Annotated in this window: 59 protein-coding genes (2 of these 59 running past the window's edge); 11 read left to right on the forward strand and 48 right to left on the reverse strand. The window is 40.7% G+C overall.

Going from position 1 to position 57,671, the window contains the following annotated elements:
- A protein-coding gene (gene bshA, locus E0E36_RS01185; RefSeq protein ID WP_130854468.1) for an N-acetyl-alpha-D-glucosaminyl L-malate synthase BshA crosses the window boundary here: on the forward strand, positions 1-679 show its 3' portion. It extends 464 nt beyond the left edge of the window; only the last 679 of its 1,143 coding nucleotides appear in the window; the start codon falls outside the window, past its left edge; it ends in the stop codon at positions 677-679.
- 53 nt (positions 680-732) lie between these two features.
- Here the strand turns inward: bshA and E0E36_RS01190 are convergent, their stop codons facing one another.
- Positions 733-1,863 carry a lactonase family protein gene (locus E0E36_RS01190; protein WP_242627105.1) on the reverse strand — a complete coding sequence of 377 codons (1,131 nt, stop codon included), beginning with the start codon at positions 1,861-1,863 and terminating at the stop codon, positions 733-735.
- A gap of 50 nt (positions 1,864-1,913) precedes the next feature.
- The gene (locus E0E36_RS01195; protein ID WP_013664900.1) at positions 1,914-2,264 is read right to left on the reverse strand and encodes a phage holin family protein; all 351 of its coding nucleotides are present in this window, start codon (positions 2,262-2,264) and stop codon (positions 1,914-1,916) included.
- 191 nt (positions 2,265-2,455) lie between these two features.
- Between E0E36_RS01195 and rimP the strand changes: the two genes are divergently transcribed.
- The 3 genes from rimP (at position 2,456) to infB (ending at position 7,309) form a co-directional block, all read left to right on the forward strand.
- Positions 2,456-2,920 carry a ribosome assembly cofactor RimP gene (rimP, locus tag E0E36_RS01200; protein ID WP_130854469.1) on the forward strand — a complete coding sequence of 155 codons (465 nt, stop codon included), beginning with the start codon at positions 2,456-2,458 and terminating at the stop codon, positions 2,918-2,920.
- Position 2,921: 1 nt separating this feature from the next.
- Positions 2,922-4,157, forward strand: a complete 1,236-nt coding sequence (nusA, locus tag E0E36_RS01205; RefSeq protein WP_013664898.1) for a transcription termination factor NusA — start codon at positions 2,922-2,924, stop codon at positions 4,155-4,157.
- A 113-nt stretch (positions 4,158-4,270) separates the two neighbouring features.
- Entirely contained in the window at positions 4,271-7,309 is a 3,039-nt protein-coding gene (infB, locus tag E0E36_RS01210; RefSeq protein ID WP_130854470.1) for a translation initiation factor IF-2, read from the forward strand.
- Positions 7,310-7,419: 110 nt separating this feature from the next.
- Here the strand turns inward: infB and E0E36_RS01215 are convergent, their stop codons facing one another.
- Entirely contained in the window at positions 7,420-9,243 is a 1,824-nt protein-coding gene (locus E0E36_RS01215) for an ABC transporter ATP-binding protein (RefSeq protein WP_130854471.1), read from the reverse strand.
- Between the two features lie 194 nt (positions 9,244-9,437).
- On the opposite strand from E0E36_RS01215, the gene E0E36_RS01220 reads away from it, so the two are divergent.
- Both E0E36_RS01220 and E0E36_RS01225 read left to right on the forward strand, forming a co-directional pair.
- The gene (locus E0E36_RS01220; protein WP_130854472.1) at positions 9,438-10,598 is read left to right on the forward strand and encodes a pyridoxal phosphate-dependent aminotransferase; all 1,161 of its coding nucleotides are present in this window, start codon (positions 9,438-9,440) and stop codon (positions 10,596-10,598) included.
- Between the two features lie 16 nt (positions 10,599-10,614).
- Positions 10,615-11,457, forward strand: coding sequence for a prephenate dehydrogenase (locus tag E0E36_RS01225; protein WP_130854473.1), 843 nt, complete (start codon positions 10,615-10,617; stop codon positions 11,455-11,457).
- A gap of 26 nt (positions 11,458-11,483) precedes the next feature.
- Here E0E36_RS01225 and E0E36_RS01230 read toward each other — a convergent pair whose 3' ends face one another.
- The 26 genes from E0E36_RS01230 to E0E36_RS01360 form a co-directional block, all read right to left on the reverse strand.
- Complete coding sequence (locus tag E0E36_RS01230) at positions 11,484-12,194, reverse strand: 16S rRNA (uracil(1498)-N(3))-methyltransferase (protein ID WP_013664893.1); 711 nt, start codon at positions 12,192-12,194, stop codon at positions 11,484-11,486.
- Between the two features lie 12 nt (positions 12,195-12,206).
- The gene (locus E0E36_RS01235; RefSeq protein WP_013664892.1) at positions 12,207-13,526 is read right to left on the reverse strand and encodes a hemolysin family protein; all 1,320 of its coding nucleotides are present in this window, start codon (positions 13,524-13,526) and stop codon (positions 12,207-12,209) included.
- A 3-nt stretch (positions 13,527-13,529) separates the two neighbouring features.
- Positions 13,530-14,072, reverse strand: coding sequence for an inorganic diphosphatase (locus E0E36_RS01240; RefSeq protein WP_013664891.1), 543 nt, complete (start codon positions 14,070-14,072; stop codon positions 13,530-13,532).
- 16 nt (positions 14,073-14,088) lie between these two features.
- A complete protein-coding gene (locus tag E0E36_RS01245; protein WP_013664890.1) occupies positions 14,089-14,754 on the reverse strand; it encodes a DedA family protein in 666 nt (221 codons plus the stop codon).
- A 70-nt stretch (positions 14,755-14,824) separates the two neighbouring features.
- Positions 14,825-16,204: an NADH-quinone oxidoreductase subunit N gene (locus E0E36_RS01250; RefSeq protein WP_130854474.1), complete on the reverse strand. Its 1,380-nt coding sequence runs from the start codon at positions 16,202-16,204 to the stop codon at positions 14,825-14,827.
- A gap of 54 nt (positions 16,205-16,258) precedes the next feature.
- Complete coding sequence (locus tag E0E36_RS01255; RefSeq protein WP_130854475.1) at positions 16,259-17,710, reverse strand: complex I subunit 4 family protein; 1,452 nt, start codon at positions 17,708-17,710, stop codon at positions 16,259-16,261.
- A 22-nt stretch (positions 17,711-17,732) separates the two neighbouring features.
- Positions 17,733-19,646, reverse strand: a complete 1,914-nt coding sequence (nuoL, locus tag E0E36_RS01260) for an NADH-quinone oxidoreductase subunit L (RefSeq protein ID WP_130854476.1) — start codon at positions 19,644-19,646, stop codon at positions 17,733-17,735.
- A 99-nt stretch (positions 19,647-19,745) separates the two neighbouring features.
- Positions 19,746-20,075, reverse strand: coding sequence for an NADH-quinone oxidoreductase subunit NuoK (gene nuoK / locus E0E36_RS01265; RefSeq protein WP_013664886.1), 330 nt, complete (start codon positions 20,073-20,075; stop codon positions 19,746-19,748).
- Positions 20,075-20,572, reverse strand: a complete 498-nt coding sequence (locus E0E36_RS01270; protein WP_013664885.1) for an NADH-quinone oxidoreductase subunit J family protein — start codon at positions 20,570-20,572, stop codon at positions 20,075-20,077. The genes nuoK and E0E36_RS01270 overlap by 1 nt, the downstream gene beginning before the upstream one ends.
- A 45-nt stretch (positions 20,573-20,617) precedes the next feature.
- Positions 20,618-21,127, reverse strand: a complete 510-nt coding sequence (locus tag E0E36_RS01275; RefSeq protein WP_013664884.1) for a NuoI/complex I 23 kDa subunit family protein — start codon at positions 21,125-21,127, stop codon at positions 20,618-20,620.
- A 45-nt stretch (positions 21,128-21,172) separates the two neighbouring features.
- Positions 21,173-22,210: an NADH-quinone oxidoreductase subunit NuoH gene (gene nuoH, locus E0E36_RS01280; protein WP_130854477.1), complete on the reverse strand. Its 1,038-nt coding sequence runs from the start codon at positions 22,208-22,210 to the stop codon at positions 21,173-21,175.
- Positions 22,211-22,264: 54 nt separating this feature from the next.
- Positions 22,265-23,275, reverse strand: a complete 1,011-nt coding sequence (locus E0E36_RS01285) for an NADH-quinone oxidoreductase subunit G (protein WP_130854478.1) — start codon at positions 23,273-23,275, stop codon at positions 22,265-22,267.
- 64 nt (positions 23,276-23,339) lie between these two features.
- Positions 23,340-24,692: an NADH-quinone oxidoreductase subunit NuoF gene (gene nuoF / locus E0E36_RS01290; protein ID WP_130854479.1), complete on the reverse strand. Its 1,353-nt coding sequence runs from the start codon at positions 24,690-24,692 to the stop codon at positions 23,340-23,342.
- 147 nt (positions 24,693-24,839) lie between these two features.
- Positions 24,840-25,352: an NADH-quinone oxidoreductase subunit NuoE family protein gene (locus tag E0E36_RS01295; RefSeq protein WP_013664880.1), complete on the reverse strand. Its 513-nt coding sequence runs from the start codon at positions 25,350-25,352 to the stop codon at positions 24,840-24,842.
- Complete coding sequence (locus E0E36_RS01300; protein ID WP_013664879.1) at positions 25,345-26,580, reverse strand: NADH-quinone oxidoreductase subunit D; 1,236 nt, start codon at positions 26,578-26,580, stop codon at positions 25,345-25,347. The genes E0E36_RS01295 and E0E36_RS01300 overlap by 8 nt, the downstream gene beginning before the upstream one ends.
- Before the next feature lie 6 nt (positions 26,581-26,586).
- Positions 26,587-27,090: an NADH-quinone oxidoreductase subunit C gene (locus tag E0E36_RS01305; protein WP_013664878.1), complete on the reverse strand. Its 504-nt coding sequence runs from the start codon at positions 27,088-27,090 to the stop codon at positions 26,587-26,589.
- Positions 27,083-27,634 carry an NADH-quinone oxidoreductase subunit B gene (locus E0E36_RS01310; RefSeq protein ID WP_013664877.1) on the reverse strand — a complete coding sequence of 184 codons (552 nt, stop codon included), beginning with the start codon at positions 27,632-27,634 and terminating at the stop codon, positions 27,083-27,085. Before E0E36_RS01310 ends, E0E36_RS01305 begins: the two co-directional genes overlap by 8 nt.
- A 152-nt stretch (positions 27,635-27,786) precedes the next feature.
- The gene (locus tag E0E36_RS01315) at positions 27,787-28,164 is read right to left on the reverse strand and encodes an NADH-quinone oxidoreductase subunit A (protein ID WP_013664876.1); all 378 of its coding nucleotides are present in this window, start codon (positions 28,162-28,164) and stop codon (positions 27,787-27,789) included.
- A gap of 140 nt (positions 28,165-28,304) precedes the next feature.
- Entirely contained in the window at positions 28,305-30,056 is a 1,752-nt protein-coding gene (locus E0E36_RS01320; RefSeq protein WP_013664875.1) for a tetratricopeptide repeat protein, read from the reverse strand.
- Between the two features lie 31 nt (positions 30,057-30,087).
- The gene (locus E0E36_RS01325; RefSeq protein ID WP_130854480.1) at positions 30,088-31,005 is read right to left on the reverse strand and encodes a PstS family phosphate ABC transporter substrate-binding protein; all 918 of its coding nucleotides are present in this window, start codon (positions 31,003-31,005) and stop codon (positions 30,088-30,090) included.
- A gap of 303 nt (positions 31,006-31,308) precedes the next feature.
- On the reverse strand, positions 31,309-32,136 hold the full coding sequence (locus tag E0E36_RS01335; RefSeq protein ID WP_013664872.1) for an energy transducer TonB: 828 nt from the start codon (positions 32,134-32,136) through the stop codon (positions 31,309-31,311).
- 30 nt (positions 32,137-32,166) lie between these two features.
- On the reverse strand, positions 32,167-32,673 hold the full coding sequence (locus E0E36_RS01340) for an ExbD/TolR family protein (protein WP_013664871.1): 507 nt from the start codon (positions 32,671-32,673) through the stop codon (positions 32,167-32,169).
- Between the two features lie 19 nt (positions 32,674-32,692).
- Positions 32,693-33,325 carry an ExbD/TolR family protein gene (locus tag E0E36_RS01345; protein ID WP_013664870.1) on the reverse strand — a complete coding sequence of 211 codons (633 nt, stop codon included), beginning with the start codon at positions 33,323-33,325 and terminating at the stop codon, positions 32,693-32,695.
- 97 nt (positions 33,326-33,422) lie between these two features.
- Positions 33,423-34,256, reverse strand: a complete 834-nt coding sequence (locus tag E0E36_RS01350) for a MotA/TolQ/ExbB proton channel family protein (RefSeq protein WP_013664869.1) — start codon at positions 34,254-34,256, stop codon at positions 33,423-33,425.
- A gap of 541 nt (positions 34,257-34,797) precedes the next feature.
- The gene (locus tag E0E36_RS01355) at positions 34,798-35,145 is read right to left on the reverse strand and encodes a translation initiation factor (RefSeq protein WP_130854481.1); all 348 of its coding nucleotides are present in this window, start codon (positions 35,143-35,145) and stop codon (positions 34,798-34,800) included.
- Positions 35,146-35,169: 24 nt separating this feature from the next.
- The gene (locus tag E0E36_RS01360; protein ID WP_130854482.1) at positions 35,170-36,045 is read right to left on the reverse strand and encodes a diacylglycerol/lipid kinase family protein; all 876 of its coding nucleotides are present in this window, start codon (positions 36,043-36,045) and stop codon (positions 35,170-35,172) included.
- Between the two features lie 373 nt (positions 36,046-36,418).
- On the opposite strand from E0E36_RS01360, the gene metK reads away from it, so the two are divergent.
- A complete protein-coding gene (gene metK / locus E0E36_RS01365; RefSeq protein ID WP_130854483.1) occupies positions 36,419-37,672 on the forward strand; it encodes a methionine adenosyltransferase in 1,254 nt (417 codons plus the stop codon).
- A gap of 176 nt (positions 37,673-37,848) precedes the next feature.
- Positions 37,849-38,583: a lysophospholipid acyltransferase family protein gene (locus tag E0E36_RS01370; RefSeq protein WP_041388039.1), complete on the forward strand. Its 735-nt coding sequence runs from the start codon at positions 37,849-37,851 to the stop codon at positions 38,581-38,583.
- 19 nt (positions 38,584-38,602) lie between these two features.
- On the opposite strand, the gene E0E36_RS01375 is transcribed toward E0E36_RS01370, so the two are convergent.
- Both E0E36_RS01375 and E0E36_RS01380 read right to left on the reverse strand, forming a co-directional pair.
- Positions 38,603-39,682 carry a glycosyltransferase family 2 protein gene (locus E0E36_RS01375; RefSeq protein WP_013664864.1) on the reverse strand — a complete coding sequence of 360 codons (1,080 nt, stop codon included), beginning with the start codon at positions 39,680-39,682 and terminating at the stop codon, positions 38,603-38,605.
- A 37-nt stretch (positions 39,683-39,719) separates the two neighbouring features.
- Complete coding sequence (locus E0E36_RS01380) at positions 39,720-40,694, reverse strand: lysylphosphatidylglycerol synthase domain-containing protein (RefSeq protein ID WP_242627106.1); 975 nt, start codon at positions 40,692-40,694, stop codon at positions 39,720-39,722.
- A 107-nt stretch (positions 40,695-40,801) separates the two neighbouring features.
- Here E0E36_RS01380 and ruvC point away from each other — a divergent pair, with 107 nt between their 5' ends.
- On the forward strand, positions 40,802-41,368 hold the full coding sequence (gene ruvC, locus E0E36_RS01385) for a crossover junction endodeoxyribonuclease RuvC (protein WP_130854485.1): 567 nt from the start codon (positions 40,802-40,804) through the stop codon (positions 41,366-41,368).
- A gap of 37 nt (positions 41,369-41,405) precedes the next feature.
- Here ruvC and E0E36_RS01390 read toward each other — a convergent pair whose 3' ends face one another.
- From E0E36_RS01390 to E0E36_RS01410, 5 genes are all read right to left on the reverse strand, one after another.
- Positions 41,406-41,819 carry an HIT family protein gene (locus tag E0E36_RS01390; RefSeq protein WP_013664861.1) on the reverse strand — a complete coding sequence of 138 codons (414 nt, stop codon included), beginning with the start codon at positions 41,817-41,819 and terminating at the stop codon, positions 41,406-41,408.
- Between the two features lie 113 nt (positions 41,820-41,932).
- The gene (gene greA, locus E0E36_RS01395; RefSeq protein WP_013664860.1) at positions 41,933-42,406 is read right to left on the reverse strand and encodes a transcription elongation factor GreA; all 474 of its coding nucleotides are present in this window, start codon (positions 42,404-42,406) and stop codon (positions 41,933-41,935) included.
- A gap of 144 nt (positions 42,407-42,550) precedes the next feature.
- Entirely contained in the window at positions 42,551-43,243 is a 693-nt protein-coding gene (locus tag E0E36_RS01400) for a response regulator transcription factor (RefSeq protein ID WP_013664859.1), read from the reverse strand.
- Between the two features lie 27 nt (positions 43,244-43,270).
- Positions 43,271-44,914 carry a sensor histidine kinase gene (locus E0E36_RS01405; RefSeq protein ID WP_013664858.1) on the reverse strand — a complete coding sequence of 548 codons (1,644 nt, stop codon included), beginning with the start codon at positions 44,912-44,914 and terminating at the stop codon, positions 43,271-43,273.
- Positions 44,915-44,934: 20 nt separating this feature from the next.
- Positions 44,935-46,719 carry a S9 family peptidase gene (locus tag E0E36_RS01410; protein WP_165446896.1) on the reverse strand — a complete coding sequence of 595 codons (1,785 nt, stop codon included), beginning with the start codon at positions 46,717-46,719 and terminating at the stop codon, positions 44,935-44,937.
- A 437-nt stretch (positions 46,720-47,156) separates the two neighbouring features.
- Between E0E36_RS01410 and E0E36_RS28295 the strand changes: the two genes are divergently transcribed.
- Both E0E36_RS28295 and rfbC read left to right on the forward strand, forming a co-directional pair.
- Entirely contained in the window at positions 47,157-47,459 is a 303-nt protein-coding gene (locus E0E36_RS28295; RefSeq protein WP_165446897.1) for a DUF4286 family protein, read from the forward strand.
- Positions 47,460-47,499: 40 nt separating this feature from the next.
- Positions 47,500-48,048 carry a dTDP-4-dehydrorhamnose 3,5-epimerase gene (gene rfbC, locus E0E36_RS01420; RefSeq protein WP_013664855.1) on the forward strand — a complete coding sequence of 183 codons (549 nt, stop codon included), beginning with the start codon at positions 47,500-47,502 and terminating at the stop codon, positions 48,046-48,048.
- Positions 48,049-48,133: 85 nt separating this feature from the next.
- Here rfbC and E0E36_RS01425 read toward each other — a convergent pair whose 3' ends face one another.
- The 12 genes from E0E36_RS01425 to E0E36_RS01480 form a co-directional block, all read right to left on the reverse strand.
- A complete protein-coding gene (locus E0E36_RS01425) occupies positions 48,134-48,943 on the reverse strand; it encodes an OmpA/MotB family protein (protein ID WP_013664854.1) in 810 nt (269 codons plus the stop codon).
- Positions 48,944-48,970: 27 nt separating this feature from the next.
- Positions 48,971-49,411 carry a DUF983 domain-containing protein gene (locus E0E36_RS01430; protein WP_013664853.1) on the reverse strand — a complete coding sequence of 147 codons (441 nt, stop codon included), beginning with the start codon at positions 49,409-49,411 and terminating at the stop codon, positions 48,971-48,973.
- Positions 49,374-49,655, reverse strand: coding sequence for a hypothetical protein (locus E0E36_RS01435; protein ID WP_013664852.1), 282 nt, complete (start codon positions 49,653-49,655; stop codon positions 49,374-49,376). The genes E0E36_RS01430 and E0E36_RS01435 overlap by 38 nt, the downstream gene beginning before the upstream one ends.
- Before the next feature lie 118 nt (positions 49,656-49,773).
- Entirely contained in the window at positions 49,774-50,298 is a 525-nt protein-coding gene (locus E0E36_RS01440) for a DUF420 domain-containing protein (protein ID WP_013664851.1), read from the reverse strand.
- Positions 50,298-51,008 carry an SCO family protein gene (locus tag E0E36_RS01445; protein WP_130854488.1) on the reverse strand — a complete coding sequence of 237 codons (711 nt, stop codon included), beginning with the start codon at positions 51,006-51,008 and terminating at the stop codon, positions 50,298-50,300. Before E0E36_RS01445 ends, E0E36_RS01440 begins: the two co-directional genes overlap by 1 nt.
- Before the next feature lie 56 nt (positions 51,009-51,064).
- Positions 51,065-51,406 (reverse strand): cytochrome C oxidase subunit IV family protein, encoded by a 342-nt coding sequence (locus E0E36_RS01450; protein ID WP_013664849.1) that lies wholly within the window; start codon positions 51,404-51,406, stop codon positions 51,065-51,067.
- A gap of 45 nt (positions 51,407-51,451) precedes the next feature.
- Complete coding sequence (locus E0E36_RS01455) at positions 51,452-52,141, reverse strand: cytochrome c oxidase subunit 3 (protein ID WP_013664848.1); 690 nt, start codon at positions 52,139-52,141, stop codon at positions 51,452-51,454.
- Positions 52,142-52,151: 10 nt separating this feature from the next.
- Positions 52,152-52,739, reverse strand: coding sequence for a cytochrome c oxidase subunit 3 (locus E0E36_RS01460; protein WP_242627108.1), 588 nt, complete (start codon positions 52,737-52,739; stop codon positions 52,152-52,154).
- A complete protein-coding gene (gene cyoE / locus E0E36_RS01465) occupies positions 52,736-53,605 on the reverse strand; it encodes a heme o synthase (protein WP_013664846.1) in 870 nt (289 codons plus the stop codon). The genes E0E36_RS01460 and cyoE overlap by 4 nt, the downstream gene beginning before the upstream one ends.
- A gap of 10 nt (positions 53,606-53,615) precedes the next feature.
- Positions 53,616-54,677 carry a COX15/CtaA family protein gene (locus tag E0E36_RS01470; RefSeq protein WP_130854489.1) on the reverse strand — a complete coding sequence of 354 codons (1,062 nt, stop codon included), beginning with the start codon at positions 54,675-54,677 and terminating at the stop codon, positions 53,616-53,618.
- A 71-nt stretch (positions 54,678-54,748) separates the two neighbouring features.
- Positions 54,749-56,632: a cytochrome c oxidase subunit I gene (locus E0E36_RS01475; protein WP_013664844.1), complete on the reverse strand. Its 1,884-nt coding sequence runs from the start codon at positions 56,630-56,632 to the stop codon at positions 54,749-54,751.
- Between the two features lie 20 nt (positions 56,633-56,652).
- Positions 56,653-57,671, reverse strand: the 3' portion of a protein-coding gene (locus tag E0E36_RS01480) for a cytochrome c oxidase subunit II (RefSeq protein ID WP_013664843.1). 337 nt of this gene lie beyond the right edge of the window; only the last 1,019 of its 1,356 coding nucleotides appear in the window; the start codon falls outside the window, past its right edge; the stop codon is at positions 56,653-56,655.

Below are 57,671 nucleotides of genomic sequence, written 5' to 3' on the forward strand. Positions count from 1 at the left end.
GAAAGAAGACACCATCAAACATTTTGAAGTAGCCAAAGATATCCGGGTGATCCCTAATTTTATCGATTTGACGCGGTTTAGCTTAAAGCCCCGCGAGCATTTCAAAAAAGCCATCGCCCCCGGTGACGAGCGCATTTTAGTCCATACATCGAACTTTAGAAGAGTAAAGCGGACATCCGATGTGATCAAAGTCTTCCAAAAAATCCAGGAAAAGGTACGATGTAAGCTTTTAATGGTAGGTGACGGGCCCGATCGGGTAAATGCTGAACAGCTCTGCCGAGATTTAGGTGTTTGTAACGATGTGCGCTTTTTAGGGAAGCAGGACGCCATTGAAGAAATACTTTCGGTTGCGGATCTCTTTATGATGCCGTCCGAGTCAGAGAGTTTTGGTTTAGCAGCCTTGGAAGCAATGGCTTGCAGTGTGCCGGTTGTTTCGTCCAATGCAGGCGGTTTACCGGAACTGAATGTGGATGGTGTAACGGGCTTTCTGGATGACGTGGGTGATATTGATCGCATGGCAGCCCACGCGGTTTATATACTTGAAGACAACGACCGGCTGGCAACATTCAAAGCAGCTGCTTTAGCGCGCGCTAAGGAATTTGATTTAGGATTAATTTTACCGGTTTACGAGAATTATTACCAGGAAGTGATCGATCAAGTAAAAGCGAGTGTTATATAAACAAGTAAGGAGGTTCCACGAGGAACCTCCTTACTTGTTTTATGAGTTAACCACTATTCATCAAACAGCACACAAACCGGCGCCCCTATTTCTATACGGTTTCCTGTGTTTTTTAATCTACCTGTCTGCTCATCGCGTGCGAATACAATGACATCATCAGTGTATTGGTTTGCCACCAAAAGATGCTTTCCGTCGGGAGAAATAGCAAAATTTCGCGGCCCCTTACCTTCTACCGACTGATTTCCAACATAAGATAGTTTCCCATCCTTCTTGTTAATGGCATAAATCGCCATATCATTGGCTTCGCCCCGATTCGAGGCATATAAGAATTTACCATCCGGCGATATATGAATATCTGCTGCTCCAACATCTCCCTTATAAGAAGGCGGCAACATACTAATTTCCTGTATAGCTGTTAATTGCCCATCACTATAAGCATAAACCGTAACAGCAGCCTTCATTTCCTGAACAAGGTAAACATATCTCCCATCCTTAGCGAACGTAATATGTCGTGGACCACTGCCCGGAGACGCCTTCGCTACTTTTGCTTCTGTTGATAGCGGTGCGTTTTTATTCAATGCGTCATAACCATATACATTAATACGATCAGTACCGAGATCTTGCACCAACAGGAATCTTCCATCGGGCGACAAAGTTGCCGAATGAACGTGAGGCTTTTCTTGTCTACTTTTATCCGGCCCGCTTCCTTCATGCTTTATCAATTGGACTTTTTCCGTCAAACTGCCATCAGGTTGAACTCCAAAAACGGTAAGGCTTCCGCCGGAATAGTTGGATACCACCACATGGTTATCTTTTTGATCCACTATAACATGACAGGGGCTGTCGCCATGCGTTAGTTGTGTATTCAGTAAAACAAGTTTACCATCCGTAGGATGATATTTAAACGCACTAACCGCTCCTTCCCCGGTATTTAATTCGTTCACGGCGTAGAGGTATTTCTTGTCGGCACTCAATGCCAAAAAGGATGGGTCAGACGACGCAACCTCATTTTTATACGTTAAGCTTCCGGAACTTGGATCAAAAGAGTACACATAAATCCCTTTGCTTTTGCCTGTATTGGTATAGGTTCCAATAAGAACATTAATCGTTTTTGTTTGAGCTTTTAATACCATGGGCAATAAAATCATGCAACCTAACAAGCGGCATATATTAACAGGTTTCATAAATGATGTTTTATAAAACCAAGTATACATAAAATATTAAGTACCATCAATTAATTTTCGCGATTCGTCCCGAAAAGGCTGCTCAAAATCATTTGAATAACGGCTGTTAAAATAGCGAAGAACATGGCCGAGAAAAAGCCACTGACCGAAAATCCACTCATGATGCTACTGACTAACATGACCATCAGAACAGTGATAATAAAAGATATTAAGCCCAAGGTTAAGATATTCAAGGGCAAGGTAAAAAAGCGTAGGATTGTACCTACCGTAGCATTGGCCAAAGCAATCAATATGCCGGCAAGCATGGCACTCCAAAAACCGGAAACTTCCGCTCCGGGAACAACGTAAGCCGCTCCCATAACGGCTAAACCGGTAATAATTAATTCAATGATAAATCTCATACATTTTTTCTTTAGCTATTACACAAACGAGTTTAGACCGAAAATGTTTAAAAAATCTATCCTGTATTTCGTTGTATCAAGAAAATCAACTATTTGAATTATTAAATAATTTGTCGTACATTTGCATATCTTGATGAAAGAGGGGACAGCATGGTCCCCTCTTTTTATTACAAGAAATTTGTAAATTCACTATGGGCATCGAGAAAAGGGTAACAGAATTAGTAGAAGAAAAGATTGCGGATCGTCCGGACTTATTTCTGGTAGACGTTAAAATGCACAGTAATGGCAAACTGATTATTCACATGGATGGAGATCAGGGAATAACTATTCAGGATTGCGCAGCCATCAGTAGACACGTTGGTTATCATTTAGAAGAGGAAAACGCGATAGAGAATGCGTATAATCTTGAAGTGTCATCACCGGGCATAGACACTCCATTAAAATTACTCCGTCAATATCAAAAAAATATTGGCCGGTCCATCACACTAAAAATGGCGGATGGTTCAAAACGAGAAGGCACCCTACTAGCGGCATCGGAAAAAGAGATGAAGTTAGCAGAAACAATCAAGGAAAAAGGCAAAAAAGCAATACAAGTGGAAACAGTGGTTCCACTGGATCAAATCATAGAAACAAAGGTTTTAATTTCATTTAAATAAAATGAGCAATATAAATTTAATAGACTCATTTCAGGAGTTTAAAGACTTCAAAAATATTGACCGCCCGACGGTGATAAGTGTGCTGGAAGAAGTATTCAGAAGCATGATACGTAAGCGTTTCGGCACAGATGAAAACTGCGATGTAATTGTTAATCCGGATAACGGTGACTTGGAAATTTGGCGCACAAGAACAGTTGTGGAGGATGAATTTTCCGAAGACGACGATTTGGAAATCGAACTTGCGGAAGCTCGCAAAGTAGATCCGGATTTAGAAATCGGTGATGATTTCATTGAAGAGATCACCTTGGAGAGCTTTGGAAGAAGAGCGATTCTTGCGGCAAGACAAACCTTGGTTTCGAAGGTACTGGAACTTGAAAAGGACGAAATCTTTAAGAAGTATAAAGACCGTGTAGGTGAGATCGTCACCGGCGAGGTATACCAAATATGGAAAAAAGAGACCTTGGTTTTGGACGACGAGGGGAACGAATTAATCTTACCTAAAACTGAGCAAATTCCGGCCGATTATTTCAAGAAAGGGGATACGATCCGTGCGGTAGTTTATAAGGTAGACATGATGAATACGACTCCTAAAATCATCATTTCACGTACCGCTCCTGAATTTTTACAACGATTATTTGAACTGGAGGTTCCCGAAATCTTCGATGGGTTGATCACCATTAAGAAAATCGTTCGCGAACCGGGTGAGCGGGCAAAAGTTGCCGTTGAATCATACGATGATCGTATCGATCCGGTAGGAGCCTGTGTAGGGATGAAAGGTTCTCGTATTCATGGAATTGTTCGTGAATTGCGCAATGAAAATATCGACGTGATCAATTTCACGAACAATATTTCCCTGTATATACAACGTGCGTTAAGTCCGGCAAGAATCAGTTCTATTAAATTAGATGATGAAGAGAAAAGAGCTGCTGTTTATTTGCAGTCTGATCAAGTGTCACTTGCTATTGGCCGTGGCGGGCATAATATTAAGTTGGCGGGTAAACTAACCGGGTATGAGATTGACGTGTATAGAGAGAGTGACGAGAATGATGAAGATGTGGATTTGGAAGAATTTGCAGATGAAATTGACGGTTGGATTCTCGATGAGTTCAAGCGTGTTGGATTAGATACAGCAAAATCGGTATTAGCCTTATCAATGGACGAGCTGGTGCGTCGTACTGATTTAGAAGAAAACACAATACAAGAAGTAGTGCAGGTCTTACGTTCGGAATTTGAATAATTCGGCGGAGCGCGCACAAACAAAAGAATGCTTTGTTTATTATTTTAGTAATAAACAACTAAAAAGTATACTTTTGTAATATCACGTAATAAATTAAGAGGTAAATAGATTAAATGACAGAAGGTAAAAGCATAAACTTACTGAAAGCTGCAAAAGAACTGAATATCGGAATTGGTACAGCGGTTGATTTTCTGGCAAAGAAAGGCTATGAAATTGAAGCTAAACCTAACACTAAGTTAGACCGAGACATGTATGAAGTTCTTCTGCGAGAGTTTCAAGGAGATAAGATCGTGAAAGAGGAAGCCAATCAGATTGTGATTGGAAAGATTCGTCGCGAGGAGGCTCCTATTGAAACAACTGCATCAAAAGCAACGCAGCCTGAGGTTGAAAATGATGAGATATTAATTAAAAATAATAGCGCTTTCTCTCCTTCTGTTGAGGATACCAAAGCGAATGCTTACAAACCTCAGCAAAAGGAACCTTCTACTACAGATGAGCAACAAGATAAGGCCAAAGAACCAAGTTCTGAGCCTACCATGGGTGTTAAGGTAGTTGGAAAAATCGATCTTTCTAGCCTTAATCAGCGGAGTAGGCCCGATAAAAAGCCTTATAACAGAGAAGAACCCAAGGCAGAACAAACCGGCGAAACACCGGCTCCGGCTGCGGAACAAAAACCGGAGCAACCGGTTGAAACTCCGAAAAGTGCATCTGTTACGGAAGAAAAACCTGCAGCTGTACAGGAGGAACCCAAAAAACAGGAACAAGCCCCAATAGAACAAAAGGAGCAACCAAAAGCCGAAGAAGTAAAGGCAAATGCACCGGGGCCGAAAGAACCGGAAAAGGAACCGGCTCCACAAAATGAGGTTATCAGAGCTCGGGCCGAGCATTTGAGTGGGCCTAAAGTGATTGGCAAAATAGAGTTGCCCACTTCTCCTCAAAAACGCAAGGATCAGCCGATTGCTTCTTCTTCCGGTGCCGGTAGTTTATCTGATCACAAACGGAAACGTAAGCGTAATACGCTTGGAGGGAATCAGAATCGCAATCAAGGGGATAATACGCAACAACAACGAGGCGGCCAACCTGCCGGAGGTGGTCAAACGCAAAATCGTCCTCACCCGGGTCAGGGACAAAATCAAGGTCCAAACCAAGGGGGACAACGACCCGATCAGCGCGGTGGTAAAGGAAAGCATGATTTTAAGGGACGCGGACGTCACGTTGAGACGCCGAAGGAAGAACCTTCGGAAAAAGAAATACAAGATCAAATAAAAGCAACGCTTGCCCGTCTCAGTGGAGCGGGTAAATCCGGTAAATTTGCCCAACGAGCAAAATTACGACGTCAAAAACGGGATGATGTAGCTTTATCTGCTGAGGAAGCAGCTTTAGAAAGGGAGATGCAATCAAAGGTTCTTCGTGTGACGGAATTTGTTACTGCGAATGACCTGGCCAACATGATGGATGTTTCGGTAACGCAGGTTATCTCAACGTGTATGAGTTTGGGAATTTTTGCTTCGATTAATCAACGGCTTGATGCAGAAACTTTGACAATTGTGGCTGATGAATTTGGTTACGAAGTTGAATTTGTTAAACCGGAAGATGAGGAGACTCATTCCTTAGAAGAAGACGATAATCCCGATAACTTGGTGCAACGCGCACCTATTGTTACGGTAATGGGACACGTCGACCATGGTAAGACCTCACTACTGGATTATATCCGGAAAACGAATGTGATCGGAGGCGAAGCCGGAGGTATTACCCAACATATTGGAGCATACGCCGTTAAATTGGATGATGGAAGAAAAATAACTTTCTTGGATACACCTGGACACGAAGCGTTTACAGCGATGCGTGCTCGTGGTGCCAAAATAACTGATATAGCCATTATCGTAATTGCAGCAGATGATAGCGTGATGCCACAAACCAAAGAGGCCATCAATCACGCACAGGCTGCAGGTGTACCAATTGTATTCGCCTTTACAAAAATCGACAAACCTGGGGCAAACGCGGATAAAATCAGGGAGCAGCTTTCTACCATGAATATTTTAGTGGAAGATTGGGGAGGAAAGTATCAGGCCCAAGAGATTTCAGGTAAGACTGGTTTAAATGTTGATTTATTATTGGAAAAAGTGCTTCTGGAAGCAGAGATGCTTGATCTAAAAGCGGATCCGAAGAAACGTGCCGTGGGTTCGGTTGTAGAAGCCGCACTCGATAAAGGTAGAGGTATTGTAACCACCGTGTTGATTCAAGGAGGTACTTTACGTGTTGGGGATCCGATCTTAGCAGGGTCTCATAGTGGTAAAGTAAAAGCACTTACCAACGAGCGTGGCCAGAAAGTGACTGAAGCGGGGCCTTCTACTCCTATCCAAATATTGGGAATGAACGGAGCGCCAACGGCGGGGGACAAATTTTATGTGCTCGAAAGTGAAGCTGAAGCCAGGCAGATTGCAAATAAGCGTCTACAGTTACAACGTGAGCAAGGGCTCCGCACACAGAAACACATTACCTTGGATGAAATCGGTCGCCGTTTGGCTATTGGAAACTTCAAAGAGCTCAATGTAATTGTGAAAGGTGATGTGGATGGTTCTATCGAAGCTTTATCAGACTCTTTACTGAAGTTATCCACAGAAGAGATCCAAGTAAACATTATACATAAGTCTGTTGGACAGATCTCGGAATCCGATGTTCTATTAGCGTCTGCTTCTGATGCGATTATAATTGGTTTCCAGGTAAGACCTTCTCAAAATGCTCGTAAGTTAGCTGAACAAGAACAGATTGATATCCGCTTATATTCGATCATTTACGATGCGATTGAAGAACTAAAAGCCGCGATGGAAGGCATGTTAGCTCCTAAATTTGAAGAGAAGATTGTTGCCAACGTAGAGATTAGGGAGACCTTTAAAATCAGTAAGGTAGGTACGATCGCGGGATGTATGGTGCTGGATGGAAAAATAAACCGTAATCACGATATCCGGTTAATCCGCGACGGCGTGGTTGTTTATTCAGGTAAGTTAGCTTCCTTAAAACGCTACAAAGATGATGTTAAAGAAGTATCTCAAGGCTACGAGTGTGGATTGAGTATTCAAAACTTTAACGATATCAAAGTAGGCGATATTGTGGAGGCTTATGAGCAAGTAGAAGTAAAGAGAAAATTATAAAGAAGCTCTTCTATAAATAAAAAGGGGTTTTTCGATTGGAAAACCCCTTTTTTATTTAGCCGACTTCTTCGGAAACATCCTATCTGCATAAGAAAAAAGATCAAGGCTATCTATACTTCTTCAAACTGCTGCATATCAACCAAACGTTTGTACAAACCATTTCGAGCAATCAGCTCGTTATGGTTACCCTGTTCTACAATCGTACCGGATTCCAGAACAATAATAACGTCCGCGGACTGAATCGTGCTGAGTCGATGCGCGATCACCAAGGTGGTTCGGCTATGCATTAATTTATTTAAAGCATCTTGGACCAATTTTTCCGACTCCGTATCCAATGCGGACGTAGCTTCATCCAAAAGCAAGATAGGTGGATTGCGTAAAACGGCCCGAGCTATACAAATTCGTTGTCTCTGCCCACCCGATAATTTAACCCCTCGATCACCGATATTGGTATAATATCCATTTTCAGTAGCCTCTATAAAATCATGTGCATTCGCAATTTTCGCTGCCGCCATCACTTGGTCCAGCGTTGCATCCAGCACGCCAAATGCGATGTTGTTAAATACGGTATCATTGAATAAAATCGATTCTTGGTTCACTGTCCCCATTAAGGATCGCAACGAATTGCTTTGAACATCCTTAATGTTTATACCATCGAAAGTAATCTCGCCCGACTGAACATCCTGGAACCGGGGAACTAAATCCATAAGCGTGGATTTTCCGCCACCGGAAGGGCCAACCAGGGCAACTGTTTTTCCTTTTGGAATATCAAAATTTATATTGTTTAGCACCTTTTTATCCTGGTACGAAAAGCTTACATTTTTGAACGCGATACCCTCTTTAAAATCAGTAATAGCGATTGCATTGGATGCATCTTGTATGGCAGGTCGCTCATCGATTAACTCCAACACACGTTCGCCTGCTGCAATCCCCGAGTGAATATTACTAAAAGAGTCGGTAATCGCTTTCGCTGGTCGCATCACTTGGGAGAACATAGCAATATAGGCGATGAAAGAAGCTGCATCCAATTCCTCACTCCCCGTAAGCACCAGATTACCCCCATAAAGTACTAGCGCCGCTACCATTAAAATCCCCAGCAGCTCCGATACCGGCGATCCTAGCTGTTGCCGTCTGGCCATTCTCCTACCCAATTTGGAATAATACACATTTTCATCATGGAACCTTCCCTTTACATAGGATGTAGCGTTAAAAGCCTTAATAATTTTCACACCCGATAAAGCCTCATCCAGATAACTGATCATTCTACCATATACCTGCTGCGCCTCCGTTGCTTGCTCCTTCAATCGCCTAACAATTAAAGAGATGATGAACGCAGACACGGGAATAACCAAAATGGCAAAGAAAGTTAGCTTATAACTAATCGCAAATAGCCAAATGATGTAAAACAGCAATTGCAATGGCTCCTTAAAAACAACTTGCAGCGTAGCTGTCACTGAAAATTGCACAACTTGTACGTCAGAAGCAATTTTAGAAATGATATCTCCTTTTCGTTGATTATTAAAGTATCCGACGTGCAGATCCATTACGTTATCAAAAACCGTTTTTCGGAGATTCAGCAACGTATGGATTCGAAGGTTCTCCATAATCCGTTGCGCGAAGTAGCGAAACAGATTACTGACAAACACCGAAGCAACAATGACGATTAATACACGTTGCAAAGTTCCGTAAGGCCCGAATTGATGACTCAATTCCTGCGCGTAATAATTAAAATGATCAATTAAGTTATACCAGTTATCCGGTTTGCTCACAACCTCCACCCTTTCCCCTTCAATAAATAGCGTATTCAGTAAGGGGATAAGAAGGGCTAAATTCAGTGTTCCGAAGAAGACAGTAATAAGCGTACAGATAATATAGGGTATAGCGTATTTCTCAATGGGTTTTGCAAAAGACAGTAATCTTAGATAGGTTTTCATTCAATGTTTTTAAACCAAAAGTCCAAAGGTAAGAAAAAGCTTAAATACTCCGATAATAGAACGTAAAAAGTTGATCAACATACATATAAAACATGCAGATATTTACGTTACCTCCGGAAACAAAAAAAGTTCAGCGAGTTCTGATGTCAATAACGCAACTATTTTAGTAAATTAGGCCGCTTAAAATAGATGCGATGTTCATAGAGGTAGCTAAAAGATTACAGCATACAGAAGAATATTATTTCTCCAAAAAATTACGGGAAATCGACGAGCTTAATAAAGCAGGAGCGAGCGTTATTAATCTGGGAATCGGCAGTCCCGATTTACCGCCCCATCCAACGGTTATCGAAACATTAAACAAATATGCTGCCCTACCCAATACCCATGCCTATCAGAGTTATAAGGGAGCGCCTGCCTTACGATCGGCCATTGCCTCTTGGTATAAGAAATATTATCAAGTAGAATTAAATCCGGACATTGAAGTATTGCCCCTTATTGGGTCGAAAGAGGGAATCATGCATATTTGCATGACTTACCTTCAAGAGGGAGATGAAGCCCTGATACCCAATCCAGGTTATCCGACCTATAGCTCTGCAGTTCGATTAACGGGTGCGAAGGGTGTATACTATGATTTGCAAGAAGCCAATGCCTGGCTTCCGGATTTAGAGGCACTGGCCAAACAAGATTTAAGTAAAGTGAAGCTGATGTGGGTTAATTATCCACATATGCCAACAGGGGCGAAGGCCGACAAGACCTTTTTTAAGGATTTGATCGCTTTCGCCAAAGCACATCGAATTCTCCTTTGTCATGATAATCCCTACAGTTTTATTTTGACGGAGGAACCAAGTAGTCTCCTGTCAATAGACGGGGCTAAGGATGTTGCTCTGGAATTAAATTCATTAAGTAAATCAAGTAATATGGCCGGATGGCGAATCGGAATGCTTGTAGGCCATCAAGATCGCATTAATGAGATTATGCGTTTTAAAAGCAACATGGATTCCGGTATGTTCTTGCCATTGCAAATGGCCGCGGCCGCGGCTTTAGAATTGGATGAGGATTGGTATACGTCACTTAATAAAATTTATCAGGGTCGGAGAGAAAAGGTCTATGAATTACTCCGAACGTTGAACTGCGATTTTGATGACACGCAGGTAGGTTTGTTTGTTTGGGCAAGCGTACCGGCATCTTATCAAGATGGCTACGCGTTAAGCGATGATGTATTGAAACAAGCGGCGGTATTTATAACTCCCGGTGGGATCTTTGGAAGTGCGGGTCAACATTATGTAAGAGTTAGCTTATGCACCACGGAAACAGTACTACAAGAAGCTATTGACAGAATCAAAGCAAAAATATAAACGATTTACAGATACAATGAAAATTGCCATTATTGGTGTAGGGTTAATTGGTGGATCAATTGCCATTACGCTCAAAGAGAAAAAATTTGCTTCGAAGGTTATTGGTATTGACAAAGATGAGCAAAATATAAAAAAGGCGCTAAGTTTGGGTCTGATCGACGAGGGAAAATCATTAGAAGAGGCCATAGCCGAAGCAGATATATTCATTTTAGCGGTGCCCGTTGATGCGATTTGTAAGATACTGCCAAGTCTACTCGACCAACTATCTCCCAAACAAGTGGTAATGGATATGGGATCTACCAAAGAGAAGCTTTTATCGCTGGTTGAAAACCATGAAAAGCGTGGGCGACTTGTCGCTTGCCATCCCATGGCAGGGACAGAATACTCCGGTCCGGAGGCTGCTGTTCCCAACTTATTCAGTGGAAAGACCATGATTTATTGCGATGCTACCAATAGTGATGAAGACGCTTTTGATACCGCAGAAGCGGTGGTAGACCAGTTGGAAATGAAGACAGTTTTCATGAACGCCAAAGAACATGACGTACACACCGCTTATGTTTCGCACATTTCGCATATCACTTCTTTTGCTTTAGCGCTTACCGTCTTAGAGAAAGAGAAGTCGCAAGGAAGGATTTTCGAACTAGCTAGTTCGGGGTTTGAATCCACCGTACGTTTAGCCAAAAGTTCAGCGGATATGTGGGTACCCATATTCAGGCAAAATCGAAAAAACGTTATGGATGTTTTGGAAGAGCATATTCATCAATTGCAGAACATGCAACATCTATTGGAAACCGAAGATTACCAATCGTTCTATAAGCTGATTAAAAAATCGAACAAGATCAAGCGGATATTAAAGTAATGATGCAAAGCAACCGCTATACTGCATCAATTTCTATTCAGGAGATTAATTTCCATACAGGCATATAAAGCAGCGGTTTCCGTTCTAAGACGTGTGTTCCCCAAGCTTATTGCCTGGCAGCCTTTGCTTATAGCGAATTCAACTTCCGAAGGACTGAAATCACCCTCAGGCCCAATAAGAACACAATAACTGCCATGAGGCTTTATTTCAGCGGTTAGTGTCACTTTAGTTGCTTCCAGACAATGTGCTATAAAATGCTGCTTTGCCGGCAGTTCTTCAGCAAAACGACGAAAATCGATTGGTTCGTTAATTTTAGGGTGATAGGCGCTTAACGACTGTTTCACAGCAGCGGTCACCACCTTCGTCAAGCGTTCGATTTTAAGCTCTTTACGTTCAGAATGCTCACAAATGATCGGTGTAATCTCATCGATACCGATTTCCGTTGCCTTTTCTAAAAACCATTCCAAGCGGTCCAGGTTTTTAGTGGGCGCCACTGCAATATGTAAATAGTGGTTTCGCTTCCCATAATTCCGCTCAATAGTTAAAATGCGGACTTTAGTGCGTTTGGGGTGCGCATCGGCAATTTCGACTCGAAACAAGCTGCCGCGTCCATCAATTAATACAATGGGATCACCTATGCCAAGCCTTAATACACGTGCGCAATGTTTACTTTCATCCTCATTAAGCACATATTCAATGGCATTAGCCTCAATATCCGGTGTATAAAAAAGGTGCACTATTAATTAATATCAATCCTCTTCTTCCATGTTCTCGCTGTCGCGAGGTAGCGACTCCAGCTTTACATATTCGATGTTCTGCTGTGTCTTCTTTAAAATAGTGAAGATATAACCGTGGAATTCTTTTCGCTCTCCAACATCCGGGATTTTATCGAAAACGGTTATTACTAGGCCGGAAAGCGTATCGTAATCTGAGCTTTCAGGCAACTCATACGGTAAATATTCATTCACGTCATGTACGCTGGCAGCAGCTTCAACGATATACTCGGTATCCGAAGCCTTTTCAACAATCGGTTTTTCTTCATCATATTCATCCTGAATTTCACCAACCAATTCTTCCACAATATCTTCCAATGTAACCATACCCGCCGTACCACCAAATTCATCGAGCACAATCGCTATTTGAATGCGTTTCAACTGAAATTCGCTCATCAAATCATTTATCTTCTTATTCTCCGCTATAAAATAAGGTTTTCTGATAATGGTTTTGAGCACGAATTCTTTATTATTTACCATTAAAGGTAAAATATCTTTGGCATGCACAATGCCGACAATCTTATCGATTGTTTCATCGTACACAGGAATTCTTGAGTAACCTTCACTGATAATGGTTTGCAGAAGTTCCTCCTTTGGGCTACTTAATTCAATACCGACGATCTTGGTTCTCGGTACCATGATGTTCTTTACAACCCGTTCATTAAAATCGAAGACGTTCTTAATCAGCTCATGTTCAATCATATTCAAAGCACCGCTTTCCTTCCCTTGATCCAAGAGGTATTGTAGCTCTTCAGTAGAGTGATGCGCTTCATGCATATGAGCACCAAAGCCTAAAAGGCGTAAAATGAAATTGGCGAATCCATTTAAGATCCAGATGAACGGGCGAAATATGATATAGAAAAACCTTAAAGGCAAGGACAAGGCCATAGTTGTCCCCACAGGACGTTGAATTGCTATCGACTTCGGAGCCAATTCACCGAAGACAATGTGCAAAACTGTTATAATAGAGAATGCTAAAACATGTCCAAGATTAGTAGCAATTTGCCCTGTCAACTCAACGTTAAACAAACCAAACACCTTGTTCACGATTTCGGTCATAACGGATTCGCCCACCCAACCGAGGCCAAGCGATGCCAATGTAATTCCAAGTTGGGTTGCCGCTAAATAACCATCTAAATGCTGAGTTATATGCTTAGCAACTTTTGCCACGCTATTACCGGATTTTGCTTTTACTTCAATTTGCGAAAGTCTAACCTTTACAATAGCAAATTCAGCAGCAACAAAAAACCCATTGAGCACTACCAGAAATAATGTGACAAAAATTTGGAAGCCCATGTACTATTTGTTAATGAACGTCTTCTGATAGAGCTCTAAGCTCTCCTGGATGCAAGTATACGCGAACGACTTACCCATCCATTTTTCAATGGTAACATTCTTTCCTTCCAACGCCTTATAATCCTGAAAGAATCGAACGATTTCCTTCATCGTATGTGGAGGAAGCTCGGAAAGGTCATTAATATAGTTAACCGACATATCATTTTTTGCTACAGCAATAATCTTGTCGTCCTGTTCACCTCCGTCAACCATGTGCATGACTCCAATGACTTTAGCTTCGATAATAGACATAGGAACTACATCCACGGAGCAGATAACCAGAATATCAAGCGGGTCTTTATCATCACAATACGTTTGGGGTATAAAACCATAGTTTGCCGGGTACATTACCGATGAAAATAAAACACGATCCAACTTTAGCAGACCGCTTTCTTTATCAATTTCATATTTGGCTTTGGAACCTTTAGGTATTTCTATGATTGCGTTTACGGAAGAAGGGACATCATCGCCCGGAGATACATTGTGCCACGGATGTGCGTTATTCATATAATTCTAAACTTAACTAATACTCTTTTTCTTCTTTTTTATCCTGGTTGACAGGATGCTTTTTAAAACTCTGTTTTATGATTGCGACAATAATAGGCGATGCTGTCAAGGCAACAAAGCCAATTACAATATATTCAATATAATCTATAATCTGCGGAAACTGCCTACCTAAATAAAACCCTGCTAAGGTTAATGTTAACACCCACAAAAAACTTCCTATTATATTATATAGAACGAATTTTTTAAAATCCAAACGCACGATACCCGCAAATATGGGAGCAAAGGTACGTATTATTGGCATAAATCTGCCCAAAATTAAAGCAGCTCCTCCATATTTGTTATAGAATTCCTCAGCCATTACGATATATTTCCGTTTAAAAAGCCACGAATCCTTACGCTTAAAAAGCATAGGTCCGGTACGCCATCCAAACCAATAGCCTACAAAATTCCCTAATATGCCAGCAAATATCATTCCTGAACACAAGGTAAAAATCGAAACATCTAATAAACCTGAAGCAACAAATAGGCCTGCCAGAAAAAGCAGGTAATCTCCTGGTAGAAAAAAGCCAAAAAAAAGCCCTGTTTCAGCAAAAACTACGAATACTATTAGGTAGAAGCCTCCCGACCGGATTAGGGTCTCAGCATCAAAGTATTGAAAAATAGATAAGCAGAATTCTTGCATATATAGCTACAAAGCTACCATTATAAATTCAAACATACGAAAAATTTACTAGCTCCGTACCTAATAGACATTATATTAAACTGCTTAAGCACTCTGGGTAAATGCCAATAAGCAAGGTTAATAGCGCAGCTATAAATAATACTACTTTATAGTTGTTGTCTGTTGTTATAAGAACGGCATTCCCCTCCTTGAAATACATATTAATAATAACATGGAAATAATAGAAAATACCAATCGCTGCATTGATGGCTGCCAAGATGACAAGCGCAACATGTAAATTAGACAGCGCCTCGGAAAACATCAGAAATTTGCCAATGAACCCAGCCGTTAATGGGATGCCTGCTAAAGATAGCATGGCTATTGTAAGTATTAATGCAAGAAAAGGATTTGTTTTTCCCAAACCGTTAAACGATTCGAAATATTCACCACCCTCGCTCCGTTTAACCAATATCAATACGGCGAAAGCGGTAACGGAGGCAATTGAATAAGCCGTCGCATATACCAACATGGCACCGTTGGCCTGATTATTCATGTTTAATATAGCGAACAACATATAACCGGCATGCGAAATACTCGAATAAGCAAGCATACGTTTAAAGCTTTGTTGCACGAGGGCACTGATATTCCCTATGAAAAGGGTTAGAACGATAATGATGAGTAGAATGGGAGCCCAAAAACTTTGCAACGGCTCAAAGCAGACGGAGAACAGGCGTAAAAAGCCACCGAATGCGGCCGCTTTCACCACGGTGCTCATAAAAGTAGTAATTAGAATCGGTGATCCATCATAGACATCCGGTGTCCAGAAATGAAAAGGCGCAGCCCCCACCTTAAAGCCCAAACCAACGATCAAAAATAATATACCGGCATAAAACAAAGGGGAAATAGTAGAACCATTACTTGTTACATAATCCCTTATTTTAGCTAGGTCGAAGGAAGCGCTGGCCCCGTAAACCAAGGCAATACCAAATAACAGGAAGCCGGTCGAAAACGCACCCATCAAAAAGTATTTGAGTGAAGCTTCGTTTGATGCCAGATCCTTTTTTCTTATACCGGCTAAAATATAGAGCGCTACAGACATAATTTCTATTCCAATAAACAACATGGAAAGATTGTGAAAAGCAACAACCAGTAAAGCGCCTGTAAGAGAAAAAATCAGAAGTGCATAATACTCTGCTATATTCGAGCTAATACTATCAAAATAACCTTTGGACAGCACAAATATCAACATCGTAATACCAATAAGGAGCATAGAAAATGCCAATGCAAATTTGTCGAATAGGACCATTCCACTGTAAAGCGGTGTAGCATCTACAGACCACAGTTTCCATTCAAAAAATAAAGCCGCCAACATCCCGAATAAGGAAACCGGTAACAAGGTCTTAGGCGCTTTAAATATTCCCAGATATAAAACGAGTATTGCTAATAATGACAATGTAATAATTGCGCTCATTTGTATTCTATTAATTTCTTTTCAGATATAGTTCTTTAATCTACTCCCTATTCTTTAGTGCACCGTCTTCACCTGTTCTATCAAATTTGTCACGGCGGCTTCGGAGAGGTGAAGCAATGGCCTTGGATACAATCCGATAGCGATTATCAAAACAACGAGAACCCCTAATAAAAGCAGGTCCGTTCCGTTAATGTCTTTAAAGTGGGTCATTCTTTCATTCGTCTCACCGAGCATTACACCCTGGTACATACGCAGCATATAAACCGCTCCCAAAATAATAGTAAGTCCGGCAAATATCGCCCACCAGAGACCCGCTTGATAAAGCCCTATAAGCAATAAAAACTCACCGATAAATCCATTGGTTAAAGGTAGACCGATAGCCCCCAAAACAATAACAAGGAAAACAAGCGCGAGTGTTGGAGCGTTTTTTGCAAGCCCCCCCATGTCCTGTATCTCCCGCGTTTTCAATTGGCGAGCAATAATCTCTATTACAAAGAATAATCCAACAACGCTAATCCCGTGATTGATCATCTGTATCATGGCGCCTTGCAAGCTCTGAACGTTCCAAACAAAAACGCCTGCCGCAATCAGTCCGACGTGTGCGATGGAAGAATAGGCAATTAAACGTTTTACGTCTCTTTGCTTAAAGGCAATGATAGATGCATACACAATGCCGATCACTGCCAAACTGAGCACGAGGGTTCCGTACTGACTGAAACCGAGTGGCGCTATCGGTAACAACCATCTAATTAATCCGTAAACGCCCATTTTTAACATAATGCCTGACAATAACATCGTTCCTGCCGTGGGTGCTTCTACATAAGTGTCCGGTTGCCATGTATGAAAAGGAAACAAAGGCATTTTGATGGCAAAAGCGATGAAAAATGCCCAGAAAATATAGCGTTGTGTCTTTTCATCCAGCTTTAGCTCATAAAAGGAGCTTAATTCATAATTTGCTGTGGGGACCTGGGTATAGAGATAGATAATAGCAATGAGCATTAACAGACTCCCAGCAAAGGTATAAATGAAAAATTTCAGCGTAACACGCGCTCTATTCTCCCCTCCCCATAAACCACATATGAAGTAAATCGGAATCAACGCAATTTCCCAACCAACGTAAAAAAGAAAGGCATCTAAAGCGGTAAAAACCAACAAAAGGCCTGTTTGCATAAACAAAACAAGCGCGTAGAACGCCCCCCTTTGTTGTTGTTTAAACGTACTGAGAATAATTAAGGGTATGAGCCCGTTGGTAAGTAATACCAAAGGCATGCTGATGCCATCGATCCCTACATGAAAGTGGATACCCAGTGCCGGGATCCAGGGAATATTCTGTTCAAATTGCATACTGGCATCCAGTACGAAAGCGCCAAGTAAAGTACCGGTTATCCCGAGCGCTATAAGTGAACAGATGAGTGCTATTGGCTTAGCTAAGTTAGTGTTTTTTATGAAAGCTAACAGAACTGCTCCTATTATGGGTACAAGAAGAAGTAAAACTAAGTTATCCATGAATTTTCTTTACCTTATCAGATTAAATTATAAATAAACCGTAAGCCAATACGGCGATAATGCCGATCACCATATAAAAAATATAATAGCCCACATTACCTTGCTGTAGTAACCTCAATAAGGTTCCTGCTTGCGATGCGCCATTTCCGATGTAATTTACGAAACCGTCGATGAGCTTTCTGTCAACTGCATAAAAAAGACTAGACAATCCATTCAATGGTCTGGTAACAACACGATCATAAAACTCGTCAATATAAAACTTGTGATATGAAAGTCGTTCCAATACACTGCGATCCTCGTGATCGGCCACAGGCAGAGCGGCTTTCTTTATGTACTTAGCGTAAGCATAGCCAGCCATTACGAGCGCCGCAAGGGCAGACAGCCCCATTAAGATATATTCTGTTGTATGTGACAGATGACCGCTTGTATTTTTTGACGTAGAGGCTGCAAAAACGGGCTGCAAAAAATTAGAAAGTCCTGTATGTCCGCCCAAGGCTTCCGGTATGTTTAAAAAGCCTCCACCGAAAGAGAGTACGGCTAAAATAATGAGTGGTAAGGTCATGACTACCGGAGACTCGTGGAGATGTCTTTCCTGATCATAGGTACCTCGGAATTTACCATAGAAGGTAAGAAATAGCATTCTAAACATATAGAAGGCGGTGAACAAGGCTCCTACAAATCCTCCAACCCATAAAATTTTATTATGAGCGAAAGCATGTGCCAATATTTCGTCTTTGGAGAAAAAGCCCGCTAGCGGCGGGATACCCGCTATAGCAATTGTACCAATCAACATGGTTACAAAAGTTATCGGCAGTTTTTTCTTTAAACCGCCCATTGATCGCATATCCTGCTCATTGCTCATGGCATGGATTACCGATCCCGCTCCCAAGAACAACAAAGCTTTAAAGAAAGCATGGGTAATAACGTGAAAAAACGCTCCGGTGAAAGCTCCTACACCGAGTCCCAAAAACATATAGCCTAATTGTGAAACGGTTGAATAAGCTAGTACCTTTTTTATGTCGTTTTGAGTAACTGCGATAAATGCCGCCAATAAAGCTGTTAGCAAACCAACAATTGCTATGATTTCCATGGTTGCCGGTGATAAAGTAAAGAGAATGTTCGACCTTGCAATCAGGTAAATTCCTGCTGTTACCATGGTTGCGGCATGTATTAGCGCAGAAACCGGTGTTGGGCCAGCCATCGCATCCGGCAACCAGGTAAATAAAGGTATTTGAGCAGACTTACCTGTTGCCGCTATGAAGAGTAGGAGTGAAATTAAAAACAAGGAGGAATCGCCTACCGGGAATCCGGCTGCTTTTGGTAAGATATCGTTAAATTCAAGCGAACCGAAGGTATAAAACAAGAGGAATATGGCAAGCAAAAAACCCAGATCTCCGATTCGATTCATAACGAAGGCTTTCTTGGCCGCACTTGCATAGTCAACGCGCTGGTACCAAAATCCGATTAATAAATACGAACATAAACCTACGCCCTCCCATCCAATAAACATAACGACGTAATTGGATCCCAAAACCAACAGCAGCATAAAAAAGATGAAAAGATTCAGATAGGCAAAAAATTTACCAAAACCTGCATCATGCTTCATATATCCTGTTGAATACAAATGAATCAAGAAGCCGATACCCGTAATGATGAGTAACATAATAGCACTTAGGGGGTCCACCAAAAAGGACAATGATATATGTAAGTTGCCTGCGCTTATCCAGTGGAAGATCGTTTGGGAGAAGGCGGCGTCTTCGCCTCCCTGCCGAGCGGCATAAACCGCACCAAAAACATTACAACTTAATAAAAAGGAGGCCAAAATAGTTCCGCAGCCAATAAGCGAGATAATTGGCTTCGACAGGCTATTTCTGCCTAATCCGTTTAATACGAACCCTATTAAAGGTAAAAGAACGATCCAAATTAATCCAGTCATACGATGTTTATGTTAGCTATACGTCTTGCGAGTAGCTTATTTTGTTCAAAATAGATTTAAATTTTTGATTGATTACAGCCCGGCTGTAAGCTTCAAATCTTACCACTTCAACTTATTGAGCGAATTGATATCAATCGATCGGGTATTTCGATATACCATCACAATGATGGCCAGTCCAACCGCAACTTCCGCCGCTGCAAGGGCCATGACAAAAAACACAAAGACCTGCCCCGAGGCATCGCCGTGGTATGCCGAAAAAGCTGCCAGTAAAAGGTTTACCGCATTGAGCATCAGTTCTATGGACATCATAATGATAATCACATTTCTGCGAGTAAGTACACCGATTACGCCAATCGAAAACACTATACTACTCAATAATATGTAATGATTCAGCGGTATTCCTTGTAAATCTTTAACGATTGTCTCCATTATATACTTTTTTGTTCTTTCTTTGCCAGTAACACTGCGCCTACCATCGCTGTAAGCAATAGCAATGACGAAATTTCAAAGGGTAATAAAAATTCATTAAATAACACTTTACCGAGATTGCCGACAAGACCAATATCCGGGCTTTTAAGGATTAAAGGGTCGGAAACTTCAATCGCTCGTATAGAACCCGCAACGGTCACGAGCAAGCACATACCTGCAACAGCTCCCATTACCTTCACTAAAACCGATTTCATAGGCTCCGTATCCTTGTTCAGGTTTAAAAGCATCAATACAAACAGAAAGAGAACCATGATAGCTCCCATATAGACTATAAAGTTTACCACGGCCAAAAACTGGGCGTTCAACAAAATATAATGCACAGTGAAAGTGAAAAAAGTGATTACCAAATACAGTACGCTATGTACCGGATTTTTGGTAATGATCACCATCAATGAGAAGAATATTGAAAGAAAGGCTACAAAATAAAATAAGCTCACAATCTAAAGTTTATATGTTTTATCGTATTCGTTTTAGTTAAGCATCTACCTCAGGGAATGGATATCAAATCGTTCTTCGACAAGCTTGTCTTTTCCATAAATAAAATCCTTCCGCAAGTAATCCGCCGGTACGTGCGGACCATCCAGATAAATCGCCTCTTTTGGACAAGCCTCCTCGCACAAGCCACAAAAAATGCATCGGAGCATATTAATTTCGTATACCGCAGCATATTTCTCCTCACGATACAAGTGTTCCTCTCCTTTTTTTCGTTCAGCGGATATCATGGTAATTGCTTCAGCCGGACAAGAAAGTGCACATAGACCGCAGGCCGTACACCTTTCTCTTCCTTCTTCATCCCGCTTCAGCGAATGCATTCCACGATAATTTTTCGAGTAAGGGCGTTCTACTTCGGGATAAGAGACGGTGGCTTTTTTTCTAAAGAAATGCCTTATGGTAACACGCATCCCTTTTAGAATAGCCGGAAGATACATCCGCTCCCAGAAATTCATCGGTTTCTGCTCTAAAACTTTTTTTCTATTACTTAAGGGTTCCATTTTTTTTATTATTAAGCAAGGGCTTCGTTAAATACCTGGCATTCCTTACCAATAGGTATCCTTTATTAAGGTTATTACACCTGTTAATACAATGTTTGCGATTGCTAAAGGAATGAGAATTTTCCATCCTAGATTCATCAACTGATCATAACGGAAACGAGGTAAAGTCCACCGAATCCACATAAAAAAGAAGATGAAGGCAAATATTTTCAGAAAGAATACCAGTACGCCAATGATGGTGATCCAGTTCTGCGAGAGCCCTAAATCGTGCATAAAAGGAAAGTTATATCCGCCAAAGTAAAGGGCGGACATCACGGCCGATGAAACAAACATATTGATATATTCCGAGAACATATAAAGTCCCAGTTTCATCGATGAATATTCGGTGTGATACCCGCCAACTAATTCCGTTTCACATTCCGGGAGGTCAAATGGTACACGGTTACATTCGGCGAAAGCACAGGTAACAAAAATGATAAAGCCTAGGGGTTGAACCCATATATTCCAGTTCACAAAACCGCTTTGCTGTGCTACGATCTCCTTTAAGGATAATGTTTGCGTGACCATTAAGAGCGCGATAATGGAAAGCCCCATCGCCACTTCATAACTGATGCTTTGTGAAGCCGCTCTAATCGCTCCCATTAAAGAAAATTTATTATTGGAAGCCCATCCACCAAGCATAATACCATAAACTCCCAACGCAATCACACCGAAGATGTAAAGAATCCCAACGTTTACATCGGCTACTTGTAAATCTATTACTCGCTCTCCGATTTGCAGGGACTGGCCCCATGGTATCACAGCGCTACTGATACAAGCCGTTATAATAGCGATAGTTGGTCCCGCTATAAAGAGTCCTTTGTGTGCACCGGCCGGAATTATCTCTTCCTTAAAAAAGAATTTCCCTCCATCCGCTAAAGGTTGCAAAATACCAAAGGGACCCGCACGATCCGGCCCCTTGCGGTCTTGCATAAAGCCGGCCACTTTTCTTTCGGCCAAGGTTGAATACATGGCAATAACGAGTGTTAATACAAACACGACTACGATCAGTATCAATTTCTCTATTATAAATGCAGCTTCCATCAACGTTTAATTTATCTGTTTATTAACCGTGTTATTATTGTTTATATAGCTTTATTAAAGCCGGACTGACCGTTCGAACTGATGTTTGTTAGCTTCTTGAAGCTTCGGATTCTCCTTAACTACCGGTAAGGGTTTCAGGGTCTCATAATGATTCGCCGAGATAACGGATGTATGGACTACCTTTCGAGGACCTTCTATAACCCAATCGGTAGTATGTTTTTTATCGAAACGGCATGTATTGCAAATAAAATCCTCAACTTCGCCGTATTCATCCTTTCGGGCTGTAACGCGTAGCACTTCTTCCCCTTTATACCACAGGGTAACTTTACCGGAACAGTCCGGGCAATCCCGATGTGCATCTACCGGTTTGGTAAACCAGACCCTGTTTTTAAACCGGAAAGTTTTATCGGTCAAAGCCCCTACGGGGCAGACATCAATCACATTGCCTGAAAAATTGTTATCGATCGCCTTTTCGATATACGTTGATATTTCAGCGGCATCTCCCCTTCCCAAAATGCCATGTACTCTTTTGTCCGTTATTTGATCTGCAACAAAAACGCAACGATAACATAAAATACATCGCGTCATATGTAATTGGATCTTATCTCCAATATCTATTCGTTCAAAAGTTCTTCGCTCAAATTCATAACGGGTAGCTGCAGCACCGTGTTCAAAACCTAGATCCTGCAAGTGGCATTCGCCGGCCTGATCGCAGATAGGGCAATCCAATGGATGATTAATCAACAACATTTCAACGACCCCTTTCCGTGCTTCCAAAACTTCATTGGAAGTAATGTTTTGAACCTCCATACCGTCCATCACCGTAGTGCGACAAGAAGCTACCAATTTAGGCATTGGTCTCGGATCCTTCTCTGAGCCTTTACTTACTTTTACCAGACAGGTTCTACATTTCCCGCCGCTTCCTTGTAATTTGGAATAATAACACATAGCGGGTGGTACAATTTCTCCCCCAATCTGCCGTGCGGCATTTAATATGGTTGTTCCAGGTGCTACTTCAACGGTAATACCATCAATGCTTACTTTTATTTTTTCGTTATCAGCCATATATTTAGTTATTAGCTGTTAGTTATTAGTTGTTAACCAGCCATTAGCCCCTCACTTTTTACCTTCACCCTTCCACCGTCAGGGGATCTGCATAATGTGCCAAGCCGAAATTTCTATGTTGTGCCTCTTCTCCATGAATGACGTGCCACTCAAATTCGTCTCTAAAATGACGAATAGCACTTGCAACGGGCCAAGCAGCTGCATCACCAAGCGGGCAAATTGTATTCCCTTCTATTTTTTTCGAGACATCTACCAATAGGTCAATATCACTCATTTTGCCATGGCCATATTCGAGCCGGTGCAATACTTTCTCCATCCAACCTGTTCCCTCTCTACAAGGTGAGCACTGACCGCAGCTCTCGTGATGATAAAAGCGGGCAAAATTCCAGGTATTACGCACAATGCATTGATCTTCATCGAAGACGATAAAACCTCCCGATCCGAGCATTGTTCCGGTTGCGAAACCACCATCAGCCAACGATTCGTAAGTCATGAGCCGATTCTCTCCCTTTGCTGTTTTTAATATTAAATTAGCGGGAAGAATCGGGACAGAAGAACCGCCTGCTACAACTGCTTTTAAACGCTTTCCGTTGGTGATGCCTCCACAGTATTCATCAGAATAGATAAATTCTTCTACCGGTAGACCGAGTTCGATTTCATACACCCCCGGTTTATTAATATTGCCGGAGGCTGATATCAATTTAGTTCCGGTGCTTCGCTCGATACCTATTTTGGCGTATTCCTCTCCACCCATATTTAATATCGGGACTGTGGCGGCGATTGACTCGACATTATTGACAACCGTAGGACAGTTATACAAACCAGCCACTGCAGGGAATGGAGGTTTTATACGAGGGTTTCCTCGTTTTCCCTCAAGTGATTCCAAGAGCGCTGTTTCCTCACCACATATATAAGCTCCGCCACCCGGTTGCACATACAGTTCTAAATTATATCCGGTACCTAAAATGTTGCTACCTAAGAATCCTGCGGCTTTAGCCTCTTCAATAGCTCTTTCGAGAATACGGATTTGGGGCATCATCTCCCCTCTCACATAGATGTAAGAAGTGTTTGCTCCCAATGCATAGCTAGCAACGATCATTCCTTCAATTAGCGCATGGGGAATATGAGTCATTAAGTACCTATCTTTAAACGTGCCGGGCTCGGATTCGTCGGCATTGCATACCAAATAACGGGGCACTCCTTCCGGTTTGGCCAAGAAACTCCATTTCATTCCTGTGGGAAAGCCCGCTCCACCGCGCCCTCTCAGTCCCGACTTTTTCACTTCTTCCACCACTTCTTCCGGACTGAGGGTTTTCAAAGCCTTTTCAACCGCCCGATACCCACCCTTTTGGCGATAAACCTCAAATGTATTTATTCCAGGTACCTGAATATGCTCTAATAGTAATTTCCGCGCCATTGCATTTAGTCTTTAGCTATTCGTATGGTCATTCGTTGTTAGTTATTCGTTGTTGGTATAATCGGTGATTAGCGCTTAGTTTCATACAAAACAGCTCAGTCATTCAACGCTTTTGTTCTATCCTCAAACACCTTTACCTCATTTTACTTACTTGTGCTTTAATTCTTCAATTAACTGATCAACACTTTCTTCCGTTAGGTTTTCGTAATAAGTATAAGTTGGTCCAATTTGTAGAACAGGTCCCATACCGCATGCTGCAACACACTCGATACCTCTCCAACTAAATAAGCCGTCAGGTGTTACTTCATTTTCCTTTACTCCTAATCGGTTTTCGATATGTTTCATAATCCGTTCGGCACCCACCAAACAGCAAGGTCCTGTACGACAAACCTCCAACACATATTTACCTTGAGGTTGTAAGAAAAACATAGTATAAAAAGTTGCCACTTCGTATACCTCTATAGGTTCTATCCGCAAATAGGCTGCAACTTTATCCATTGCGTCTACACTTAACCACCCGAACTCGGCTTGCACTAAATGTAGTATAGGTAGCAAAGCCGACTTTTGCCTACCTTCCGGGTATCTTTTTACGATCTCGTCAAACTTTGCAAGGAGGTCGTCCTTTATTTCCACAGGGCTGTTGTTTTTTACACTAAGCATCTAATTCTCCTGCTATAACGTTTAAACTACTCATATTAATAATAGCGTCCGAAAGCAACATACCACTGCTCATAGGCGCGTACATCTGATAATTAATGAAAGACGGCCGCCTAAAGTGCAGTCGGTAAGGGGATCGCCCTCCATCGCTAATCAGGTAAAAACCCAGTTCGCCATTTGCTCCTTCAACCGCATGATATACCTCAGTTTTTGGTGTATCAATTTCTCCCATCACAATTTTGAAGTGATAGATGAGCGCTTCCATATTATTATAGACCTGCTCTTTCGGAGGTAGATAGAATTCAGGTACATCGGCATGAAAGATACCTTTGGGTTCCTTTTCAATCTTATCCAATGCCTGTTCAATGATCCGTATACTTTGTCGCATTTCCTCATTCCGTACCATATAGCGGTCGTATACATCCCCATTTTCACCTACGGGGATGTCAAAATCGAACTCGTCGTAGGATGAGTATGGCTCGTTGGCACGCACGTCATAATCAATGCCTGTTGCCCTCAAGAGGGGGCCACTCCAGCTATAACTTAAGGCTGTTTCAGGATCCACAGCCGCTACACCTGACGTACGGTCAATAAATATTCTATTTCGGTTAAACAGTTCCTCGAATTCCGTTAAAACCGGTGGATATCTTTTTACAAATTGCCTGATTTTGGAAAAGGCTATTTCATTAAAATCGCGCTCGAAACCTCCAATTCGTCCAATATTAGTTGTCAATCGGGCACCACAAATCTCCTCAAATATTTCGTAGATAAATTCGCGCTCCTGCATCACATACAGAAAGCCGGAGAACGCGCCGGTATCCACTCCTAATATCCCATTGCAAATAATGTGGTCGGCTATACGGGCAAGTTCCATGATGATAACCCGCATATACTGTACGCGCTTTGGAATCTCTATGCCCAACAACTTCTCTACCGTCATATGCCATCCCATATTGTTAATGGGAGAAGAGCAATAATTAAGACGATCGGTAAGCGGAGTAATTTGATAGTAGGGTCGATGTTCGGCTATTTTTTCGAAAGCCCGATGAATATAACCGATGGTAGAGACACCACTTACAATACGCTCTCCATCCACTTGCAACACGTTTTGAAAGACGCCGTGTGTTGCCGGGTGTGTAGGTCCAAGGTTCAAGGTAACCAAGTCGTCCTGTGGATCATTATCCTCAAACACGAGGTGGTTAGTGGTTATTTTCGGTCGCAGCTCGCTCATAATGAATTATCTACCAAAGAAAAAGTCTTTTTTATCTACTCTATTTGGGTCTTCCAACGGATATTCCTTCCGCATGGGAAAGACCTCCATTTCATCTACATTCAAGATTCTCCGTAAATCGGGATGTCCTTGAAATATCACGCCGAAGAAATCGTATGTTTCACGCTCCATCCAGTTCGCGCCGTTCCATAAAGATGTAGCAGAGGGTATTTCCGGCTTAGTACCATCCAAAAATACCTTAATTCGAATCCTGACATTGTGCACTAAGCTATGTACATGATATACAACAGCGATACTAAGCGCTTGCTCCGGGTAGTGAACCGCGGTAATATCTGTCAGGTAAATAAACTGTAAATCTTTATTGGTTTTCAAGAAGGCAAGTACCTCTAAAATTTTCTCTTTTGAGGTTGTTATGCTTAGTAAACCGAAAGGTTCTTCCACCCCGTTCACGTCACTTTCAAATGCCTGCTTTAAGTATCCTATAAGCGTTTCGTTATTTAGTTTAGTCATTTTTATGTATTCCGTAACTTTCCAAAAGCGCTTTATATTCTTCCGTCTCTCTTCGGCGAACCGATTCGTTCCTGACAATATCCTGTAGGCGCATAACGCCGTCCAAAATGGCTTCCGGCCTTGGCGGGCATCCAGGGACATACACATCCACAGGAATCACTTCATCAATACCTTGTAAAACGGAATAGGTATCAAATATTCCACCACTGGAAGCGCAGGCGCCAACGGCAATTACCCAGCGAGGTTCAGCCATTTGAATATAGACCTGTTTCAGTACCGGCCCCATTTTCTTTGCTATGGTTCCCATTACTAACAACATATCGGATTGGCGCGGAGAAAAGCTCGGCCGTTCTGCACCAAAACGGGCAAGGTCATAGGTAGCACCCATGGTAGCCATAAATTCTATTCCACAGCAAGAGGTGGCAAACGGTAAAGGCCATAAAGAGTTTGCGCGGGCAAGCCCAACAGCTTTATCGAGCGTAGTGGCGAAAAAACCTGACCCGGTGACTCCCGGAGGAGGGGGGGCTAATTTTATATCACTCATAATTCCTAGGTATTAAAATGCCAACTGGTCATGGCATTATCCATCACAAAATGCCACTGCTTTTAAAAGCAGGTATGCTCAAATTTAATAATTTAATAGGTTAAGGGTGAAAATTGCAGGTATTTAGAATCGTTCTAATATATGCGCAACTTTTAGTCCCATTCCAAGGCTCTCTTCTTTATCACATAGATGAAACCCAGCAATAGGAGCCCCATAAATATAAACATCTCGATGAGTCCTTCCATCCCCAGCGATCTAAAATTGACGGCCCAGGGGTACATGAAAATAACTTCGACATCAAAAATTACGAAGAGTATAGCCACCATGAAGTATTTAATCGAAACGGGTTGACGGGCATTTCCGATTACTTTTATGCCCGATTCAAAGGAACTTAGTTTGTTTTCGGTGCGAAGTTTTGGTCCGATGAGATGCGTACCAATAATGGTAGTAACGCCAAAGCCTACGGCAACAAACATTTGAAGCAAAATCGGCAAGTAATCAATGGGAGTACTGTTTGTAGCGGCTTCCATAGTTTATGTTTAGTTAGTGTCTGTTAATAATGCAAACATAAATTTTACTTCTTACATTATCAACTTATCACCCAAGATTTTGCCATAAAAAAAGCGCCCGCTCGGATGAGTGGGCGCTTTTAAACAATAATTTAATAAGATTATTTTTGTTGAGCTGATGTACCGTTATTAGCAGCAGGCTTTAATTGCTCTAATGTTTGCGTAGCGTAAGCATTTCCAGGTTCAGCTTCTAAAGCTTTTTCCAAATTCTCACGAGCCTCTTGGTATTGCTCTTTGTTTACTAAATCTGCAGCAATTACATTATAAGCTTCAGCAATATACCGTCCCGACTTCTTCTGTGTTTCGGCATCCTTTGCTTGAATCACGCCTAGATACTCTTTATAAGCAGGTACAGCAAGCCCTTGAGGATTTTGTGGGTCTTCTTTTAGAGATAGGGCTTTTGCCTTATATAAGTATGCTTCAGGCATATCTTTAGCTACTTCATTTACTTTCGTAAAGGCGTTTACCGCATCATCTAAAATGCCCATACTTGGCTTCGGATCGTCATTCATATGCATAGCATAGTTGAAATACTGCGAAAATCCCCAGTAAAACAAATCGTAATTGTATGTTTTTGACTTTGGTGCTTGTGCTGCTGCTTTAAACAAAGCACCGGCTAAATCAAAACGTTTTGCATCAAAAGTCTTTTTCGCTTCTGCACTCACATCCTCTGCCAATTTCCAAGTGGTGTCCATTTGAACGCCCTTGGTTAAATTAGCGATACCTTGGGCCAATAGTGTAGTATCGGTCGCTTTGGTTGTATCGCTTGCAATTCTAATTTCAGATAAGCCTAAGAAATAGTAATCCTGAGGAATGATACGGTTTTGCTCTACTTTGGAAAGGAAATCAGTCAATGCTTTTTGGCTGGAAGGATAATTACCATTTTCGTAAGAAGCGTAACCTAAGTAACGTAAGATACGCGGGTTTACTTTATCCAACTTAGCCATTTCATTAGCTTGTTCTTCTAAGTTCTTGTAATCCCTTGCCTTGATCATGAAGTCGGCATAGCGCATACGTGAATCCAAGGAGTAATCCGTTAAATCCATATATTGCTTATAAGCCTTCAACGCCTCTTGGATACGACTGTTATAGTCTTCTGATTTTGTCGCAAATTGTGCGTAAGCATTATAGGTCTCTGCCAATTCTCTGTAAGCAGGCGCATAATCCGGATGTTCTTGAATAATGGTATTTAAATCCTGAACAGCTTCAGGAAACGCACGTGCTTGTTTAGAGATAACGGTCATTTGTACACGGGCACGTGTAAAGGTATTATCCAAATCGTATGCATCACGGTAGTTGGTATACGCATTACTTGCATCGCCCATGCCGAAGTAAGCATCTCCCAAAGAAGATGGGATTAAGGCATCCTTCTGATTCGCTTCTTTTGCTTTTTCCAAGTAAGGCAAGGCCTTTTTATAATCCGGTTTTTCTAAGTTAGGATTCATATAGGCACGACCTACATACAGATTCTCTAGGTAGTCCTTCTTTTTTGCTTTCTCCGTAGCTTCGGTAAATAGCTTTTCAGCTTCCGCTGTATTACCTTGTACAAGCGCTACCGCTCCTAAGCCTACTTTATTCAGGTTATCTTTTGGATCAGCTTCAAGTCCTTGTTGGAAAAAAGTTTTTGCCGAATCCGGATAATCGGTTACCAAATAGACGTCGCCCAAATAAAAATAGTTTTCGGCATCTTTCGGCTTGTTCTGCACTAAATTCTTTAGAATCGATTTAGCCTTTGCGTATTGCTCCGCGTCGATTGCTACTTGTGCATCTTTCAGACTTTGTGCATAAGAAGCCCCCGAAGCTATGAAAGCAATCGCAAGACCTACACTTGCTGCTCTTCTTATCATTTTCATTGTTCTTTTAATTTATTTAAAGTCTAATATACTAATTTCTTATTATTATTTCCCGTGGAGGGATACTATCAGGCAATAGGCCGGATTTCAAAATAAGTCTTTGACCTCGCTCGCCATGCAGGAAGGATGAAAAGCCGAGGCCGATCGATTCTTTTCCTTGCACATTGATACAGTACAAAGGCCTGGTGAAAGGATACAAATTTAAAGCCAAATTTGATTGGGTTGGTTTATAATATCCGTCATCACCGGGTTTTCCTTGCTGATTCTTAACACCGAGCACTTTTATATGCTCCATATAAGGGACCAGCTCCCTCTCTGGTTGCATAATCCAATTAATCCCCAAAACACCTACGCTTTGTGGATTTTCCTTCACATACTTCAGTATTTCACGGCTACCTTTCAGTGCATAAACGCCCTGATCAGGTAATTTATCGACGCCCGCCAATTTCCTGAAATAAGCAACCGTACTCGAATTGGCATTATCGAATACCAACGCCTTTATCTTTGTTACCTCCTGCCCCTTCATGATCCGGATAATGTCATCCGCCAAGATGGTCGAGTCCGGGTTGCGTTTATTCGTTATAATAGCAATGGCATCCGTAGCAAAACGTACAGTTCGGGGATATATTGTCTTCGATTTAAAAAATTCCGATTCTTTTTCTGTCAATTCGCGTGTAGTAATAGCTAGTTGAGCCGAATCTCGCAACAATGCACGTATCAGCTCATTTTCAGATTTAGCAATCATGGTAAGCTCTGCATTGGTGTAGCTACTCTCAAAAATGGCGATCTGATCTTCGATAATAGGCGCTACGGTTTCGTCAACCAATACATTCGCTCTTCCTGTAAGAATTCCCTGCGTGTCCTTTGTCGGCGCATTGCTACAGGCAACAAAGAAAAGTGCTGCAATGGACATTGATACAACACACAGATTAAAGCGGATATTTTTCATGGTTAGGCATTGATTAGGTAAATGCTAGAAGACCTGTTCCAATACGACTTTACGTTAGCTACCCCTCCCAATTCGTTGACTTTGCCATAATCTTGCAAATCTTAAAAAAGAGTAAACGATAAGCAATAAACCGAACAAAACACGGTAGGTTCTATCCAAGCTCAGTGGGAAATCCTTCCAGAAAATGATAACCAAACCAAGCACGAAATAGAATCCGAACATGCAAAGTCCTAAAATGGACAGAAATCGCTTTGCGGGCGATTTCTGTCTATCACTACTTTTATTGGTACGTTCAAGCATGAATTACATTCCTTGAAGGTTCAATTTAATAGGTAAGGAGTAGGATACCCGTACCGGGCGTCCGTTCTGAATACCAGGTTTCCATTTAGGTGAAGATTTCAACAATCTCACCGCTTCTTCGCCAGTACCATATTTCAAGTCACGCAATACTTTGATATCGGTCAAAGATCCATCTCGTTCAACCACGAAAGACACATGGATAGAACCACTTACGCCTTGTTCCTTTGCCATCTGTGGGTATCTATAGTTTGCACCAACCCATTTATAGAAAGCAGGTAAACCTCCTGGAAATGATGGCTGTACTTCCACCGCATTGAAGTCCATAATACCGGAACCTTCTTCCGTTACCTGAGCATCTTTTGGTCCTTCACCTACCGGCATATCGATACGTATATCAGCCGTAGGGTCCCCAGCGATTGTTTTAGGTCCCGGATCAGCCTTTTTCAGCTGTTCAACGGTTGGCGGTTCCTCGTCACGCACCTGCTCTGCCGGTACCACCTTAGGAGGAGGCATCCGTACTTGATCCACACGTGGAGGCGGAGGTTCAACCGGTGGCGGTGGAGGCGGTGCTTCCTCGTTCACCGGAGGTGGTTCTGATAGAACCACTTCTGTTTCAATTACTTCTTCTGGTGCTTCATCCTGTTCACCCCGAATCGCCTTGATGATCATAGGCGATGTTACCAAGCCTACGAACAATATTATACCTATGAGTAATGCTCGTGAAGTATATTTAGGCGAAATGGTGCGCAAGTCATAAGCGCCATACGCTTTATTGCGTCCTGCGAAGACTACATCAAGCCATTGCGGTTTAAATATATCTAATTTAGACATTCTTATTTCATTTTTTAGGATAACCCTTTGTTAATAAATTCCCTCACGTTTAAGCAATTCAACCTCCGGAGTACTAATATCGCCAATCATGTATTGTTGTGCATTAACGATTTTCATTTCATCCAGTATATCTACTAAGTTACGGTAGTTCGAATTGTCGCTTGGTCTGATAATAACAATGAGTGGTTTACCCGTTGCGGCTTGCACATCTTTCATCTTCTTGAGCAGGACGGGTCTAATTCCGTTCTTACCATAATCTACTACTGTCGGGCCATCCAGTGGTTTTTCCAATTGTCCCATATAGTATTCGATTTTGTCCTTTGCACCCAATAAGATGGTCATTGATCTATTATCAGCCACTTCCAGATTATCATCTTTGTTTTCCTTATCCTTATCCGGCATAGCCACGTCCATTGCGTGCGGTTTAGCCAAACTGGTCGTTAACATGAAGAAGGTAATCAGAAGGAACGCCAAGTCAACCATGGGTGTTAAATCCACCCGGGGGGTCTGTTTACCACCGGTATTTAATTCTGCCATTTCTTAATATTTTTAATGATTATTTACCGTAATCCTCCGTTCTAAGGTTAGTAACTAAACTAAACTTATTGATCTTCTGTCCCTGGAGAATATCTATCACCTTCTTAATAGCAGGGTATTGTTCTTTAGCGTCTCCTTTGATAGCCACGCGCATTTCCGCATTATTAGTTTCTTTTGTAGCGTAACGGGCAGCTATAATCCATTCATGTAACTCAGAAGGGCTATTCCCTACAGAATCCGTGGGGATACCTGGCTGAAGGCCAGCTCTGTTTCGCTCTGCGTTATCCATTGCAATAATCTGCTTTAGATTTTTGAAAGGAACACCGAAACCTTCCATCAAAGAAAATCTTTCTTTTTCCTTTTGCGAGAAACCGACGCTATATTTTTCCGACATTCTTTCCAGCATACGCATTCTTATGTTCGGACCGGCAACACCGAAAAACACCTTACCATCTCCTCCTACGGTAATTGTACCCAAATTCGCATCCGGAACCTTGATCTGTACCGTGGATGCAGGGGTATCTACCGGCAAAGGCTCTGGCTGGCGAGCAGTTGCGGTAAGAATAAAGAACGTAAGCAGCAGGAATGACACGTCACACATCGCCGTCATATCAATGGTTGTGCTCGCTCTTTTTACTTTAATCTTTGGCATCTCTTTACGTTTATAAGTAAATAAAAACTAGTTTCTAATATAGTGATGCAAATTCCACAGCCTTTCCATAAAAACCATGGAATTTTTTCACCTTTTTTTATTTATGCTTAGACGCGTAAGTTTGAACGATCGAGAAGCCAGCCTCGTCAATAGAATAGGTCAATTTATCTATTTTAGAAGTAAATACATTGTACATGATTACAGCGATGGTAGAAGTAAAGATACCGGTTGCTGTATTGATAAGCGCCTCAGAGATACCGTTTGCCAACTGCGCTTGGTCAGGAGCACCACCGGTAGCCAAAGCCGCAAACGCCTTGATCATACCCGTTACTGTTCCTAATAGACCGGTTAATGTACCGATAGATACTAAGGTGGCGATAACGGTTAGGTTTTTCTCTAACATTGGCATTTCCAATGCAGTCGCTTCTTCAATCTCTTTTTGAATTGCCAATACAGAATGTTCAGTATCCAAAGTTGTATCTACAGAAGCTTCTTTGTATTTGTAAAGACCGGATTTGATTACATTAGCTACAGATCCTTGTTGTTTATCACATTCGGCGATGGCTGCATCAATGTTTCCTGCAGAAAGGAATCCTTGCACTTTAGAAACAAAAGTGTCTACATTTCCTTTTCCAGCAGCTCTGCTGATTACGAAGAAACGCTCAAACGAGAAAACAATTACCATTAATAATAAACCTAATAGTACCGGTACGATGTAACCCGCTTTGTAAACCATTGCAAAATAGTCTCCTGGCATCGGTTCGCCATTCTCCGGATCTCCTCCTTGGAAGTGTGAAGGATCCCCCATCACGAATTTCCATACCAATGCGCCTATGACAAGGCAGATAATAATTGCCAGACTTGCAAATACGTTAGAACCTTTTGAGCTGCTCTCTTTTTTAGCCGGGGTTGGTTTTGGTGCGTTTGCCATTTTCTTGATTTTTTAGTTTTTAGTTTTTATGGATTAATTTTTAATTGTACAAAACATTTTGCCGTTTTTTCCAGTCGTCAAAAAGGCAAAAGCAAATTTATAATTTTAGATTTAAAAACAAATTTATGCAATATTAACTTTTAAATATCTCTCCTTCTAACGTGCAACAGCGGCATCAACGCCAAAAAAGAGCTCTATTGTGTCACTGCCCTCATTTTCGAAGACAATATTTTACAATAAAAACTATTTTTTTTTGTAATTGCAAATAAATGACATAAAAAAAACGTCGATTCCGGCATCTATTCGTTAATATTGTGCATTTGAATGTGTCATTATCACACCATCCCAAATCCTGTTAATTTATTCTCTTCCAACTGCCTAAACTAAGTGTAAAAAGAACACTATGCCCCCTCTTTTTTCTCGCCTTAACTCAAATGTAAAATTTAAATAGCGTTTAAGTGTTTTCAGATGCAATTGTAAACGTTGGCAGTAAGGTAATATTGTGCTTTTAGGCAAATTTATTTCCAAAAGCTTATTTGGTCTAGCCTCCTATCAATTTAATTTTATACCCTTCGGTGGTTAGGATCTCGACGATCTTTTTCCTAAAATCGCCTTGAATCATAATTTGTCCTTCTTTGGTGGCGCCCCCAACTCCACATCGCTGTTTTAATTGTTTCCCTAAAGCGGATAAATCTTCTTCCTTTCCCACAAAACCCGTAATAAGCGTTACCGCTTTTCCCGCCCGTTGTTTTTTATCCAGTTGAACACGCAATTGTTGCTTCGCCGCAGGCAAGGTGTCTGTTTCAAAAGATTCCTCTTCCCGATAGCTATAATTCTGATCAGTGGAATAGACAATACCGTCAAACTGTTGTTTTTTCTGCTTAGCCATTATAAAGGTATTTAAAGCCTTTTACTAACATACAACATTTAATGAAGAGGGCAAAACTTCTATTGACAATTTTTTGTCGAGCGTAAACGGTTCCCCATCTAAATGCACCGGCCCCCTTTGTGGGCGTTCAATGGTGATCTGTTTTCCTTTAATAATTTCCACGTAATCCGATTGATGGGCAGTTCGGCTAAACAAATGGTAGATCATTACGGGAAACTGAATTAATGGAAACTGCTTAATGATACAAACGTCAAGTAGGCCGTCGTCAACAGACGCACCGGGAGCAATGTAAGCATTATTTCCATATTGCGGGGAATTAGCTATACTGATCATAAATGCTTCCCGTTGTATTTCATTGCCATCTATACAAATCGTATATTCCTGGGGCTTATATCGACTGATTTCCTTAAGCACGATTTTTAAATAGCCTACGGGGCCACGGGTCATATTTTCCGCAAAGCGATCGCTGATAAGGGCATCAAAACCCATCCCTGCAACATTAAAAAAAGCTTTTCCGTTAACCAGACCGCTATCGATCGTAATGATATGGCCTTTATTGATTTTTGCGATGGCTTGCGATACATCAGAAGAAATTCCCAAATAACGCGCTAGACCATTTCCGGAGCCTTCGGGCACAATTGCTAAAGGCGTAGGGGTATTCAATAGTTCCTTCGCGATCTCGTTGATCGTACCATCTCCTCCCACTGCTACCACTAAATCTACTTGCTCCTGTATCGCTATTTTCGTTAACTCTGACGCATGTTGAGCCCTTTCCGTAATCTTAAAACTCGCTTCGAACAGATCGTCGTTGAGGTATTTTCTCGCTAGCCTTTCAAAGCCCTTCTTGCTCTTCCCTCCGGATATTGGATTGATTAGAAATTGGATTCGTTTTTTTGTCATTTAACAGTCGCGCCTATTCATTTACAAATGTACTAAACCCACTTGAATTTAATACCTACAGCAACGAAAGTATTATGGCACTCCTTTTTTAAGCCAGGGTTACGAATGCATCACACCTGTACGTATAATTGAGGTGTAAATACTCATCAATTATTACCCCGAAAAATACTTCTCTGCTCGTTCCTTTTATATTAGCAAAATGAATTGTACTTTTGCACGGTAAAATGTGGAATGATTTGCGTGCCAATCAAATGGCGGGATTGCAACCACAGTAAAAAAGTGCTAATGATTGCCTTTCAAATTGACACTTCATACTTATCAAGCATTTTACAAAATAGATAATATTAGGTAAAAATCTTTGAAACAATAATTTATGCCATACTTATTCACTTCAGAATCCGTTTCCGAAGGACATCCTGATAAAATAGCTGATCAAATTTCAGATGCACTTATTGATAATTTCCTTGCCTGGGATCCCGATGCGCGCGTAGCTATTGAAACATTAGTAACTACCGGACAAGTCGTCCTAGCGGGAGAAGTTAAATCGAACACCTATTTAGATGTTCAAAAGATCACCCGATCGGTTATTGAAAAAATTGGTTATACCAAATCAGCCTATATGTTCGAGGCCAATTCATGCGGAATTTTGTCTGCCATCCACGAGCAATCGGCTGATATCAACCAGGGAGTCGACCGTAAAGAAAGGCAAGATCAGGGAGCAGGCGATCAAGGCATTATGTTCGGCTACGCCAACAAAGAAACGGAGAACCTGATGCCATTGGCCTTGGATCTTTCGCACAAACTTCTTCTGGCGTTAGCCGCCCTTCGAAGGGAAAATAAAGACATCACCTATTTACGTCCGGACGCGAAAGCACAAGTGACCATTGCTTATAACGATGACCATACCCCATTGCGTATTGATACCATTGTCATCTCTACCCAACATGACGATTTTGATGAAGAGGGCGCCATGCTCGACAAGATTAAACATGATATCATCCATATTTTAATTCCTAGAGTGAAAGCGCAGCTCAAACCTGAGCTTCAGCAATTATTTGATGAACACATTACGTACCACATTAATCCCACGGGTAAATTTGTAATCGGCGGCCCGCATGGAGACACAGGATTAACCGGCAGGAAAATTATCGTAGACACTTATGGGGGTAAAGGTGGACACGGTGGTGGCGCATTTTCAGGTAAAGACCCCTCAAAAGTGGATCGTTCAGCAGCTTATGCTGCCCGACATATTGCGAAGAATCTGGTAGCTGCGGGCATTGCAGACGAGATACTCGTTCAGCTTTCATATGCTATCGGCGTAAAGCACCCAATGGGTATTTATGTAAATACCTATGGCAAAAGCAATGTGGCTTTAACCGATGGACAGATTGCAGAAAAAATAGCTGAGCTTTTTGATTTAACGCCTTATGGAATTGAAACCAGACTAAAATTGCGAAATCCTATTTATTCTGAGACCGCTGCTTACGGCCATATGGGACGCGAATCCGTTATTGTTAATAAAACCTTCGAAAACTCGATGGGTGAAGTAAAGACCGTGGAGGTAGAACTTTTTACTTGGGAAAAACTGGACTATATTGAACCGGTAAGGAAGGCTTTTGGCTTCTAAAGGATTTGAAATGTTGTTTGAGCCCGGCATACGCCGGGCTTTTTTTATTCAATAGCTTTATAAAAATATTTATTTTTGCTGGCATTGCAAAAGACCTGGTTGAAAATGCAATGGTAGAACCTTTAATACATGAAATATCATGTCTTATAGGTTACACAAAAACAGATTATTTACATATGAACAAATTTTTTGGATATATCCTGACACCATTCCATTACCTTTACTTCGGCCTTATTCTTGTGATCTTCCACCCTATTCAGTGGATCTGTCTCAAACTAGGCGGGTATGAAGCGCACAAAAGGTCTGTCGATATCCTTAATTGGTTTCTTACAAGCAGCTATTATCTTTTAGGAAATAGCGTACATTTTATCAATAATCAACAACTACCTGTTGCTCAACCCATCATTTTCATTGCAAATCATCAAAGCATGTATGATATCCCGCCGTTGATTTACTTCCTAAGAAAGCATCATGCCAAATTCGTGTCTAAAATTGAGCTGGCAAGCGGTATTCCAAGTATATCGTTCAATCTTAAATATGGTGGTGCAGCCAATATTGATCGAAGTGACCCAAAGCAGTCGATCGCGGAAATATTGAAGTTGGCGAAGAACATGAAAGATAAAAACTGGTCAACGGTTATTTTTCCGGAAGGGACACGATCCAAAACAGGCGTTATGAAACCCTTTGCGGTTGGCGGCATCGCCACCATTCTAAAAAAAGTACCTCATGCAATCATTGTACCCGTAGTCATTAACAACTCTTGGAAAATGGTTCAATATGGTTCTTTTCCGCTTCGTGCTTTCACAGCGATGAGCTGGGAAGTGCTTGCTCCTATCTCTTCGGAAGGACGCACAGCAGAAGACGTAGTAAAAGCGGCAGAAGAAGCGATTCGGGAGAAAGTGGTTCCCTAGTATAAAATACTCATCACCATTATCTCACCTTTCTTCCCTTCCAATAATACTTACCGGTATTACCGGCGATCCCAATGTAAACGATGTAAAAAAGATGCATAACGCTGAGTAAAGGCAAATTGATCAGCAGGGCACTTCGGGAAGCAAATTTTGTAATCGGCATTAAAAATAAAAGCTCTATCCCAATTTTAGCCAACAGAATGATGCCGAACCCTAAAAGCATGGGAGGAAAAAAAACGCCCAGTAAGGCATTCAGTAAAACCGCCAGATTGAATATCCAAATTGCTATTCCTAATAGCACGATGTTTTTATTCTTGTATTTAGTGCTTTTAGAGGCCCAGCGCTTCCGTTGCCGGATAAATTCTTTCAGGTTTTCTTTAGCTTCTGTATAGACAATAGCCTCCTCCGACTTACAAAACCCGATACCGAGGGGATACTTCTGCGCCACTTTATGCAGAAAAAGCTCATCATCTCCACTTGCTAAATCGTCAATTCCGTTAAATCCACCTAATTCATAAAATACGTCTCGCCGATAGGCGAGATTGGCACCATTGCATGTTGATGGCCTACGCAGGCCAATAGAAGCAGCACCCAAACCTATAAGGTATAAAAATTCTAAGGTCTGTAATTTCTCGAAGTAACTCTTCTCTTGGTGATAAACAACGGGAGAAGAAATTAACTTATAGTTCTTCTCTTCATACAGGCTCACAATGGTGCGTAACCAATTTGGGCCCATAACACAATCGGCATCCGTTGCGACCATTAACTCACCCTTTGCACTAGCAATTCCCTCACTGATGGCTTTCTTTTTATACGAATTTAGTTTTTCATGCTCATTCAACTCAATCAATTTAACCCCCCGATCACTGTACGATGCAATAATTTCAGCTGTTCTATCCGTCGAATGATCATTTATAATAATCAATTCCATTAACTCACTCGGATAATGTTGCTTCAAGATGCACTCTATTGTTTTTGCAATATTACCTTCTTCATTGCGAGCTGCGATGAGCACGCTGACCGATGTTTTAAAAGTGTGCGTGTTCTTAGCTACATGATCCGGCAGCTGCTTCCACCCTCTTCGGAGCGTAAACACCATATATCCGTAATATAAACACAGTATCGTAGTGATCCCACTAATGATTTGAATTGCCAAAGAAATTAATTTTAAAAACAAATACCGAACCTATGATGGCCGGAATAATCAGATTAATAAACCAAATGGATGCCGCAGAGGCCATAACCGCCAACTCTTGCGTTGTTATAAAAGCAAAAAGATATCCCGCCGTTAAGCTTCTTACACCCACATCCAACAAATCTAATGAAGGCATTGCAGATTGAATAAAAAACAATAAAAAAACCATCAAAACCATTGGCCCTGTGGGTATCGAAGGGATAAGTATGTGCATTACCAACATATATTGAGACGTAAACACGGCATATCGGAATAACGACATGGAAAAAACATACCATAACTGTTTTGTATCATATCGTTCTAATAGGAAAAAGAAGCGTTGCACTTTAGTGAGCCATTTGATCCTCCGGATGAAACGATTAAGCCATTTGATTCTAAAGTATAAAAGCAACATGAGGAGAATAAAGCCTAGGGCCAACAAGCAGAGTGCGAGATATAACCAAAACGAAGGGTACTTGTAGTTGCCAATAAACCATACCAACGCAATGGCTCCCATCATGTTGGTAATGACTAACTGAGCGAAAGCTCCGACGGCCATAGCCAGTACACCGAACATGCGTTTACGAGGGTTTAAAAACAATACCCGTCCACCATATTCGCCTATCCTATTAGGCGTAAAAATAGCCCAGCTTAACCCGCAAAAAACCGATTCAAACGCTTTTACGAAGGAAATTTTTTGAATGGGACGACAAAGGTATTGCCATTTAATGCATTCTAAACACCAGTTTATAAGCATTAAAGTGAAAAGCGAAAAAATGGTTAAGCTTAGTAACTCTGTATCCAACCGTCCGATTAAGCGTTTAAACTCATATAGGTTTTTATTGTCACTTAATTTCCTATGTATGAACCATATCGTCAGTAAGAGTACGGTAATTTTAATACTTACACTTATTATTTTTTTTCCCCTCGTGCTCAATGGTGTTTTTTTTGCAATGTTAAGAAAACTTAAATAAATTATAACATAGCAAGGCCGAAAGAACATTCTTAACCCTGTTTATGCTAATAAAATCGTAATATTGTGACATGTTGCAAAGCGATTTAAAAGAGCGGGTTATCTTGGGGATCGATCCCGGAACCAAAGTGATGGGCTACGGTTTAATTCAGGAAAAGGGGAAACAACTGAGCTTAATAAGCTTAGGAATCATTAAACTGGATCATTTGGAAAATCAGGCGCTTAAGTTGCAACGTATATTTGAGAAGACCACCTCACTAATCGATCAGTACCACCCTGATTGCATGGCTTTAGAAGATCCATTTTATGGCAAAAACATCCAGGTCATTCTGAAGTTAGGACGAGCTCAGGGAGTAGCCATGGCAGCCGCTTTAGCCAAAAAAATTGAAATAGCGGAATACGCGCCCAGGAAAATAAAGCAATCCGTAACAGGTAACGGCAGTGCATCGAAAGAACAAGTTGCCTCCATGTTAAAGAATTTATTAAACTTCAAGGAGAGCCCACAATTTCTTGATGCAACAGACGGCCTCGCAGTGGCGGTTTGCCATGCATTTCAAGGACGCGGCACAAGCGGTGGTAAGAAGAGCTATACTGGCTGGGAATCTTTTATAAAAGAAAATTCCCATCGATTAAAATAAGAAGGACCGATCTATACCTCATTGCGGTACGAAAACACTACGAATTACTCGTTAATCTCGCCAGCTCTTGTCTGATACGTTCAGCATGTTCGCTAAGTTGCTCACTGCTAAGCTTCAGTTTTTCTTTCGAGAAGTTGATATCACCTACATGGTTGATAGGTACTAAATGGATATGCGCATGCGGCACTTCCAGTCCAATCACAGCAACGCCCACCTTTTCGCATGGAAAAGCTATTTTGATCGCTGATGCAACAATTTTGGCAAACATCCAGATTCCAATGTACTCATCATCTTCCATATCAAAGATATAATCCGTTTCTTTTTTGGGAATCACGAGTACATGTCCTTCCGCTAAGGGATTGATGTCTAAGAAAGCCAAGAAATCATTTGACTCAGCCACTTTATGCGCTGGAATTTCACCTGATACAATTTTTGAAAATAGAGAAGACATAATACAAGGAAGTAAAAATTAAAAAATTAAAAAAGCATAAATCTAACAACTTAACCCACCGTTAGCGTCATGTAAGCGGTTATGGCAGCAACCGCACATAACCGCTATACAAGCTATCGTGAGATCTCCAATATTTCCAGTTCGATTTTCCCTGCAGGTACCTCTATTTCAGCTTTATCACCTACGGATTTACCTAACAGGCCTTGCGCTATCGGTGATTTTACCGATATTTTACCGGATTTAAGATCTGCCTCTGTTTCGGAAACCAATTGATAGGTCATGATCGCTCCATTCTTTGTGTTTTTTAATTTTACAATGGATAGAGCCAACACTTTGGTAACGTCCAATTTAGATTCATCGATCAATCTAGCATTTGCTAAAACCTCCTCCAACTTTGCGATCTTTGCTTCGTGAAGGCCTTGCGCCTCTTTGGCTGCGTCGTATTCCGCATTCTCGGACAAGTCACCCTTGTCCCTTGCTTCAGCAATAGCTCTTGCTATGGCGGCCCTTCCTTCCGTCTTCAGATACTGAAGTTCCTCCTTCAACTTTTCCAATCCTTCTTTGCTATAATATGTTACGTCTGCCATAAAAATAATACTTTAAGGTTCCATTATAAAAAACAAGCAAGACCACGCCTTATTACCAAGCGTGGTCTTGCTGAGTTAACAACGAAGTTAACTCCTTTTTCTTAAAAAAACAAATCCACTAATGTGTTTAACAGATATTAACAACTAGGTTCTATCTGCAACAAATTTATACCCCATTCCCCGTACTGTTTGTAAATGATACGGCTTATCGGGATTAATTTCAATCTTCTTCCGCAAGCGCACGATATGCATATCGAGGGTGCGGGTATTCACATTGGAACTGTATCCCCAAACCACTTGCATAAGTTCGTCTCTACTGATAACCCTATTCACATTCTGCAAGAAATAAAGTAGAATCCGATTTTCAAGAATAGTCAGCTCTATTTTTTTCCCATCTCTGATTAACGAATGCGTGTTTGGATGGTGTTCCGTGTTACCAAAGTATAAAGTGTCATTTGCGTTGTTAACAAAAAACTTCACTTTATTTTCGATCATTGCTACTAAAACATCCATATTGAAGGGTTTAGTTATATAATCCGAAACACCGAAGCTATATGCGTCTATCTTATCCACGTCCTGCGACTTGGCGGTCATCATAATAACCAGATTATTAAAACCTGCTTTGCGCAAATTTGCACAGACCTCTGACCCTTGCTTTCCGGGTAACATCCAGTCTAACAATACAATATCCGGCTTTTCAGTTAATATTAACGTCTCCGCATCCTTCCCATTCGAGGCCTGTATCACTTGGTAATGTTCCGATTCTAATCGATGAACAACCAAAAATCGAAGGTTTTCATCATCTTCTATTACAGCAATTTTAGTGTTTTTTTGCATAGTTTTACTTCTGTGCTGTTCGTCTAATTAATGTACATATGGCAGTGTTACTAGAAAAGTTGACCCTTTTCCCAAGGTGCTCTTTACTTGGATATCGCCGTCCATAAAATTCAACAATTCTTTACAAAATGCCAAACCTAAACCTACACTGCCTTGTTGGTTATACTGACTTTTTACTCTATAAAATTTTTTAAATATATTTATAAGTTCGCTCCTTGGAATTCCTATTCCCTTATCGACAAACTTAAACATTATTTGCTTTTTTTGCTTAAAAATAGTGATTTTTAACGATTTACTGCCTTCCTCGGAATACTTATAAGCGTTATCTATTAAATTTTGAAACACACTACCGAGTAAGACCTGGTCTGTATGCAAGGTTGACACATCTTTAAGCTCATATTGTAAATCAAAACCGGGGTATTTTAGTTGATACCGATTTACAATTTTTTCGCAAAAGTCTTTTAAATTAACCTTTTCATATTTCAATTTAATGGACTTATTCTCAATTTGTGTAAAAGATAATAAGGTATTCAATAGATTATTAAGCTTATCTGCCTCCTCATCCAGTATCTTACCGTATAGCTTTCTGGCGTCCTCTTTTAACTCTTTGGCACTTTGAATATTATTGCCCGCAATTTTAATAACACTTACAGGCGTTTTAAATTCATGGGTAAGGTTATTGACAAAATCATATTGCAGCTTAAACATCTTATTATTAAAACTAATATTTCGATAGATCAGGTACCCAATTACAAACAATACCAAGTAGCCTAAGGAAATCATTAGCGCTAGTGGCATAAACCGTCTATTAACCTCCTTTATCAAGAAATTTCTATTAGCGCTAAAGTATATTTTATACGAAGCAAGCGCACCGGGTAAGGGACTCTCCGTAGTCAGCAAGTCGGGATCGGTATCAAGCGTTGCATAGAACAGTGGTTTTATTTCGATCTTTTCATAAAGTTCCGGATGATTATTCACTAATTTTAGGTCCTGCGGATCTATATAATAGCTCAAGATATCCTGTTCATAAATCGAGTTATTATCAATCTCGCTTTCTACGAATTGCTTGTATGCTTTGATATCCTCTTTCCGAGGAATATTCATGTACGTTATTTTCTCAGGAATAACAGCATAAAAGAACTTATTTATCTCATCGTTATTAACACTCCGTGAAGTATCAGCGATATCAATGAAGCTGGCAAGCCTTGCGGCCATACTATTAAAATCATCGGCAATACGAATATCGAATTTTTCACCGGAGTTAGCTCGATAAATTACCTGGCTCTTCGGACAATCTCTTCTAAATTGATACACGGCACGGGGCGTTATCCCTAATCCTGTAGGTGTGTGGCTTACATAAGCATCAAAGAATAAAATGCGCTTTACAAAAGCATACTTTTTTAACACGGAGTCTGCATAAATGAAGGCAGAATTGGAATCGAGATATCCCTGATAAAAGGATACTTCCGGTATTTTATTAAAAAAAAGGTCGTTATAAGACTCTATATTCTTATCTAAAACATCGATTTTTTTTCCGACAAATTCATTTTCAACAAGCTTCCGCGCATATTTCTTTGCAAAGCCCAAGGCTATAATAAATAATAGTGATGCCAGGACAGCAAATGTGATAATAAGCCAGTAATTTTTTCGATAATGGTTATGATTTGGCATATATGATACCGATAAACCGATTAATTAGCGCCCAAATTGTTGGCAAAAAACACTTCAAGTTGCTGATAAAACGCCAAGCGAGCCTGTTCATCTTTAAAGTAATGTCCCTCTTTCTCTTTCAAAAAATAAGTTATATTAATGTTTTTGCCCTTCAGGTCTCGTACCATTTGATTGGTCTCGTTTACATTGCCACGTTCGTCCTTACCGCCTTGTGCAATAAAAATAGGCCCCTTTATCTTATCCGTATGAAAGACAGGTGATACTGCGCGAAAATAGTCTGCCTGTTTTTCGGGATTACCAATGATTTCATAATACATCTGCAAATAAGGTTTATAATAAGGAGGAATTTCTTTTAAATAAGTAAACAAATTGGTTATTCCCGAATAGGATGCGGCACATTTATACAAATCGTTATGAAAACAGGCACCGTATAGCGCGCAAAATCCGCCGAAACTATATCCAAAAATGCCAATTCGTTTAGGATCCGCGACCTTCTTATCGATCAGATATCTTACGCCATCAGCAATATCTTCCTGTATCTTTCCGCCCCACTCACCGAAACCGGCTGACCAAAACTCTTTTCCGTAGCCCGTTGAGCCCCTATAGTTTGGTTGAAAAACAGCATATCCACGATTAGCAAGAAACTGAACTTCGCTATTATATTCCCATACATTTCTTGCAGAAGGACCATTATGAGGTATAACAATAAGCGGTAAATTTTGCTTTTTTAGCTGATTGGGCAATGTTAAATATCCACTAATCGTCATACCATCTCGCGCGTCGTAACGAATAGAGTCCATCTTACATAATGCTGTTCTGTTCAAAGCGGGGTTAACATCGGCTAATTTCGTTAAATGATCGTCTTGGATGCTATATAGGTAAATTGCCCCCGGATCGTCATCAGCGTAAGTACGAATGATGAACCTCGTTTCAGCGTCGTTCTTATCGATCACCCGCATCCAGTATCCGTTTAGTCTTCGCGTTAGATCTTCATGAACCTCTTTAATCTTCTTATTAAAATAATGTCTTTCGGGTTTCCAAGTATCGTATTCCGCATAAGCAAGCCCTTTCGCAACGGTCGAAAAACGGATATTGTCGATGTCGACTTCCGGATGTACGTAAATGGTCTTAATTTCTTCTCCTTTCTCCAAGTCGATGATGACCAAGGCTTGCTTATCTCTGTTGATATTCGACAAGGCATATATGTGATTTGCTTTCCCCTCAATAAATCGCAGAGGCTTCACCGTTGTTTTGAAATTATTCTCGAAAACATGCTTAAATTCGCTCGTCTCATTATCCCGATAAAGTAATGTCTCATTTACGCCGTCGCTCGCTACCGCCAAACGCACTTTTCCATCCAGATCTGCAAACCAATTACTGATATTACCCGGATTCTTTGCCACCATCTTTAAATGACAATTATGAAGATTTAACCGATATACGTCAAAAGCAGAAGAATCACGTTTATTTAGCGAAATCAACAACTCATCATTATTCACCTGCTGGCTTACCCACCGAAATCGCATTGGCTCCGGGGTAATGAGGTTACGGACGGACAACGAGGTTCTATTGACAGCATATATATTCAGATTATCATCCTTCGACCGTTCTTTCCAAAACACCAGTTCGTCGTCATCTGCCCAAAAATAGTTTGCTATATTCTTATCCGTTTCTGTTGTGATCCTTTTGGTTTCTGTGTTATTCCAAGTCGTTAGATAGATATTTTGAATCCCCTTGTATGACTGCAAAAAGGCAATATACTTTCCGCTGGGAGAAATCTGAAAGTTTCCTTTCGGCGATTTCATAAAAAAACTTTCCACCGGTATTTCTTCCCTTTTTGCGAAATTCGAGCAAGCGGAAAGGCATAAAAGAAAAAATACGACGATGATAGGAGTAAAAATCCGCATGTATACCCACCTCTTTTTTGTACCCAATTTGTTGATTTCTTTCAGACATACAGCCAGATTTGTATGCCCTTATATTTATGGTTAAGTTAGCAAAAGAAGCTTTTTTTTTCAAACCTCACTCGTAACATTTAAAGTACACTTCTTTTGGCTCCGGTATACCTGCCTTTAATATTCAATAAGCATTTATAATAAAACACCTTTTTCTCGGTCATCTTCTATTAATATTGCTCTTTTGCTTAATTCAAACCGATACAGAATCGATTAAGAAGACATGCGATTGCGCTGATTTAGCGTGGCAAGTACTATTAATGCCAGAGGATTGCTATCTTAGCCGAATGATTTTATTTAATATTACACATATTATTTCTGATCAAAAAGTTTTAGCGTACACCGAATGGCTTAAAACAGAATATATCCCCTTGGTGAAAGCTCATTCTTTATTTGAGGAAATAAGACTTTTAAAAATATTAGACTCTCCCAATGAGGGGCACTCGTTCAGCCTTCAATTGCTAGCAAATAATAGAGAGGACATACTAAAGTTCAAAGAATCACTGTTTACTATTTTACAACAGAAGATGCAGGGAGATTTTTATGGACATCTCTTCTTATTCGATACCCTTATGGAGTACATCGATTAAGAACATAACAAAAACGATATAAGCTACACACTAATAAAATATGAATTTTGTAAAAACACCTATCGAAGGAGTCGTTATTATTGAACCAAAAATATGGGAAGATAACCGAGGACAATTTTTTGAAACTTATAACGAAGCATTATTTAGGGAAAATGGCATTGACGAAAAATTCGTCCAAGATAATCAGTCGGTTTCCTGTAAAGGCGCGCTTCGTGGTTTACATGCACAAGCAGGTCCTCATGCCCAGGGAAAACTTGTCCGAGTAATTAAGGGAAGTGTGATCGATGTCGCTGTGGATATTAGAAAAAACTCACCTACCTTTGGCCAAACCTTCCACATTGAACTTAGTGAGGCAAATGCCAAAATGCTATGGATACCTGTAGGCTTTTTACATGGTTTTGTTGCTCTGGAAGAGAACACTATTTTCTGTTACAAAGTAACCGGTAAATATGATAAGGCAAATGAAATCGGCGTTCGTTACAATGATCCTACCTTTAACATCCAATGGCCTTTACCACAAGAGGAGCTGATTTTATCAGACAAGGATCTTCAATTACCGTTGCTTGCCGATATCAATAATCCTTTTTAGTTCGTAGTTGAATAGTTGAGTGGTTAAGTTGTTAAATAGCACTCGACCATTCAACCACTCAACTATCCCGCTATTCAACTACCTACTATTTTATCAATTCATAAAGCTCATCCAGCTTTGGAGAAAGAACAATTTCTATTCTTCTGTTAGCACTCCTAGCCTCGGGTGTGTCTGCGGTATCTACAGGGGTAAACTCGCCCTTTCCCGTTGCTATTAGCCTCTTTGGATCGATTCCCTCTTCCTCTGTTAGATACCTGACAACCGAAGTTGACCTCAAAACGCTGAGATCCCAATTATCCTTTATTTGTCCCAAGCTTCTCACCTTCTGATTATCTGTATGACCTTCAACGGCCATATTGATTTCGGGCTGCGTATTCAAAACTTTGGCTAACTCGGCCAAAGCTTGTTTCCCACGCTGATCAATTATGATACTTCCCGAAGAAAAGAGTAATTTATCAGCAAGTAGGACATATACTTTACCCTCCCGCATATCAACGGTCAACCCGCTTTCCTTAAATCCCAACAGCGCACGTTGCAACTTATCTTTTAATTGATTACCTGCTTCCTCTCGTTTCCGCAGTACATCTTCTACCTCTTTCAGGCGTTCCTCGCGTTCAGCTAAATTTGCGGCCAGTTTTTTCGCCTCACTTGAGCTTGAGCTCAAATTCTCTTCCAATGAAGCAAGCCTTCTTCCCAATGATGCTGTGTCGGCCCTTAGCTTCGCCAGTTCATCTTCTAAGTTGTCATTTTTGATTTGAGCTGTCCGCCAACCTTGATTTAATGAATCCTGCACATTTAGCATAGCTTGGTAGGCTTTCGGGGACATCACTTTGCAACTACTTATAAGTAAAGCAATAAATAGAAACAAGCAAAAAGCCTTATTAAAAAGTATCATAGCGTTTAAATAAAAGGAAAACTGATCTCAATCATCCAACTGATATTTTGGATTGTATTTAATCTTGGGCGTCAGAAAATACAGCAAAATCAGTCGCGAATATCGATAATTAAATGGGGCCAAAAGCAATACTGCTATAAACAACACAATCGAATAGAGCCAAGGAGACTCACTTCCGGTAATTAAGTAGGTTGTCAAGCCGATGGTGATTACTTCCAAAACTGCCATGGCATAACTTACATACATAGCAGCATAAAAGTAGCCGGGTTCAATTTCAAATTCCAAGCCGCAGTATGGACAAATATCATTAGTTCGTTGTTTACGAAAGCCATATGTACCACCAATGAACATTTTTCCCGTTCTGCATTGAGGGCATCGGGCTTCTATTAACGCACGTATCTTGCTCCTACCCGCCATGCCTCCATGAAAACTAGTTGAGATTGATCGGGTCGTGTTTGAAATTAACATCAACCTGCTTCCTTCGATATTTTTTATACCACATATATCCTACGGCGCCTACCGCCAAATAAGGCATAGCTAATAAAAACAATATCCCTTTGTTTAAGCCTTTGCCTTGACTGTTGCCATCTTTCACCGATTGCTCAGCATTTAAAGTACACATCGCGCATTGTGCATACACCGGTTTGACATAGCTGACAGCAGCAATTGTCAAAAAAAACAGCAATCCAGCTATTCTGAGAATCTTTTTCATTTGCTTATTTTTAAATGATAAAGCTAATCTGTTTAGTATAGCGCAACTTTTTATTGATCCTTATTATAGAAAACGAAATTACGCAATAAAAATTACTTACACGAAGCTAGTTTATCGACTAATTGTAGTAAGGAGCCATCATTAAGTACACGATTACGCCTGTAATGGTGACGTATAACCAAATAGGAAAACTCCAACGTACTAATTTACGATGCTTTTCAACTTGCATCTTCATCCCTCTGTAAAAACTGAACAGAACAAGGGGCAGTACAATGGCCGAGAGCACAATATGCGTTATCAATATAAAGAAATAAATGGGACGAATAATTCCTTGCCCCCCAAACTTTGCCTCATTACCGGTGGAGTGATAGATTATATAAAGCACCAGGAAAAGCGAAGAAAGTATAAAGGTAATGATATTCAGCCTTTTGTGCATTGTAATATTTCCTTTCCGAATATAAAAGAAAGAGATGATGAGCAAGACGGTGCAAGTTCCATTAATCATGGCATTCGCCTTAGGCAAATAGAAAACCCAATCCGGTATAACTTTCCAGGCGATCAGTCCACTTTGCAATAGTGCAACCACGACAAAAACAAAAACCGATACGCCCCAAACCAATCTAAAGATAGCCTTATCACTCATTATTGTCTTATGCTTATATTTCTAAATTCTTCCGTTAATAACAACTTAATTTCGTCAATCAGTTTATCAACATCCGTTTTAACCAAGGCGTCGTAGTACCCTCTTATTCTTCGTTTTGAATCCAATAGAACGATTGATGAACTATGCGTAACAGGGGTATGCGCTTTTGGGTCATAAACAACATCTAACAGCAAGCCATCTTTGGCCAACGTTATAACTTCTTCGTAGTTCGCCGGTGATAGCATATACCAATTTCTAAACTTACCCCACCCTTCCTTATATTGTTTCAAAACGGAGGGTGTGTCACTATAAGGATCAATGCTAACCGAATAAAGCTCAACCATGGCGTTTTTTTCGAAACGTTTGGCAATCTGTTGCATCACTTGGTTAATAGGCTTCGCTAGCTTCTCTTTCTTTGTAAAGAAGAAATTAATAACTGCCACACTGCTATCCGGTTTAAAGGTTACCGTAGAGCTATCGCTGTTTAACATGCTGAAAGGTTGCACGGCATGATAAAGTGTATCGGGAATCTGTTTACCGCGCTTGGTATGAAAAGTTCCCGTTAATTTCTTTTCGCCATAAAAGGGTAACGATTTATAACGATTCTCGCCCTTTTCCTGAAGTAGATAATAACAAAATCCCGGTAAAGCCAATATGGTTACCAGGATTGCAATCTTCTTTATTGAAAAGGACTTTGTTTGATCTTTCATTCTGCGTAATATACCACTCTAATCAATCTATCGAGAAAGACGCTACAAAGAAAATACTATCCGAATACATGATTCAAATGTATACTCAGATAGGATCCTTCCGTTAATAACAGAATAATGAAATATATAATAAAGACAAACACAATGAGTGTCGACACTATAAATCCCATTTTCTCAAACTTTAAGTGCATAAAATAGGCCACAATATAATAAGCCTTCACCAGTGTAAGCACTATATAGATGAAATTAACTAAAGGTCCTTTTTCAAGAGGCCCATGATAAACTAATGCCAATGCAATGAAAAACTCTAGGCAGGTAATCGCTAATAAATAAAAGAAAACCTTCCAGATCAACTTTTTAGACATATCAGCATGATGCTCTTCATGTGTATGTTCCATATGTGAATTATGTTCGCTCATTTGTATATCGTAAGGAATGAAAAATTAAACCAAGTAAAAGAAAGTGAATACAAACACCCAAACCAAGTCAACGAAGTGCCAGTACAACCCTACTTTCTCGATCATCAAATAGGTTCCTCTTTTTTCAAATACATTTGCCATCGTCATAAAGAGAATGATGATATTGATGATTACACCGGTGGTTACGTGAAACCCATGGAAGCCTGTAATGGTAAAAAATAGATTAGCGAATTGTTGGGCTCCTAATTTATCAATACCTTCATAATGCGTAGGTATACTGCCCCACCAATATCCTTCGTGATGCAAATGCGACCATTCTAAAGCCTGACAGCCTAAAAACATCAAACCGCCGATAATGGTAGCAATCATCCATCCTACTACTTCTTTTTTAGCATTGCGATGTCCTGCTTCTACTGCTAACACCATGGTAACCGAGCTCATGATCAGTATAAAAGTCATGATCCCCACAAAGACCAACGGATAACCATGATCGGCAATTCCGGGAATGGATTGAAAAACATCATCCGGATTAGGCCAGGTTACCTGGGCAAAACGCTGTGCACCATAATAAATCAAAAAGGCGGAGAAAGTAAAGGCATCTGATACCAGGAAAAACCACATCATAATTTTGCCATACTCCATGGCAAAAGGAGATCTACCACCATTCCATGGTCCAGATTTCACTTGATCTAATTGCGATACAGTAGTACTCATTTAATTAGTTTTATTGATTCAAAAGTAAGAAAACATATATATATATCCATAGAATATCCAGAAAATGCCAGAAAATAGTGGCAAGTTCCATTCTAAAACGATTTTTAATTAAAGGGTTCCCATTATTAGCTTTAAAAAAAGCATTTAACAGTACAATGATACCAGCCAAGATATGCGCTTGATGCGCCCATACAAAGACGTAGATGAAAGACTGGGATGCATTATTATTAATGAACATCACGCCATTTCTAGCCAGCTCCATCCAGGCACTATATTGCAGGAAGAAAAACAAGCAGCCTAGCAGAATGGTCAGCCCTAACCATAAACGTTGTTTTACGACATTGCCGATTTTAGCCGATGCATAAGCTAAATGCATACAAAAACTGCTTAGCACAATACTGATCGTACTGTAAATAAAAGTATTAGGTAATAACGTTTTTAAGCCCTTATCTTCCCCTCCCGCCGAATAAACAATAAAACCACTGGACCAAGCGGCGAAGAGCATGAATGATACCACTAAAAAAACGTATAAAGAGAATTTCTTCGCCTTTAAAGACGTTAGATAATTATTATTATCCGTTTGTTGAACCATTATCATATCTTAATAAAATCAAACAACAACACTAATTGCATTAACGGTAATATGAAAAAAGATGTAAACATTACTTTCCTTGCCGAAGCCAAGTCCCTTTTCAAAAATAGCTGCAATGCAAAATAAGCAAATACTAACCCCGCCAAAAGCGACACAACTGCGAGCGTATATCCTGCAAAACCATACCAAGTAGGTAACAAAGAGACAGGTATGAGTAGTGCTGCAGATAAAAAGACCATAAAGGCACTTATCGTATCCTTCCTCGTGGTGGGTAGCAACCTAAATCCTGCTCGCTTATAATCTTCATCAAGTACCCAAGCGATACTCCAAAAATGGGGAAACTGCCAAACGAATTGAATTCCAAATAAAATTAGTGGTATCTCGTCAATGAACGGTTCCTTAAAAGCTGCAAAATACCCAATAAGCGGCGGCAAGGCTCCCGGAAATGCACCAACAAAAACGGCAATGGGCGACTTTTGCTTTAAGGGTGTATAAAAGAACGCATACATCAAAATTGAAAATACCGACAGTACTCCTGTAAGGAAATTTAATCGAACCAATAAAAGTGTGCCGATTAACCCCATCAACAAACTTAAAACCAGTGCTTGTCCCGACGTCATTCTGCCCGATGGTAAAGGTCTATCCGCTGTCCGCTTCATTAATTTGTCGAGATCGCGTTCAATAATCTCATTAAAACCATTAGCAGAACCCGTCACCAGTAATCCACCTATCGTTAGAATAGCCCAATTTAACCAATTGATATCTCCTTGTGCCCTACTCCCGACAAGAAAAGCAATTGATGCAGAAAATACGACTGTAAAAGAAAGTCGAACTTTTATTAACTGCTTTAAATCACTTATAAAATCCTTCACTTTAATCAATTTACTGACCTATGTATTCGCTCGTCTTTCCCAGTAAGAGCATGAGGTAATATTGAGCTCCAAACAACAAGCTAGCCAACACCAAGTGTGTGGTTTGAGCATAAGCCGGAACTCCCAAATACGAAAGAATAAAGCCTGTGGCGAGCTGCAAAATAACGAGTAGAACAATCAGATTAACAATTCCGCTCTGTACACTTTTATGCGCATATCTCGTTCGAACCAAAAAGAATAATAATAGGCACAGAACAAAGACTCCTATAGCTATATCACGATGGTAGTTAAAGTAGTTACTTAGCTTCGATACCCATTCAGCGCGATTGTCAGATGACGACGCAATGAAATCGATTTCCTCTCGCACCGTTGTCCCCAGTATTACCTGCACAACAATAAGCACCAAAACCACTAGAGCAAGCAATTTTGCTGATTTATTCCCTCTGTTGATCAACAGGCTACTGTCTCTTAGCACTTTAGCTTGGAAATAGGTGTAAATACTAATTGCCAATATAACCAATGCCAACAACATATGTACGGTAATTACCCATGCCAATAAATTGGTGGAAACAACAATGGAACCAAGCCAAGCCTGTAGAAATACAACAAATAAATTGAGTACGCTGAAATAGAAAATACGCTTTTTACTTTTCAGGAACGCAGTGGAAAAAACAGCACACAATAAAAGGAAAAACCCTGTAACTGCACCAACTAACCTATTGATATACTCCGTCCATGTTTTAGCCGCATTAAACTCCTCATGTTGAAGAATGCTCTTATCATTTCTCAACTCCTCAGCTAACTCGGCGAATCCGAATAGATCCAATGTCTTCGCAAAGCGTTCGTTCTTTCTTGCCCGATTGTCAATGTACTTTTGCTCGTACCCTTCAGGTAACTGAGACTCGTTTGTTGGCGGTACGTACTGGTCAAAACACTTTGGCCAATCCGGACAGCCCATTCCCGAACCGGTACTTCTCACCACTCCACCGGCCAGGATAAGCAAAAAGAGCGATAGAATAGTAATTTTATTTACTACTACAAATCTCCTCTCGCCAGGTAAATAGACACTCATTAGCACAAAAATGGGGCACCCGATTAGCTTATAAGCTTAGGCAGATACCCCAAGTTCTTTATTCAAAACTATTAATGATGTAATTCTCTTTCGACACCATGCTCCTTATCCCACTCGCGTTGAATTTGCTCAGCAACAGCATCCCCTTCAAAATCGTGTGGCAAGTTAGAACTCATCGTTTCTGAGAAAGGAACCGTTTGTGGAATAAAATCATCATCATGTCCCGGTTTACTATAATCGTAAGGCCAACGATAAACTGTTGGGATCTCGCCCGGCCAGTTTCCGTGTAAATGCTCTACCGGTGTTGTCCACTCCAAGGTATTAGATTTCCATGGGTTCTGTGTTGCCTTCTTACCAAACCAAATTGAATAGAAGAAGTTAAACAAGAATGCTACTTGTCCAAACCCAGCGATAATAGCCGCCCATGTTACAAAGACGTTGACCGTCAACCATTCTTGCATGAATGGGAAATTAGTGAACGAATAATAACGGCGGGGAACACCATCTATTCCCATAAAGTGCATCGGGAAAAATACCAAATATGCCCCAATAAACGTCATCCAGAAATGGAGATAACCCAATTTATCGTTCATCATTCGTCCAAACATCTTTGGATACCAATGGTAAACACCACAAAGCATTCCACAAATAGATGCAGAACCCATTACCAAGTGGAAATGCGCGACAACAAAATAGGTATCGTGTAAGTTAATATCTAAGGCGGAGTTACCCAAAAAGATACCAGTCAATCCACCCGATATAAAGAATGAAACCAAACCAATAGCAAATAACATGGCCGGTGTAAATTTGATATTTCCTCTCCATAAGGTCGCTAGGTAGTTAAACGTTTTTACCGCTGATGGTACCGCGATGATTAAGGTAGTAATCATAAATACACCACCTAAGAACGGATTCATTCCGGTAACGAACATATGGTGACCCCATACAATAAATGACAGTACGGTAATACCAATCAGTGAATATACCATCGCATGGTAACCAAATATCGGCTTACGTGAGTTAGTCGCAATTACTTCCGACGTTAAGCCTAAAGCAGGCATTAATACGATATATACCTCAGGGTGGCCTAAGAACCAGAAAAGGTGTTGGAATAAAATAGGACTACCACCCTCATTTGGTAAGATCTGTCCACCTATAATGATATCCGATAAATAGAAACTGGTACCCATACTTCTATCGAAGATCAATAAAACCACGGCTGAAACCAAAACAGGGAACGATAACAAACCAACAATGGCCGTCAAAAACACCGCCCAGATAGTCAAAGGCATTCTCCAAAGGCTCATTCCTTTCGTGCGCATATTCAATACGGTACTGATGTAGTTAATACCCCCCATTACCTGTGAAGCAATAAACAGCACCATACTTGCCAACCAAAGTGTCATCCCTGTTCCTGATCCCGGAATAGCCTGCGGCAAAGCCGATAAAGGAGGATAGATGGTCCATCCGGCACTTGCAGGTCCACTTTCAACAAAGAAGGAGGAAATCATCACTACGCAAGCCGAAAAGAAAAACCAATAGGATAACATATTCATAAACGGCGATGCCATATCCCGCGCTCCCAGCTGCAATGGAATCAGTAAGTTACTAAAAGTACCACTCAAACCAGCAGTTAACACGAAGAAGACCATGATCGTTCCGTGGATAGTGACCAAAGAAAGGAAAAAATCGGGCCTTATCCTACCGCCCTCTGCCCACTTGCCTAGGAAAACTTCCAATATGGGAAAATCCTTTTCAGGCCAGGCTAACTGAATTCTAAATAAGATGGATAAAAACATAGCAAAAAAAGCCATGATGATACCCGTAATTAAAAACTGCTTAGCAATCATCTTATGATCCTGACTAAAAATATATTTCGTCAGAAACGTTTCATGATGATGCCCGTGAGCATCATGGCCATGATCGCCTGCATGTGGAATTGCTATACTTGACATAAGCTCTTATCCTCTATATATTAATAATTTAACGCCAATTGTTTATTATCCTTCGCCTGCCCCTCTTGATTTGCTGTTTGCGAAGCTTTGAATTCTTTCTTCACGTCATCGCTAAAGAAATAAGTTTGCGATGCCAACCACTCTTTGTATTCCGCTTCGGATACGATACGTACCGTCTTCTGCATATTGTAGTGTCCTTGTCCACAGATCTTAGCACAAAGCATTACATAATCAAATTCAGGATTGTTCAACTTTTCGCGCATCTCCTCCGTTGTGAAACGTGGAGTCATTTGGAAATGCGTAGCCATACCCGGTACTGCGTTCATTTGAACTCTGAAATCCGGCATATAGAAACTATGTAGGATGTCTTTAGAGTTTATGGTAAATCTAACAGGTTTACCTACCGGCAATACTATTTCAGATCCCATTATATCATCCCAGGCATTTTTATCATTATAGTCGATCCCCAAGCCGTTCAAAGGGGTTGTCAACTTAATACTTCTTTTACCAATTTTATTATCTCTTCCACCATAACGAACCGTCCAAGCGAATTGCTCGCCCGTAATTTCCACTTGCAGCGCATTTTTAGCTACATCATCCGGTACATTCGTTATACTTCTCCAGGTAAAAAACCCAAACAATACAAGAATTGTCAATACAATGGCCGGAACAATGGTCCATATTTTTTCTATCAGGTTATTATGTGGATAGAAATAAGCTTTGCGCTTTCCACTGCTTTTATATATGAATGAGAATCCAAAGAGTAAGATATGCGTTAGCACAAAGACAATGGTTGTAATCACTGTAGTTGTGATAAACATACTATCAATTTTTGCTCCGTGCTCGGATGCCGCTTCGTGCCAAGCTAGGCTACCGTGGTGTACGTATGACCAATAAGCACCGTACAATCCTACAAAAAGGCTTATTAAGAAAAGAATGCCGTTGAACTTATTCCAGTTCACGCGTTTTCCTTTTCCTTGCATTTCGCGTGTTAATTCGTAAACGTGGATAATCTTACCAACAATACCAACCACGATAC

The organism is Olivibacter jilunii (assembly GCF_900607235.1).
GTDB lineage: Bacteria > Bacteroidota > Bacteroidia > Sphingobacteriales > Sphingobacteriaceae > Olivibacter > Olivibacter oleidegradans.

Bases quoted from the DNA above. Each gene is read 5' to 3' on its own strand.
- E0E36_RS01310 (WP_013664877.1), bottom strand. From the start codon at position 27,634: ATGAGTGATATAAAATTAGCCCCCCCTCCTCCGGGAGTCACCGGGTCA.
- E0E36_RS01455 (WP_013664848.1), bottom strand. From the start codon at position 52,141: ATGAGTACTACTGTATCGCAATTAGATCAAGTGAAATCTGGACCATGG.
- E0E36_RS01335 (WP_013664872.1), bottom strand. From the start codon at position 32,136: ATGTCTAAATTAGATATATTTAAACCGCAATGGCTTGATGTAGTCTTC.
- E0E36_RS01475 (WP_013664844.1), bottom strand. From the start codon at position 56,632: ATGTCAAGTATAGCAATTCCACATGCAGGCGATCATGGCCATGATGCT.
- E0E36_RS01350 (WP_013664869.1), bottom strand. From the start codon at position 34,256: ATGGCAAACGCACCAAAACCAACCCCGGCTAAAAAAGAGAGCAGCTCA.
- nuoK (WP_013664886.1), bottom strand. From the start codon at position 20,075: ATGGAGACAATCGTTAAAGATTTACAAGGAATACCGCTGAATCATTAC.
- metK (WP_130854483.1), top strand. From the start codon at position 36,419: ATGCCATACTTATTCACTTCAGAATCCGTTTCCGAAGGACATCCTGAT.
- nuoH (WP_130854477.1), bottom strand. From the start codon at position 22,210: ATGGAAGCTGCATTTATAATAGAGAAATTGATACTGATCGTAGTCGTG.
- E0E36_RS01405 (WP_013664858.1), bottom strand. From the start codon at position 44,914: ATGCCAAATCATAACCATTATCGAAAAAATTACTGGCTTATTATCACA.
- E0E36_RS01430 (WP_013664853.1), bottom strand. From the start codon at position 49,411: ATGTTAATTTCAAACACGACCCGATCAATCTCAACTAGTTTTCATGGA.
- E0E36_RS01375 (WP_013664864.1), bottom strand. From the start codon at position 39,682: ATGGTGTTTACGCTCCGAAGAGGGTGGAAGCAGCTGCCGGATCATGTA.
- E0E36_RS01460 (WP_242627108.1), bottom strand. From the start codon at position 52,739: ATGATAATGGTTCAACAAACGGATAATAATAATTATCTAACGTCTTTA.
- greA (WP_013664860.1), bottom strand. From the start codon at position 42,406: ATGGCAGACGTAACATATTATAGCAAAGAAGGATTGGAAAAGTTGAAG.
- E0E36_RS01315 (WP_013664876.1), bottom strand. From the start codon at position 28,164: ATGGAAGCCGCTACAAACAGTACTCCCATTGATTACTTGCCGATTTTG.
- E0E36_RS01370 (WP_041388039.1), top strand. From the start codon at position 37,849: ATGAACAAATTTTTTGGATATATCCTGACACCATTCCATTACCTTTAC.
- E0E36_RS01190 (WP_242627105.1), bottom strand. From the start codon at position 1,863: ATGAAACCTGTTAATATATGCCGCTTGTTAGGTTGCATGATTTTATTG.
- rimP (WP_130854469.1), top strand. From the start codon at position 2,456: ATGGGCATCGAGAAAAGGGTAACAGAATTAGTAGAAGAAAAGATTGCG.
- E0E36_RS01195 (WP_013664900.1), bottom strand. From the start codon at position 2,264: ATGAGATTTATCATTGAATTAATTATTACCGGTTTAGCCGTTATGGGA.
- E0E36_RS01255 (WP_130854475.1), bottom strand. From the start codon at position 17,710: ATGGATAACTTAGTTTTACTTCTTCTTGTACCCATAATAGGAGCAGTT.
- E0E36_RS01360 (WP_130854482.1), bottom strand. From the start codon at position 36,045: ATGACAAAAAAACGAATCCAATTTCTAATCAATCCAATATCCGGAGGG.
- E0E36_RS01245 (WP_013664890.1), bottom strand. From the start codon at position 14,754: ATGCAAGAATTCTGCTTATCTATTTTTCAATACTTTGATGCTGAGACC.
- E0E36_RS01305 (WP_013664878.1), bottom strand. From the start codon at position 27,090: ATGACTAAACTAAATAACGAAACGCTTATAGGATACTTAAAGCAGGCA.
- E0E36_RS01440 (WP_013664851.1), bottom strand. From the start codon at position 50,298: ATGAGTGATAAGGCTATCTTTAGATTGGTTTGGGGCGTATCGGTTTTT.
- E0E36_RS01215 (WP_130854471.1), bottom strand. From the start codon at position 9,243: ATGAAAACCTATCTAAGATTACTGTCTTTTGCAAAACCCATTGAGAAA.
- rfbC (WP_013664855.1), top strand. From the start codon at position 47,500: ATGAATTTTGTAAAAACACCTATCGAAGGAGTCGTTATTATTGAACCA.
- E0E36_RS01340 (WP_013664871.1), bottom strand. From the start codon at position 32,673: ATGGCAGAATTAAATACCGGTGGTAAACAGACCCCCCGGGTGGATTTA.
- E0E36_RS01225 (WP_130854473.1), top strand. From the start codon at position 10,615: ATGAAAATTGCCATTATTGGTGTAGGGTTAATTGGTGGATCAATTGCC.
- E0E36_RS01220 (WP_130854472.1), top strand. From the start codon at position 9,438: ATGTTCATAGAGGTAGCTAAAAGATTACAGCATACAGAAGAATATTAT.
- nuoF (WP_130854479.1), bottom strand. From the start codon at position 24,692: ATGGCGCGGAAATTACTATTAGAGCATATTCAGGTACCTGGAATAAAT.
- E0E36_RS01410 (WP_165446896.1), bottom strand. From the start codon at position 46,719: ATGAAATCGCCGAAAGGAAACTTTCAGATTTCTCCCAGCGGAAAGTAT.
- E0E36_RS01425 (WP_013664854.1), bottom strand. From the start codon at position 48,943: ATGATACTTTTTAATAAGGCTTTTTGCTTGTTTCTATTTATTGCTTTA.
- E0E36_RS01390 (WP_013664861.1), bottom strand. From the start codon at position 41,819: ATGTCTTCTCTATTTTCAAAAATTGTATCAGGTGAAATTCCAGCGCAT.
- E0E36_RS01275 (WP_013664884.1), bottom strand. From the start codon at position 21,127: ATGGAACCCTTAAGTAATAGAAAAAAAGTTTTAGAGCAGAAACCGATG.
- E0E36_RS01345 (WP_013664870.1), bottom strand. From the start codon at position 33,325: ATGCCAAAGATTAAAGTAAAAAGAGCGAGCACAACCATTGATATGACG.
- E0E36_RS01285 (WP_130854478.1), bottom strand. From the start codon at position 23,275: ATGGCTGATAACGAAAAAATAAAAGTAAGCATTGATGGTATTACCGTT.
- E0E36_RS01450 (WP_013664849.1), bottom strand. From the start codon at position 51,406: ATGGAACATACACATGAAGAGCATCATGCTGATATGTCTAAAAAGTTG.
- E0E36_RS01320 (WP_013664875.1), bottom strand. From the start codon at position 30,056: ATGAAAATGATAAGAAGAGCAGCAAGTGTAGGTCTTGCGATTGCTTTC.
- E0E36_RS01235 (WP_013664892.1), bottom strand. From the start codon at position 13,526: ATGGGCTTCCAAATTTTTGTCACATTATTTCTGGTAGTGCTCAATGGG.
- E0E36_RS01325 (WP_130854480.1), bottom strand. From the start codon at position 31,005: ATGAAAAATATCCGCTTTAATCTGTGTGTTGTATCAATGTCCATTGCA.
- E0E36_RS28295 (WP_165446897.1), top strand. From the start codon at position 47,157: ATGATTTTATTTAATATTACACATATTATTTCTGATCAAAAAGTTTTA.
- E0E36_RS01445 (WP_130854488.1), bottom strand. From the start codon at position 51,008: ATGAAAGATCAAACAAAGTCCTTTTCAATAAAGAAGATTGCAATCCTG.
- nuoL (WP_130854476.1), bottom strand. From the start codon at position 19,646: ATGACTGGATTAATTTGGATCGTTCTTTTACCTTTAATAGGGTTCGTA.
- E0E36_RS01300 (WP_013664879.1), bottom strand. From the start codon at position 26,580: ATGAGCGAGCTGCGACCGAAAATAACCACTAACCACCTCGTGTTTGAG.
- E0E36_RS01240 (WP_013664891.1), bottom strand. From the start codon at position 14,072: ATGAATAACGCACATCCGTGGCACAATGTATCTCCGGGCGATGATGTC.
- E0E36_RS01400 (WP_013664859.1), bottom strand. From the start codon at position 43,243: ATGCAAAAAAACACTAAAATTGCTGTAATAGAAGATGATGAAAACCTT.
- E0E36_RS01250 (WP_130854474.1), bottom strand. From the start codon at position 16,204: ATGAGCGCAATTATTACATTGTCATTATTAGCAATACTCGTTTTATAT.
- E0E36_RS01470 (WP_130854489.1), bottom strand. From the start codon at position 54,677: ATGAGTGTCTATTTACCTGGCGAGAGGAGATTTGTAGTAGTAAATAAA.
- nusA (WP_013664898.1), top strand. From the start codon at position 2,922: ATGAGCAATATAAATTTAATAGACTCATTTCAGGAGTTTAAAGACTTC.
- E0E36_RS01355 (WP_130854481.1), bottom strand. From the start codon at position 35,145: ATGGCTAAGCAGAAAAAACAACAGTTTGACGGTATTGTCTATTCCACT.
- ruvC (WP_130854485.1), top strand. From the start codon at position 40,802: ATGTTGCAAAGCGATTTAAAAGAGCGGGTTATCTTGGGGATCGATCCC.
- E0E36_RS01435 (WP_013664852.1), bottom strand. From the start codon at position 49,655: ATGAAAAAGATTCTCAGAATAGCTGGATTGCTGTTTTTTTTGACAATT.
- infB (WP_130854470.1), top strand. From the start codon at position 4,271: ATGACAGAAGGTAAAAGCATAAACTTACTGAAAGCTGCAAAAGAACTG.
- E0E36_RS01295 (WP_013664880.1), bottom strand. From the start codon at position 25,352: ATGCTTAGTGTAAAAAACAACAGCCCTGTGGAAATAAAGGACGACCTC.